Source organism: Streptomyces sp. NPDC093984, from assembly GCF_044764595.1.
Lineage (GTDB): Bacteria > Actinomycetota > Actinomycetes > Streptomycetales > Streptomycetaceae > Streptomyces > Streptomyces cynarae.
Window position 1 is genome coordinate 113,950 of record NZ_JBIWIM010000012.1, and the last position, 56,041, is coordinate 169,990.

55 protein-coding genes and 1 riboswitch (2 of these 56 running past the window's edge) are annotated in these 56,041 nt (G+C 71.4%); of the genes, 39 read left to right on the forward strand and 16 right to left on the reverse strand.

Annotation, left to right across the window (positions count from 1 at the left end):
* The 9 genes from carB to ACIRC0_RS32425 all read left to right on the forward strand — a co-directional run.
* Positions 1-450, forward strand: the end of a protein-coding gene (carB, locus tag ACIRC0_RS32385) for a carbamoyl-phosphate synthase large subunit (RefSeq protein ID WP_403623304.1). It extends 2,859 nt beyond the left edge of the window; the window shows 450 of its 3,309 coding nt (coding positions 2,860-3,309); its start codon lies beyond the left edge, outside the window; its stop codon occupies positions 448-450.
* Between the two features lie 77 nt (positions 451-527).
* Positions 528-1,634 (forward strand): quinone-dependent dihydroorotate dehydrogenase, encoded by a 1,107-nt coding sequence (locus ACIRC0_RS32390; protein ID WP_403623307.1) that lies wholly within the window; start codon positions 528-530, stop codon positions 1,632-1,634.
* Positions 1,631-2,476 (forward strand): orotidine-5'-phosphate decarboxylase, encoded by an 846-nt coding sequence (gene pyrF, locus ACIRC0_RS32395; protein WP_403623310.1) that lies wholly within the window; start codon positions 1,631-1,633, stop codon positions 2,474-2,476. The genes ACIRC0_RS32390 and pyrF overlap by 4 nt, the downstream gene beginning before the upstream one ends.
* A gap of 308 nt (positions 2,477-2,784) precedes the next feature.
* Entirely contained in the window at positions 2,785-3,108 is a 324-nt protein-coding gene (locus ACIRC0_RS32400) for an integration host factor (RefSeq protein ID WP_103844829.1), read from the forward strand.
* A 37-nt stretch (positions 3,109-3,145) separates the two neighbouring features.
* Positions 3,146-3,703, forward strand: a complete 558-nt coding sequence (gene gmk / locus ACIRC0_RS32405; protein ID WP_403623313.1) for a guanylate kinase — start codon at positions 3,146-3,148, stop codon at positions 3,701-3,703.
* Between the two features lie 50 nt (positions 3,704-3,753).
* Positions 3,754-4,026, forward strand: coding sequence for a DNA-directed RNA polymerase subunit omega (rpoZ, locus tag ACIRC0_RS32410; RefSeq protein ID WP_200421180.1), 273 nt, complete (start codon positions 3,754-3,756; stop codon positions 4,024-4,026).
* Between the two features lie 143 nt (positions 4,027-4,169).
* A complete protein-coding gene (gene coaBC, locus ACIRC0_RS32415; RefSeq protein ID WP_403623316.1) occupies positions 4,170-5,372 on the forward strand; it encodes a bifunctional phosphopantothenoylcysteine decarboxylase/phosphopantothenate--cysteine ligase CoaBC in 1,203 nt (400 codons plus the stop codon).
* A 239-nt stretch (positions 5,373-5,611) separates the two neighbouring features.
* Complete coding sequence (metK, locus tag ACIRC0_RS32420) at positions 5,612-6,820, forward strand: methionine adenosyltransferase (protein WP_403623319.1); 1,209 nt, start codon at positions 5,612-5,614, stop codon at positions 6,818-6,820.
* Between the two features lie 199 nt (positions 6,821-7,019).
* Complete coding sequence (locus tag ACIRC0_RS32425; protein ID WP_403623322.1) at positions 7,020-9,170, forward strand: primosomal protein N'; 2,151 nt, start codon at positions 7,020-7,022, stop codon at positions 9,168-9,170.
* A gap of 104 nt (positions 9,171-9,274) precedes the next feature.
* Here the strand turns inward: ACIRC0_RS32425 and ACIRC0_RS32430 are convergent, their stop codons facing one another.
* Complete coding sequence (locus ACIRC0_RS32430; protein ID WP_403623325.1) at positions 9,275-9,808, reverse strand: hypothetical protein; 534 nt, start codon at positions 9,806-9,808, stop codon at positions 9,275-9,277.
* 279 nt (positions 9,809-10,087) lie between these two features.
* Between ACIRC0_RS32430 and fmt the strand changes: the two genes are divergently transcribed.
* The 9 genes from fmt to ACIRC0_RS32475 all read left to right on the forward strand — a co-directional run bounded on the left by fmt (position 10,088) and on the right by ACIRC0_RS32475 (position 19,268).
* Positions 10,088-11,023: a methionyl-tRNA formyltransferase gene (gene fmt, locus ACIRC0_RS32435; RefSeq protein ID WP_403623327.1), complete on the forward strand. Its 936-nt coding sequence runs from the start codon at positions 10,088-10,090 to the stop codon at positions 11,021-11,023.
* Positions 11,024-11,157: 134 nt separating this feature from the next.
* Complete coding sequence (locus ACIRC0_RS32440) at positions 11,158-12,576, forward strand: RsmB/NOP family class I SAM-dependent RNA methyltransferase (protein ID WP_403623330.1); 1,419 nt, start codon at positions 11,158-11,160, stop codon at positions 12,574-12,576.
* A 236-nt stretch (positions 12,577-12,812) separates the two neighbouring features.
* Positions 12,813-13,499, forward strand: coding sequence for a ribulose-phosphate 3-epimerase (gene rpe / locus ACIRC0_RS32445; protein WP_403623333.1), 687 nt, complete (start codon positions 12,813-12,815; stop codon positions 13,497-13,499).
* A 78-nt stretch (positions 13,500-13,577) separates the two neighbouring features.
* Positions 13,578-14,621 (forward strand): sugar-binding transcriptional regulator, encoded by a 1,044-nt coding sequence (locus ACIRC0_RS32450; RefSeq protein WP_388573800.1) that lies wholly within the window; start codon positions 13,578-13,580, stop codon positions 14,619-14,621.
* A gap of 60 nt (positions 14,622-14,681) precedes the next feature.
* Positions 14,682-15,080: a ribonuclease domain-containing protein gene (locus tag ACIRC0_RS32455; RefSeq protein ID WP_403623336.1), complete on the forward strand. Its 399-nt coding sequence runs from the start codon at positions 14,682-14,684 to the stop codon at positions 15,078-15,080.
* Positions 15,077-15,397, forward strand: a complete 321-nt coding sequence (locus tag ACIRC0_RS32460; protein WP_403623339.1) for a barstar family protein — start codon at positions 15,077-15,079, stop codon at positions 15,395-15,397. Before ACIRC0_RS32455 ends, ACIRC0_RS32460 begins: the two co-directional genes overlap by 4 nt.
* Positions 15,398-15,537: 140 nt before the next feature.
* Entirely contained in the window at positions 15,538-16,980 is a 1,443-nt protein-coding gene (locus ACIRC0_RS32465; RefSeq protein ID WP_403623342.1) for a GuaB1 family IMP dehydrogenase-related protein, read from the forward strand.
* 331 nt (positions 16,981-17,311) lie between these two features.
* A complete protein-coding gene (locus ACIRC0_RS32470; protein WP_403623345.1) occupies positions 17,312-18,805 on the forward strand; it encodes an amino acid permease in 1,494 nt (497 codons plus the stop codon).
* Positions 18,806-18,815: 10 nt separating this feature from the next.
* Positions 18,816-19,268, forward strand: coding sequence for an Lrp/AsnC family transcriptional regulator (locus ACIRC0_RS32475; RefSeq protein ID WP_103845108.1), 453 nt, complete (start codon positions 18,816-18,818; stop codon positions 19,266-19,268).
* 6 nt (positions 19,269-19,274) lie between these two features.
* On the opposite strand, the gene ACIRC0_RS32480 is transcribed toward ACIRC0_RS32475, so the two are convergent.
* A complete protein-coding gene (locus ACIRC0_RS32480) occupies positions 19,275-19,736 on the reverse strand; it encodes a hypothetical protein (RefSeq protein WP_403623348.1) in 462 nt (153 codons plus the stop codon).
* Between the two features lie 271 nt (positions 19,737-20,007).
* Between ACIRC0_RS32480 and ACIRC0_RS32485 the strand changes: the two genes are divergently transcribed.
* Entirely contained in the window at positions 20,008-20,796 is a 789-nt protein-coding gene (locus ACIRC0_RS32485; RefSeq protein WP_403623351.1) for a carbon-nitrogen hydrolase family protein, read from the forward strand.
* Between the two features lie 56 nt (positions 20,797-20,852).
* Positions 20,853-22,550, forward strand: a complete 1,698-nt coding sequence (locus ACIRC0_RS32490) for a flavin monoamine oxidase family protein (RefSeq protein ID WP_403623354.1) — start codon at positions 20,853-20,855, stop codon at positions 22,548-22,550.
* Between the two features lie 15 nt (positions 22,551-22,565).
* On the opposite strand, the gene ACIRC0_RS32495 is transcribed toward ACIRC0_RS32490, so the two are convergent.
* From ACIRC0_RS32495 to ACIRC0_RS32505, 3 genes are all read right to left on the reverse strand, one after another.
* Complete coding sequence (locus ACIRC0_RS32495) at positions 22,566-23,495, reverse strand: LLM class F420-dependent oxidoreductase (RefSeq protein WP_403623357.1); 930 nt, start codon at positions 23,493-23,495, stop codon at positions 22,566-22,568.
* Positions 23,496-23,544: 49 nt separating this feature from the next.
* Positions 23,545-24,258 carry a DUF5995 family protein gene (locus ACIRC0_RS32500; RefSeq protein WP_403623360.1) on the reverse strand — a complete coding sequence of 238 codons (714 nt, stop codon included), beginning with the start codon at positions 24,256-24,258 and terminating at the stop codon, positions 23,545-23,547.
* Positions 24,259-24,467: 209 nt separating this feature from the next.
* Positions 24,468-25,871 (reverse strand): uracil-xanthine permease family protein, encoded by a 1,404-nt coding sequence (locus ACIRC0_RS32505; protein WP_403623363.1) that lies wholly within the window; start codon positions 25,869-25,871, stop codon positions 24,468-24,470.
* A 122-nt stretch (positions 25,872-25,993) separates the two neighbouring features.
* Here ACIRC0_RS32505 and ACIRC0_RS32510 point away from each other — a divergent pair, with 122 nt between their 5' ends.
* Positions 25,994-27,259: an alginate lyase family protein gene (locus tag ACIRC0_RS32510; RefSeq protein ID WP_403623366.1), complete on the forward strand. Its 1,266-nt coding sequence runs from the start codon at positions 25,994-25,996 to the stop codon at positions 27,257-27,259.
* A 125-nt stretch (positions 27,260-27,384) separates the two neighbouring features.
* Entirely contained in the window at positions 27,385-27,843 is a 459-nt protein-coding gene (locus ACIRC0_RS32515) for an acyl-CoA thioesterase (protein ID WP_403623556.1), read from the forward strand.
* Here ACIRC0_RS32515 and ACIRC0_RS32520 read toward each other — a convergent pair.
* A complete protein-coding gene (locus ACIRC0_RS32520; protein ID WP_403623369.1) occupies positions 27,803-29,008 on the reverse strand; it encodes an MFS transporter in 1,206 nt (401 codons plus the stop codon). The genes ACIRC0_RS32515 and ACIRC0_RS32520 overlap by 41 nt on opposite strands.
* Before the next feature lie 136 nt (positions 29,009-29,144).
* Between ACIRC0_RS32520 and ACIRC0_RS32525 the strand changes: the two genes are divergently transcribed.
* Entirely contained in the window at positions 29,145-30,368 is a 1,224-nt protein-coding gene (locus ACIRC0_RS32525; RefSeq protein ID WP_403623371.1) for an ROK family transcriptional regulator, read from the forward strand.
* A gap of 317 nt (positions 30,369-30,685) precedes the next feature.
* On the opposite strand, the gene ACIRC0_RS32530 is transcribed toward ACIRC0_RS32525, so the two are convergent.
* The 6 genes from ACIRC0_RS32530 to ACIRC0_RS32555 all read right to left on the reverse strand — a co-directional run bounded on the left by ACIRC0_RS32530 (position 30,686) and on the right by ACIRC0_RS32555 (position 35,847).
* Positions 30,686-31,465, reverse strand: a complete 780-nt coding sequence (locus ACIRC0_RS32530; RefSeq protein WP_403623374.1) for a polysaccharide deacetylase family protein — start codon at positions 31,463-31,465, stop codon at positions 30,686-30,688.
* Positions 31,456-32,583, reverse strand: a complete 1,128-nt coding sequence (locus ACIRC0_RS32535) for an acyltransferase family protein (RefSeq protein ID WP_403623377.1) — start codon at positions 32,581-32,583, stop codon at positions 31,456-31,458. Before ACIRC0_RS32535 ends, ACIRC0_RS32530 begins: the two co-directional genes overlap by 10 nt.
* Positions 32,584-32,657: 74 nt before the next feature.
* Positions 32,658-33,461, reverse strand: a complete 804-nt coding sequence (locus tag ACIRC0_RS32540; RefSeq protein WP_403623380.1) for a class I SAM-dependent methyltransferase — start codon at positions 33,459-33,461, stop codon at positions 32,658-32,660.
* Positions 33,462-33,554: 93 nt separating this feature from the next.
* Positions 33,555-34,511 (reverse strand): transporter, encoded by a 957-nt coding sequence (locus tag ACIRC0_RS32545; RefSeq protein WP_403623384.1) that lies wholly within the window; start codon positions 34,509-34,511, stop codon positions 33,555-33,557.
* On the reverse strand, positions 34,508-35,419 hold the full coding sequence (locus ACIRC0_RS32550; RefSeq protein WP_403623387.1) for an ATP-binding cassette domain-containing protein: 912 nt from the start codon (positions 35,417-35,419) through the stop codon (positions 34,508-34,510). The genes ACIRC0_RS32545 and ACIRC0_RS32550 overlap by 4 nt, the downstream gene beginning before the upstream one ends.
* Positions 35,416-35,847, reverse strand: a complete 432-nt coding sequence (locus ACIRC0_RS32555) for a GntR family transcriptional regulator (RefSeq protein WP_403623389.1) — start codon at positions 35,845-35,847, stop codon at positions 35,416-35,418. The genes ACIRC0_RS32550 and ACIRC0_RS32555 overlap by 4 nt, the downstream gene beginning before the upstream one ends.
* A 508-nt stretch (positions 35,848-36,355) precedes the next feature.
* Positions 36,356-36,486: riboswitch (FMN riboswitch) on the forward strand.
* A 147-nt stretch (positions 36,487-36,633) separates the two neighbouring features.
* Here ACIRC0_RS32555 and ACIRC0_RS32560 point away from each other — a divergent pair.
* From ACIRC0_RS32560 to ACIRC0_RS32600, 9 genes are all read left to right on the forward strand, one after another.
* Positions 36,634-37,236, forward strand: a complete 603-nt coding sequence (locus ACIRC0_RS32560) for a riboflavin synthase (protein WP_403623391.1) — start codon at positions 36,634-36,636, stop codon at positions 37,234-37,236.
* A complete protein-coding gene (locus tag ACIRC0_RS32565) occupies positions 37,233-37,877 on the forward strand; it encodes a nicotinamide mononucleotide transporter family protein (RefSeq protein WP_366027932.1) in 645 nt (214 codons plus the stop codon). The genes ACIRC0_RS32560 and ACIRC0_RS32565 overlap by 4 nt, the downstream gene beginning before the upstream one ends.
* A complete protein-coding gene (locus ACIRC0_RS32570) occupies positions 37,874-39,166 on the forward strand; it encodes a bifunctional 3,4-dihydroxy-2-butanone-4-phosphate synthase/GTP cyclohydrolase II (RefSeq protein ID WP_403623394.1) in 1,293 nt (430 codons plus the stop codon). Before ACIRC0_RS32565 ends, ACIRC0_RS32570 begins: the two co-directional genes overlap by 4 nt.
* A 19-nt stretch (positions 39,167-39,185) precedes the next feature.
* Positions 39,186-39,671, forward strand: a complete 486-nt coding sequence (gene ribH, locus ACIRC0_RS32575; RefSeq protein WP_103842313.1) for a 6,7-dimethyl-8-ribityllumazine synthase — start codon at positions 39,186-39,188, stop codon at positions 39,669-39,671.
* A 34-nt stretch (positions 39,672-39,705) separates the two neighbouring features.
* Positions 39,706-39,978: a phosphoribosyl-ATP diphosphatase gene (locus tag ACIRC0_RS32580; RefSeq protein ID WP_403623398.1), complete on the forward strand. Its 273-nt coding sequence runs from the start codon at positions 39,706-39,708 to the stop codon at positions 39,976-39,978.
* Positions 39,979-40,032: 54 nt separating this feature from the next.
* The gene (gene hisG, locus ACIRC0_RS32585; RefSeq protein ID WP_200421154.1) at positions 40,033-40,881 is read left to right on the forward strand and encodes an ATP phosphoribosyltransferase; all 849 of its coding nucleotides are present in this window, start codon (positions 40,033-40,035) and stop codon (positions 40,879-40,881) included.
* Positions 40,882-40,895: 14 nt separating this feature from the next.
* On the forward strand, positions 40,896-41,351 hold the full coding sequence (locus tag ACIRC0_RS32590) for a PH domain-containing protein (protein ID WP_403623402.1): 456 nt from the start codon (positions 40,896-40,898) through the stop codon (positions 41,349-41,351).
* A gap of 225 nt (positions 41,352-41,576) precedes the next feature.
* The gene (locus ACIRC0_RS32595) at positions 41,577-42,914 is read left to right on the forward strand and encodes a hemolysin family protein (protein ID WP_403623405.1); all 1,338 of its coding nucleotides are present in this window, start codon (positions 41,577-41,579) and stop codon (positions 42,912-42,914) included.
* Positions 42,911-43,981, forward strand: a complete 1,071-nt coding sequence (locus ACIRC0_RS32600) for a hemolysin family protein (RefSeq protein WP_403623408.1) — start codon at positions 42,911-42,913, stop codon at positions 43,979-43,981. Before ACIRC0_RS32595 ends, ACIRC0_RS32600 begins: the two co-directional genes overlap by 4 nt.
* Positions 43,982-44,139: 158 nt before the next feature.
* On the opposite strand, the gene ACIRC0_RS32605 is transcribed toward ACIRC0_RS32600, so the two are convergent.
* Complete coding sequence (locus ACIRC0_RS32605; protein ID WP_403623411.1) at positions 44,140-46,002, reverse strand: AAA family ATPase; 1,863 nt, start codon at positions 46,000-46,002, stop codon at positions 44,140-44,142.
* A 430-nt stretch (positions 46,003-46,432) separates the two neighbouring features.
* Positions 46,433-47,095: a uridine kinase gene (locus ACIRC0_RS32610; RefSeq protein ID WP_403623414.1), complete on the reverse strand. Its 663-nt coding sequence runs from the start codon at positions 47,093-47,095 to the stop codon at positions 46,433-46,435.
* Positions 47,096-47,379: 284 nt separating this feature from the next.
* On the opposite strand from ACIRC0_RS32610, the gene ACIRC0_RS32615 reads away from it, so the two are divergent.
* From ACIRC0_RS32615 to ACIRC0_RS32625, 3 genes are all read left to right on the forward strand, one after another.
* On the forward strand, positions 47,380-48,738 hold the full coding sequence (locus ACIRC0_RS32615) for a peptidase C39 family protein (RefSeq protein ID WP_403623416.1): 1,359 nt from the start codon (positions 47,380-47,382) through the stop codon (positions 48,736-48,738).
* 147 nt (positions 48,739-48,885) lie between these two features.
* On the forward strand, positions 48,886-49,545 hold the full coding sequence (locus ACIRC0_RS32620; RefSeq protein WP_403623418.1) for a TetR/AcrR family transcriptional regulator: 660 nt from the start codon (positions 48,886-48,888) through the stop codon (positions 49,543-49,545).
* Between the two features lie 403 nt (positions 49,546-49,948).
* Entirely contained in the window at positions 49,949-51,121 is a 1,173-nt protein-coding gene (locus tag ACIRC0_RS32625; RefSeq protein ID WP_403623559.1) for an acyl-CoA dehydrogenase family protein, read from the forward strand.
* Here the strand turns inward: ACIRC0_RS32625 and ACIRC0_RS32630 are convergent.
* On the reverse strand, positions 51,084-51,347 hold the full coding sequence (locus ACIRC0_RS32630; protein WP_403623420.1) for a hypothetical protein: 264 nt from the start codon (positions 51,345-51,347) through the stop codon (positions 51,084-51,086). The two genes, ACIRC0_RS32625 and ACIRC0_RS32630, sit on opposite strands and share 38 nt — an antisense overlap.
* A gap of 102 nt (positions 51,348-51,449) precedes the next feature.
* Positions 51,450-51,887, reverse strand: a complete 438-nt coding sequence (locus ACIRC0_RS32635; protein ID WP_403623422.1) for a hypothetical protein — start codon at positions 51,885-51,887, stop codon at positions 51,450-51,452.
* Between the two features lie 266 nt (positions 51,888-52,153).
* Here ACIRC0_RS32635 and ACIRC0_RS32640 point away from each other — a divergent pair, with 266 nt between their 5' ends.
* From ACIRC0_RS32640 to fxsA, 4 genes are all read left to right on the forward strand, one after another.
* A complete protein-coding gene (locus ACIRC0_RS32640; RefSeq protein ID WP_103842293.1) occupies positions 52,154-52,594 on the forward strand; it encodes an Lrp/AsnC family transcriptional regulator in 441 nt (146 codons plus the stop codon).
* A 47-nt stretch (positions 52,595-52,641) separates the two neighbouring features.
* Positions 52,642-54,258 carry an amidohydrolase gene (locus ACIRC0_RS32645; protein ID WP_403623426.1) on the forward strand — a complete coding sequence of 539 codons (1,617 nt, stop codon included), beginning with the start codon at positions 52,642-52,644 and terminating at the stop codon, positions 54,256-54,258.
* A 606-nt stretch (positions 54,259-54,864) separates the two neighbouring features.
* Positions 54,865-55,665 carry a polyprenol monophosphomannose synthase gene (locus ACIRC0_RS32650; protein ID WP_403623429.1) on the forward strand — a complete coding sequence of 267 codons (801 nt, stop codon included), beginning with the start codon at positions 54,865-54,867 and terminating at the stop codon, positions 55,663-55,665.
* A 75-nt stretch (positions 55,666-55,740) separates the two neighbouring features.
* Positions 55,741-56,041: the 5' portion of an FxsA family membrane protein gene (gene fxsA / locus ACIRC0_RS32655; protein ID WP_403623432.1), read on the forward strand. 257 nt of this gene lie beyond the right edge of the window; only the first 301 of its 558 coding nucleotides appear in the window; it begins with the start codon at positions 55,741-55,743; its stop codon lies beyond the right edge, outside the window.

Consider the following 56,041-nt stretch of genomic DNA (forward strand, 5'->3'; position numbering starts at 1 on the left):
TACGGTCCGCTGCCGACCAAGGGCCGCGCGTTCATCTCGGTCGCCAACCGCGACAAGCGTTCGATGATCTTCCCCGCGCGTGAGCTGGTCGCGCACGGCTTCGAGCTGCTCGCCACCTCCGGCACGGCCGAGGTCCTCAAGCGCAACGGCATCAGCGCGACGGTCGTGCGCAAGCAGTCCGACGGCCCCGGCCCGAACGGCGAGAAGACCATCGTCCAGATGATCCACGACGGCGAGGTCGACCTCATCGTCAACACCCCGTACGGCACCGGCGGCCGCCTCGACGGCTACGACATCCGTACGGCGGCGGTGGCCCGCTCCGTGCCGTGTCTGACCACGGTCCAGGCGCTGGCCGCGGCGGTCCAGGGCATCGACGCGCTCAACCACGGCGACGTGGGCGTCCGCTCACTCCAGGAACACGCCGAATTCCTGACCGCGGCCCGCGACTAGCAGCCGGCGAGGGGGACACCGAAAACGGTGTCCCCCTCTTCATGAGCATCATGAGGACTCCTGAGGACTCCCGAGACATGTACAAGCTTTTCTTCCGCCTGGTCTTCCAGCGGATGGACCCGGAGCAGGCCCACTACCTGGCCTTCCGCTGGATCCGCCACGCCGCCCGCATCCCCGTGCTGCGCACCTTCCTGGCGGCCGCCCTCGCGCCCCGCCACAAGGAGCTGCGCACGGAGGCCCTCGGGCTGCGCATGCACGGCCCGTTCGGGCTGGCCGCCGGGTTCGACAAGGACGCCGTCGCGATCGACGGGATGTCGATGCTGGGCTTCGACCACGTCGAGATCGGCACGGTGACGGGGGAGCCGCAGCCCGGCAACCCCAAGAAGCGGCTGTTCCGTCTCGTCGCGGACCGTGCGCTGATCAACCGCATGGGCTTCAACAACGAGGGATCGCTCGCCGTAGCCGCGCGCCTGGCGACCCGTACACCCGTGTTCAAGACGGTGGTGGGCGTCAACATCGGCAAGACCAAGGTCGTCCCGGAGGCCGAGGCCGTCCAGGACTACGTGAAGTCGACCGAGCGGCTCGCACCCTACGCCGACTACCTGGTCGTCAACGTCTCCTCCCCGAACACGCCCGGCCTGCGCAACCTGCAGGCCACCGAGGCGCTGCGCCCGCTGCTGACCGCCGTCCGCGAGGCCGCGGACCGGACGGTCCGCGCACGGCGCGTACCGCTCCTCGTGAAGATCGCCCCGGATCTCGCCGACGAGGACATCGACGCCGTCGCCGACCTGGCGGTGGAGCTGGGCCTGGACGGGATCATCGCCACGAACACCACCATCGCGCGCGAGGGCCTCGGCCTGAGGTCGGAGCCCGCACTTGTGAAGGAGGCCGGCGGACTGTCGGGTGCACCGCTGAAAACGCGCTCTCTGGAGGTCCTGCGGCGCCTCTACGCGCGCGTGGGCGACCGCGTCACCCTGGTGGGCGTCGGCGGCATCGAGAGCGCCGAGGACGCCTGGCAGCGCATCCTGGCCGGTGCCACGCTGGTGCAGGGCTACAGCGCCTTCATCTACGAGGGGCCCTTCTGGAGCCGCGCCATCCACAAGGGGCTCCTCGCCCGCCTCCGTACGAGCCCGTACGCCACCCTCGCCGACGCGGTCGGCGCCGACGTGAGGAAGGCCGCATGAGTCCTCTGGAGCCCTTCGGCACGCGACTGCGCCGCGCCATGGACGAGCGCGGCCCGCTGTGCGTCGGGATCGACCCGCACGCCTCGCTGCTCACCAAGTGGGGCCTGAACGACGATGTCGCCGGGCTGGAGCGGTTCAGCCGCACCGTCGTGGAGGCCATGGCCGACCGGGTCGCCGTGCTCAAGCCGCAGAGCGCGTTCTTCGAGCGGTTCGGGTCGCGCGGCGTCGCGGTCCTGGAGACGGCGGTCGCCGAGGCGCGGGCGGCCGGGGCGCTGGTCGTCATGGACGCCAAGCGCGGCGACATCGGCTCGACCATGGCCGCGTACGCCGAGTCCTTCCTGCACAAGGACGCCCCGCTGTTCTCCGACGCGCTCACGGTCTCGCCGTACCTCGGCTACGGCTCCCTGAAGCCGGCCGTGGAGCTGGCGCGGGAGAGCGGAGCCGGGCTGTTCGTGCTCGCCCTGACCTCCAACCCGGAGGGCGGCGAGGTGCAGCACGCCCTGCGGTCCGACGGACGGAACGTCGGAGCGACGATGCTCGCCCACCTCGCGGCCGAGAACGCGGGGGAGGAGCCTCTCGGCTCCTTCGGCGCGGTCGTCGGCGCCACGCTCGGCGACCTGTCGTCGTACGACCTGGCCATCAACGGGCCGCTCCTCGCCCCCGGCATCGGTGCCCAGGGGGCCACTCCCGCCGATCTTCCGGCGGTGTTCGGCGCGGCGGTGCGCAATGTCGTCCCGAACGTCAGCCGGGGTGTTCTTCGTCACGGTCCCGACGTCGTCGCGCTGCGTGACGCCGCGCAACGCTTCGCCGACGAGATCCGCGGCGCCCTGGACGCCGAATAGCGCCTCGCGGGGCGCACGGGCGCGCGGAAGAGTCCTTCCAGGACGGCTCGAGGTCTGGATACATCCTCAAATCCGGGGCAGTATGTCCGAAAGGTCCGTCTCAACAGAGGCTGACCAGGACTTTTCCGCTGTTCTCGCTGACTCTGGCGGACTTGCCCGCTAGTCTCCGACGAGTGAGGGCACCTCCCACGCTCTCAAGGCAGTGGGGGAGAACGGGCAAGCGTGTTGCTCGTAGCTCCCCAGGTGTGGGGCGACTAGGTTCCTCACCGGTCCGTATCCGACAGTTCGACATCCGAGGTGACGTAGGCGTGGCTCTTCCGCCCCTTACCCCCGAACAGCGCGCAGCCGCGCTCGAAAAGGCCGCCGCGGCTCGCCGGGAGCGGGCCGAGGTCAAGAATCGACTCAAGCACTCCGGCGCCTCCCTTCACGAGGTCATCAAGCAGGGCCAGGAGAACGACGTCATCGGCAAGATGAAGGTCTCCGCCCTCCTCGAGTCCCTGCCGGGCGTGGGCAAGGTCCGCGCCAAGCAGATCATGGAGCGACTCGGGATCTCCGAGAGCCGCCGCGTGCGGGGCCTGGGTTCCAACCAGATCGCCTCTCTCGAGCGCGAGTTCGGCGGCACCGCCAGCTGAGTCCGGGGCACTCCGGGATTGCTGGAATAATCGCTGCATGAGTGAACGTCCGCGGCTGACCGTGCTCTCCGGCCCCTCGGGGGTCGGCAAGAGCACGGTCGTCGCCCATATGCGCAAGGAACACCCCGAGGTCTGGCTCTCGGTGTCGGCGACGACCCGCGCGCCCCGCCCCGGTGAGCGGCACGGAGTCCACTACTTCTTCGTCACCGACGACGAGATGGACAAGCTGATCGCCAACGGCGAGCTGCTGGAGTGGGCCGAGTTCGCCGGCAACCGCTACGGGACGCCGCGGGCCGCCGTGATCGAGCACCTCGAGGCCGGGGTGCCGGTCCTGCTGGAGATCGACCTCCAGGGTGCCCGGCAGGTCCGCGAGTCCATGTCCGAGGCACAGCTCGTGTTCCTGGCTCCTCCCTCCTGGGAGGAGCTCGTGCGCAGACTCACCGGGCGGGGCACCGAGCCGCCCGAGGTCATCGAGCGCCGCTTGGAGGCGGCCAGGACAGAGCTGGCGGCCGAGCCCGAGTTCGACGAGACCCTGGTCAACACCTCGGTCGAGGACGTGGCGCGCGAGCTGCTAGCCTTGATGAACGTTGTGTGATCAGGGTTGTGTGATCAGGTCTGATCTTTCCCATCTTCGGAAGGTAGAGCGTGTCCTCTTCCATCACCGCGCCCGAGGGCATCATCAACCCGCCGATCGACGAGCTCCTCGAGGCCACCGACTCGAAGTACAGCCTCGTGATCTACGCGGCCAAGCGGGCCCGCCAGATCAACGCGTACTACTCGCAGCTCGGTGAGGGCCTCCTCGAGTACGTCGGTCCGCTCGTGGACACCCACGTCCACGAGAAGCCGCTCTCGATCGCTCTGCGCGAGATCAACGCGGGTCTGCTGACCTCCGAGTCCGTCGAGGGCCCGGCCCAGTGACCACGCGGTGGCGATAAGTAGTATCTACTGATCGCAGTAGGCTTTTCCACAGGCCCGGCAGCGCGACTGTCGGGCCTGTGGTGTCTCATAGACGCGTACGCCGATGAGCCGCGGCGTGCAGGTGTCGAGTGCGGGGAGGCCCGGTGGGCAAGCCGAAGGTCGTTCTGGGGGTCAGTGGCGGTATCGCCGCCTACAAGGCGTGCGAGCTGCTGCGCAGACTGACCGAGTCCGGGCATGACGTCCGCGTCGTGCCGACCGCCTCCGCGCTGCACTTCGTCGGCGCCGCCACCTGGTCCGCCCTCTCCGGCAACCCGGTCTCCACGGAGGTCTGGGACGACGTCCACGAGGTCCCGCACGTCCGCATCGGCCAGAGCGCCGACCTGGTGGTGGTCGCCCCGGCCACCGCCGACACGCTCGCCAAGGCCGCCCACGGCCTCGCCGACGACCTCCTCACAAACACGCTTCTCACGGCCCGCTGCCCGGTCGTCTTCGCCCCGGCCATGCACACGGAGATGTGGGAGCACCCGGCCACACAGGAGAACGTGGCGACGCTGCGCCGCCGCGGCGCCGTCGTCATCGAACCGGCGGTCGGCCGGCTGACCGGCGTCGACACCGGCAAGGGCCGACTGCCCGAACCGGCCGAGATCTTCGAGATCTGCCGCCGGGTGCTCGCCCGAGGCGTCAGCGAGCCCGACCTCGCGGGGCGGCACGTCGTCGTCAGCGCCGGCGGCACCCGTGAGCCCCTCGACCCCGTCCGCTTCCTCGGCAACCGCTCCTCCGGCAAGCAGGGCTACGCCCTCGCGCGCACGGCCGCGGCCCGGGGCGCCCGCGTCACCCTGATCGCCGCGAACACGGCTCTGCCCGACCCGGCCGGAGTCGACGTCATACCGGTGGAGACCGCCGTGCAACTGCGCGAGGCGGTCCTCAAGGCGGCTGCGGACGCCGACGCCGTCGTGATGGCGGCGGCGGTGGCGGACTTCCGCCCGGCGACCTACGCACCGGGGAAGATCAAGAAGAAGGACGGGCAGGACCCGGAGCCCATCACTCTGATCAGGAATCCCGACATCCTGGCGGAGATCTCGGCCGACCGCGCCCGCCCGGATCAGATCGTCGTCGGTTTCGCCGCGGAGACCGACGACGTGCTGGCGAACGGCCGGGCGAAGCTGGCGCGCAAGGGCTGCGACCTGCTCGTGGTGAACGAGGTGGGGGAGCGCAAGACCTTCGGCTCCGAGGAGAACGAGGCGGTCGTGCTGGGCGCCGACGGCAGCGAGACCCCGGTGCCGCACGGGCCCAAGGAAGCCCTCGCCGAGACGGTGTGGGACCTCGTCTCTCACCGCCTCACCTGAAGATCTCCCGCACTTCACCGCTCCTTCAAGCCCCGGACATTGCCGCGTGGCGACCCTGGAAACAGCGCTGGGCATTCGGCAGAATGCCCGTGCCGCAGGTCACAGGGCTCCCGAGAAGCGAGACACCTGGGCCGGTGGCAGAGCGCGACCGATAAACTGTTTCTCGGACGACGCCGGGCGCAGCCCCCGTCCCGTCCGCCCATGATCAGCCAGCAGCCGCTGCAACCACAGGGAGCGTTGTGTCCCGTCGCCTGTTCACCTCGGAGTCCGTGACCGAGGGCCACCCCGACAAGATCGCTGACCAGATCAGCGACACCATTCTCGACGCGCTTCTGCGCGAGGACCCGACGTCCCGGGTCGCCGTGGAGACGCTGATCACGACCGGCCTGGTGCACGTGGCCGGTGAGGTCACGACCAAGGCGTACGCGGACATCGCGACGCTGGTTCGCAGCAAGATCCTCGAGATCGGCTACGACTCGTCGAAGAAGGGCTTCGACGGCGCGTCCTGTGGTGTGTCGGTGTCGATCGGCGCGCAGTCCCCGGACATCGCGCAGGGTGTGGACACGGCGTACGAGACCCGGGTCGAGGGCGACGACGACGAGCTGGACCGGCAGGGCGCCGGTGACCAGGGCCTGATGTTCGGCTACGCGTCGGACGAGACGCCGACGCTGATGCCGCTGCCGATCTTCCTGGCGCACCGCCTGTCCAAGCGCCTGTCCGACGTCCGCAAGAACGGGACGATCCCCTACCTGCGCCCGGACGGCAAGACGCAGGTCACCATCGAGTACGACGGTGACAAGGCGGTCCGTCTGGACACGGTGGTCGTCTCCTCGCAGCACGCGAGCGACATCGACCTGGACTCGCTGCTGGCCCCCGACATCCGCGAATTCGTGGTCGAGCCGGAGCTGAAGGCGCTGCTGGACGACGGCATCAAGATCGAGACCGAGGGCTACCGCCTGCTGGTCAACCCCACCGGCCGCTTCGAGATCGGCGGTCCGATGGGCGACGCGGGACTGACCGGGCGGAAGATCATCATCGACACGTACGGCGGCATGGCCCGCCACGGCGGCGGCGCCTTCTCCGGCAAGGACCCCTCCAAGGTGGACCGCTCGGCCGCGTACGCGATGCGCTGGGTCGCCAAGAACGTGGTCGCCGCGGGCCTGGCCTCCCGCTGCGAGGTCCAGGTGGCGTACGCGATCGGCAAGGCCGAGCCGGTCGGCCTTTTCGTGGAGACCTTCGGCACGGCCAAGGTCGACGCCGAGAAGATCGAGCACGCGATCACCGAGGTCTTCGACCTCCGCCCGGCCGCGATCATCCGCGACCTCGACCTGCTCCGCCCCATCTACTCCCAGACCGCGGCGTACGGGCACTTCGGCCGCGAGCTGCCCGACTTCACCTGGGAGCGCACGGACCGGGTGGAGGCCCTGCGCAAGGCGGCGGGTCTGTAAGGCCCTCCAGCACGGCTCTACGAGGCCCGGCGCCCTTCGGGGTGGCCGGGCCTCGGCGCGTGGAAAAGCGCCCGGCAGAGCGGGGTCAGGGGCCTGGGGGCCTGTCTTTGCGACGGCCTGATGCGAAAGACGGGCCCTGCGCGGGCGGAGTCGTCTCGGCGGACGTCGGCTGTCAGTGGCGTTTGGTAAGAATGCAAGCGTGAGCAGCGAGAACGGGCAGCAGCGGGCGGGCGGGTCGGACGCCGCACCGCCCGAGCAGCTTGCCCTGCTGCGGGACGCGGTGCGCAAGGCCAAGGCGCCCCGGGCCAAGCCGCGGACCTGGCGGGGGGCCTCGCCGGCCAAGGAACTGCCCGTCGCGCGGGTGGTGGTCGACAAGGGCGTGCTGCATCTGGACCGCTACTTCGACTACGCCGTTCCCGAGGAGCTCGACGCCGTCGCCCGGCCCGGGGTCCGGGTCCGGGTGCGGTTCGGGGCCGGCGGGCGCTCGGTGCGGGACGGGCGGCGCGAGGGCGGCGGGCTCATCGACGGGTTTCTGGTCGAGCGGGTGGCCGAGTCCGACTACGCGGGGCCCCTCGCGGCGCTCGCGCAGGTCGTGTCACCCGAGCCCGTCCTCTCGCCCGAGTTGCTGGGCCTGGCCCGCGCCGTCGCCGACCGTTATGCCGGCAGCCTCGCGGACGTACTCCAGCTCGCGGTCCCGCCACGGCACGCGCGCGCGGAGGCCGCTGAGTCGGGCACGCCGCCAGCGCCTCCGTCCGCGCCGGAGCCCGGATCGTGGCGGCGGTACGGGCGGGGCGCGGACTTCCTGCGCTCACTGGCCGCCGGCGGTGTGCCCCGGGCCGTGTGGACCGCCCTGCCGGGCCCCCAGTGGGCGCAGGAGATCGCCCGGGCCGTGCAGGCCACGCTCGCCTCCGGGCGGGGCGCCCTGGTCGTCGTGCCCGCCGGGCGGGCCGTGGCACGGGTCGACACCGCGCTGCGCGAGCTGATCGGTGAGGGGCAGCATGCGGTGCTGACCGCCGACGCCGGACAGGAGCGGCGGTACCGGGAGTGGCTCGCCGTGCGCCGGGGGGCCGTACGGGCCGTCGTCGGGACACGGGCCGCCATGTTCGCGCCCGTGCGGAACCTGGGGCTCGTCGTCGTGTGGGACGACGGGGACGCCAGTCACAGCGACGACCACGCCCCCTTCCCCCATGTCCGCGAGGTGCTGGAGCTGCGCGCCACCCGCGAGAAGTGCGGCTTCCTGCTGGGGAGCTGGACCTGCACCGTCGATGCCGCCCAGCTCGTGGAGAGCGGATGGGCCGCACCGCTGGTCGCCGACCGCGAGCAGGTGCGTTCCACCGCACCGCTCGTACGGACGGTGGGCGACCAGGACCTCGCACGCGACGAGGCGGCGCGGGCCGCACGACTGCCCACGCTCGCCTGGGAGGTCGCACGGGAGGGACTGCGGCACGGACCGGTTCTGGTGCAGGTGCCCCGGCGCGGCTATGTGCCCCGGATGGCCTGCGCGCAGTGCCGGGCCCCCGCGCGCTGCCGGCACTGCGCCGGGCCGCTGGCGGGACAGGAGGCCGGGGAGCTGAGGTGCGGCTGGTGCGGGCGGGAGGAGAGCGCCTGGCACTGTCCGGAGTGCGGTGGGTTCCGGTTGCGGGCCCAGATCGTGGGGGCGCGTCGGACCGCCGAGGAGCTGGGGCGGGCATTCCCGGCCGTTCCGGTGCGGACCTCCGGGCGCGAGCAGGTGCTGGACACGGTGCCGGGGACACCGGCCCTGGTCGTCAGCACCCCGGGGGCCGAGCCCGTCGCCGAGGGCGGGTACGCGGCGGCGCTGCTCCTGGACGGATGGGCCATGCTGGGGCGGCCCGATCTGCGGTCGGGCGAGGACGCTCTGCGGCGGTGGATCGGCGCGAGCGCGCTGGTGAGGCCGCAGTCCGTGGGCGGCACGGTCGTGATCGTCGCCGAGCCGACGCTACGGCCCGTGCAGGCGCTCGTCCGGTGGGATCCCATCGGGCACGCGGTGCGCGAACTGGCCGAGCGGGCGGAGCTGGGATTCCCACCGGTGTCGCGGATGGCGGCGGTGTCGGGACCGGCCGAGGCCGTCGCGGACTTCCTCGCAGGCGCCCGTCTCCCGCCCGCCGCCGAGGTGTTGGGACCCGTCCCGCTGCCGGTCACCGAAGCCGGGCGGCCCCGCAGGGTCGGGGGGCCGCCGCCGGGGGAGCGCTGGGAGCGGGCGCTGGTCCGCGTGCCGCCCGGGAGCGGGGCCGCACTGGCGACCGCCCTGAAGACCGCGCTGGCCACCCGGACGGCACGGGCCGGCGGCGACGCGGTACGGATCCGGATCGATCCGCCGGACATCGGGTGACGGCCGCCATCGGGCAGGGGCACCGGGGACGGAGCCGACCGGTCGGTGGTTCGGGACGGAACTGCCTCCCGCTGCGGCCGGGAGGCAGAGCAGAAGGGGCGGCCTCAGCCGTTGCGCGGTCCGGGGAAGGCGGTCGGCCTCGCCTCGTCGCGGAGAGTGGGGCTGCCCGCCGTCGGCTGGGTCGGCATCGAGCGGGCCGCGGGCACCGTGGGGATGCCCGAGCCCACGTTGACCGCGCGGGTACCGGACGGTTCCGCCGCGCGATCGGCCTCGGCGGCCGCCTGCGCGGCGGCACGGCGGGCGCCGTAACGGCGGTGGACCGCCTGCTTGGTGACTCCGAGCGCGGAGCCCACGGCGTCCCAAGAGAAGCCGAGCGAGCGGTCGAAGTCCACGGCCGCGGTGACCAGGGTCTCGACACTGTCCCGCAGCTCCTGGGCGAGACGGACGGTCGGGGCGGGAGCGCGTCCGTAGACGACGAAGCCCGTGGACGGGCCGGAGCGCCGCGGGCGGTAGACATTGCCCAACTGGGCGGTGAGGGTGCGCAGTGCGTCCACCTGCCGGCGGACCCGCTCGATGTCCCGCACCAGCAAGTGCAGGCTGGCCCGGGCCTGGGCGTCGTGGGTTGCGTGGTCGGCCATGAACAAGCCTCTCGAACCGGCGTTGAAAAGGATCGGGCCGCTACAGCGGCCCGCTTGTGGTCAACTCTTTCTTGACCAACGCGCATTCGGGCCTGTGGTCACGCTGCGGGGGCGTAAGAGCATATGCGTACGCCCCCGGCGGACGGCGTGCGCTGCGAGCCCCCGCCTGCGGCCGGGCGCGCCCCGCCACGTCCTAGACTGGTGCGCCGCCCGCAGGCCCGGTCCGGCCGGGACCTGTGGGTCCGTCAGAACTCCCGCCCGAGAGGCCGTCACCCACCCATGAAGCTCGTCTTCGCAGGTACCCCCGAGGTCGCCGTTCCCGCGCTGGACGCTCTGATCGCGTCGGACCGGCACGAGGTGGCCGCCGTCGTCACCCGGCCCGACGCACCGGCCGGGCGCGGGCGCAGGCTCGTCGCCAGCCCCGTCGCCGAGCGGGCGGAGGAGGCGGGCATCGAGGTCCTCAAGCCGGACAGGCCCCGGGACGAGGACTTCCTCGCACGCCTCAGGGAGATCGCGCCCGACTGCTGCCCCGTCGTCGCCTATGGCGCGCTCCTGCCCCGTGTCGCCCTCGACATCCCCGCCCACGGCTGGGTCAACCTGCACTTCTCCCTGCTGCCCGCCTGGCGCGGCGCCGCCCCCGTGCAGCACTCCATCATGGCGGGCGACGAGATCACCGGTGCCTCCACCTTCCTCATCGAGGAGGGCCTGGACTCCGGTCCCGTCTACGGCACCGTCACCGAGCGGATCCGTCCCACCGACACCAGCGGCGACCTGCTCACCCGGCTCGCCTTCGCCGGCGCCGGACTGCTCGAGGCCACCATCGACGGCATCGAGGACGGCACCCTCAAGGCCGTGCCGCAGCCCGCCGAGGGCGTCACGCTCGCCCCGAAGATCACCGTCGAGGACGCGCAGGTCGACTGGTCCGCGCCCGCGTTGCGCGTGGACCGCGTGGTGCGCGCCTGCACACCCGCGCCCGGCGCCTGGACCACCTTCCGCGGCGAACGGCTCAAGCTCATCCAGGTCACGCCCCGGCCCGAGGTGACGGACCTCGCACCCGGGCGGCTGTCCGTCGGCAAGAACAACGTGTACGTCGGCACCGGTTCGCACGCGGTCGAACTTGTGTGGGTGCAGGCCCAGGGCAAGAAGCCGATGAAGGCCGCGGACTGGGCGCGCGGGGTGCGCATCGGCGCCGCGGAGACCCTGGGGGGTGCCTGACGAAGCCCGCCGGGGACGCGACGCCAATGGTCGGACACCCCCTGGCGGCAGACCCCGCTGACCTCTGCGTCGGCCCGATATTTCCCGGACGTACGCTGTAAGCGCACGCCGTCCCACAACCGGAGCACCTTTTCGTGACCGAGCAGTCCCGCCGTCCCCGCAAGCCCGGCAAGCCCTACCGCCGGCCCCAGAAGGACCCCGTCCGCATCCTCGCCTTCGACGCCCTGCGGGCGGTGGACGAACGGGACGCGTACGCCAACCTCGTCCTGCCGCCGCTGCTGCGCAAGGCGCGGGAGAAGGGCGACATCGACGGGCGGGACGCGGCGCTCGCCACCGAGCTGGTGTACGGGACACTGCGCCGGCAGGGCACGTACGACGCCATACTCTCCGCCTGCGTCGACCGGCCGCTGCGCGAGGTCGACCCGCCCGTGCTGGACGTGCTGAGCCTCGGCGTCCACCAGTTGCTCGGTACGCGGATCCCCACCCACGCCGCGGTGTCCGCGACCGTCGAGCTGGCGCGCGTGGTGCTCGGCGACGGGCGGGCCAAGTTCGTCAACGCCGTTCTGCGCAAGGTCGCCCAGGACGACCTCGACGCCTGGCTGGAGCGGGTGGCACCCCCGTACGACGACGACCCCGAGGACCACCTCGCCGTCGTGCACTCGCACCCGCGCTGGGTCGTCTCCGCTTTGTGGGACTCCCTCGGCGGCGGACGCGCCGGCATCGAGGAACTCCTCGCGGCGGACAACGAACGTCCCGAGGTCACCCTCGTCGCCCGGCCCGGCCGCTCCACCACCGAGGAACTCCTCAGCGAGCCCGCCGCGCTGCCGGGCCGCTGGTCGCCGTACGCCGTCCGGCTCACCGAGGGCGGCGAGCCCGGCTCGGTGGAGGCCGTACGCGAGGGCCGTGCGGGCGTCCAGGACGAGGGCAGCCAGCTCGTCGCACTCGCCCTCGCCGGTGCGCCCCTCGACGGGCCCGACCGGGCCTGGCTGGACGGGTGCGCCGGGCCCGGCGGCAAGGCCGCCCTGCTCGCCGCCCTCGCCGCCGAGCGCGGAGCCGTGCTGCTGGCCTCCGAGAAGCAGCCGCACCGGGCCGGCCTGGTGGCGAAGGCGCTGGCCGGGAATCCCGGCCCGTACCAGGTCGTCGCCGCCGACGGCACCCGGCCGCCGTGGCGGCCCGGCACCTTCGACCGGGTCCTGATGGACGTGCCCTGCACGGGCCTCGGCGCCCTGCGCCGCCGCCCCGAGGCGCGCTGGCGCCGCCGGCCCGAGGACCTCGACGGGTTCGCGCCGCTGCAGCGCTCCCTGCTGCGCACGGCCCTGGAGTCCGTACGGGTCGGAGGCGTCGTCGGCTACGCCACCTGCTCGCCGCACCTGGCCGAGACCCGCGCGGTGGTCGACGACGTCCTCAAGCAGTACCGCGACGCCGAACTCATCGACGCCCGGCCGCTGCTGCCGGGCTTGCCGGACCTGGGCGACGGCCCCGACATCCAGCTCTGGCCGCATCTGCACGGCACGGACGCGATGTATCTGGCCCTCATCCGCCGCACCGGCTGAACGCGCGACGGCCCGTGCCGTTCGCCGGGCCGGACTCGACGGTTCGGACGCCGGTGGACGGTGAGGAGCGGCTGCCCGACCGGCCCGGTGAGGTGGTGCGGGACCGTGTTGGTGAGTCCCTGATGGGTGCGGCCGGACATGACGGTGGCCGCGCCGTCCGGGCACGCGGCGCGGAGCGATGGGTTCTGGCGGGTACCGGCGCGAGCAACCGGGGCAGGGCATGGCAGGCTTGGGGCATGGCCGTGCAGATCAACCCCAGCATCCTGTCCGCCGACTTCGCCCGCCTCGCCGAGGAGGCGAAGGCCGTGGAGGGCGCCGACTGGCTCCACGTCGACGTGATGGACAACCATTTCGTCCCCAACCTCACGCTCGGCGTGCCGGTCGTGGAGTCCCTGGCCCGGTCGACGGACACCCCGCTGGACTGCCATCTGATGATCGCGGACGCCGATCGGTGGGCACCCCAGTACGTCGAAGCGGGTGCCTCCTCCGTCACCTTCCACGTCGAGGCGGCCGCGGCGCCGGTGCGGCTCGCCCGCGAGATCCGCGCCAAGGGCGCCCGGGCCTCCATGGCCCTCAAGCCCGCGACGCCCATCGAGCCGTACGAGGACCTGCTGCCCGAGCTGGACATGCTGCTGATCATGACGGTCGAGCCCGGCTTCGGCGGCCAGGCCTTCCTGGACATCATGCTGCCCAAGATCCGCCGCACCCGTGAGCTGATCAGCAAGCACGGTCTTGAGCTGTGGCTGCAGGTCGACGGCGGTGTCTCGGCCTCCACCATCGAACAGTGCGCGGAGGCGGGAGCGGACGTCTTCGTGGCCGGCTCGGCGGTGTACGGGGCGGCCGACCCGGCCGCCGCGGTACGTGCATTGCGCACCCAGGCGGAGCGGGCGACGGCCCGGGCCTCGTGGGCGTGCGACGAGTGAGACAACGGAACCTGAACGCCGACCGTCCGGGCTGATCGTCTACGCCGGATCTGCAAGGATGAACGGCGAATGCAGAGTGTGAACAGCAGTGAGGAGATGGCCGTGTCGGGTATGTCGGCGGGCCGGTCAGCCATGCGGATGGGACCCGCTGAGCTGGTGCAGGCGGCGGCCATGGCCCGCCGCTTCTACCTCGAGGGCAAGTCCAAGATCCAGATCGCCGAGGAGTTCGGCGTCAGCCGCTTCAAGGTGGCCAGGGTCCTGGAGACCGCCCTCGAAAGGGATCTGGTGCGCATCGAGATCCGTGTGCCGGCCGAGCTGGACGCCGAGCGCTCCGACGCGCTGCGCGCCCGCTACGGCCTCAGGCACGCCGTCGTGGTCGAGTCCCCGGCCGAGGCCGAGGAGTCGCCCGACCCCGAGAACCTCGGCGAGGTGGCCGCCGACCTGCTCGGCGAGCTGGTCACCGAGGGGGACGTGCTGGGCCTGGCCTGGGGCCGCTCCACCATCCACATGGCGGCGGCCCTCGACCGGCTGCCGCCGTGCACGGTGGTGCAGCTGACGGGCGTGTACGACGCGGGGACCTCCGAGCGCGGCTCGGTGGAGGCGGTGCGCCGTGCCGCGCAGGTCTCGGGCGGCGACGCCCACCCCATCTACGCGCCGATGCTGCTCCCGGACGCGGCGACCGCGGCGGCCCTGCGCAACCAGACGGGGATCGCGCGCGCCTTCGAGTACTTCGACAAGGTGACGGTCGCCTGTGTCTCCATCGGCTCCTGGGAGCCCGGTATCTCCACGGTGCACGACATGCTCACCGAGGAGGAGCGCGCCCACTACGCCTCCCTCGGCGTCGCCGCCGAGATGGCCGCGCACCTCTTCGACGCCGAGGGCCGCCGGGTCGGACGGGACCTGGGGGAGCGCTGCATCACCGTCAAGGCGGACCAGCTCCGCCGTATCCCCGAGGTTGTCGCGATCGCGGGCGGGCAGCGCAAGGCGGCCGCGATCGACGCGGTGCTGCGCTCCGGGCTCGTCACCAGCCTCGTGACGGACACGGCGGCGGCGGACTACCTGATGACGGCGGGCCCGACGCCGACGCCCGCGCTGAATCGGGCAGACCCCGACGGACACTGACGGACACTGACGGGCCCTGACAGGACCTCCCGGCGGGGCGGCTGTGGCAGCATCGGCATCATGCTGCCGCGGTCCGTCCCCCGCCTGCTCGCGGGGCTCCTCGTCTGTCTGACCGTCCTGCTCACCGGGTGCTCGGCCACGGACACCGGCACCCGCGCGCCCGCCCCGTCATGGGCCGGGCACATGGCCACGGTCAAGGAGGACCGGCTCCCCGCCGAGGCCCGGCACACCCTCGCCCTCATCGACAAAGGCGGCCCCTATCCCTACGCGCAGGACGGCACCGTCTTCGGCAACTTCGAGCACCGGCTGCCCGCGCACCCGCGCGGCTACTACCACGAGTACACGGTGCCGACCCCCGGCGCGCACGACCGCGGAGCCCGGCGCATCGTCACCGGGCAGGGCGGGGAGACCTACTACACCGACGACCACTACGACACGTTCCGGGCGGTGCTGAGATGACCGACGACCTGGGGGAACGGTTCCTGGTCACGCTGGATCTGGACGGTGTCGCCGACAAGGCGGCGTTCATGGAGCGGGTCGTGCGCGCCCTGGACCTGCCGTACTGGTTCGGCCGCAACTGGGACGCGCTCGCCGACTCGCTCACCGACGACACCGTCTGGCCCGAGCCGGCCGTCGAGCGGGGCCTGCTGCTCGTCGTACGCGGCTGGGAGGAGTACGCGAGGGCGTGCCCCGAGGAGTGGGAGACCGCCCGGGAGGTGTTCACCGAGGCGGCGGACCAGATGCCGGGCCTGTCCGTGGCGCTGACGCTTGGATGAAGCCACAAAGACCCCTCTGACCTGCCTGGATGATTCGCCCGGGGTTCGTGGGGCGCCCGTCATGGGAGAATGAAGTACGTGCTCTTCCCCCTGGCTGACCTGTCCGGGGGCCACCTCTGATCGACTGGGATGTGCAGCACGTGCGTTTCCTCAATGACATCCAGCCTGCCTATGACCTGACCTACGACGACGTCTTCATGGTGCCGAGCCGCTCCTCCGTCGGCTCCCGCCAGGACGTGGACCTCGCCTCCCCGGACGGCACGGGCACGACCATCCCGATCGTCGTCGCCAACATGACCGCCATCGCCGGCCGCCGCATGGCGGAGACGGTGGCCCGGCGCGGCGGCCTGGTCGTCATACCGCAGGACATCCCGATCGATGTGGTCACCGAGGTCATCTCCTGGGTCAAGGGCCGCCACCTGGTGCTGGACACCCCGATCGTGCTGGCCCCGCACCAGACCGTCGCCGACGCCCTTTCGCTGCTGCCCAAGCGCGCGCACAACGCGGGTGTGGTCGTCGACGAGGAGCACCGGCCGATCGGCGTGGTCACCGACGCCGACCTCTCCGGCGTGGACCGCTTCACCCAGCTCGAAGTGGTCATGTCCAAGGACCTGCTGCTGCTCGACGCCGGGATCGACCCGCGCGAGGCCTTCAACGTCCTCGACACCGCCAACCGCCGCTACGCGCCCGCCGTCGACGAGGACGGCAAGCTCGCCGGCATCCTCACCCGCAAGGGCGCCCTGCGGGCCACGCTCTACACGCCGGCCACGGACGCGCACGGCAGGCTGCGCATCGCCGCCGCCGTCGGCATCAACGGCGACGCGGTCGGCAAGGCCAAGCAGCTGCTCGACTCGGGCGTCGACACGCTGGTCATCGACACCGCGCACGGCCACCAGGAGTCGATGATCAACACCCTGAGGGCGGTACGGGCGCTGGACCCGCAGGTCCCGCTCGTGGCGGGCAACGTCGTCGCCGCCGAGGGTGTGCGTGACCTGATCGAGGCCGGAGCGGACATCGTCAAGGTCGGTGTGGGCCCCGGTGCCATGTGCACCACGCGCATGATGACCGGCGTCGGCCGCCCGCAGTTCTCGGCCGTCCTGGAGTGCGCCGCCGAGGCGAAGAAGTACGGCAAGCACGTGTGGGCCGACGGCGGTGTCCGCCACCCGCGCGACGTCGCGATGGCGCTGGCGGCGGGCGCGTCCAACGTGATGGTCGGCTCCTGGTTCGCGGGCACGTACGAGTCGCCCGGCGACCTCCAGCAGGACGCGAACGGCCGGCTGTACAAGGAGTCGTTCGGCATGGCCTCGGCGCGCGCGGTCCGCAACCGCACGTCGGAGGAGTCCGCGTACGACCGCGCCCGCAAGGGGCTGTTCGAGGAGGGCATCTCGACGTCCCGGATGTTCCTCGACCCGGCCCGCCCGGGCGTCGAGGACCTGATCGACTCGGTCATCGCGGGTGTCCGCTCCTCCTGCACCTATGCCGGTGCGGGCTCCCTGGAGGAGTTCGCGGAGCGGGCCGTCGTCGGCATCCAGAGCGCGGCGGGCTACGCGGAGGGCAAGCCGCTGCACGCCAGCTGGAGCTGACACAACTCCCTTACGCGCGGCCCCTGTTGTCCCCTCGGCGGGAGAGCGGGGGCCTCGGCGTGTCCCGGCCGGGACACGGAGCGTCGGCGGTGGCGTCCAGCAGGCGGGCGCAACCATCGAAACGGCCCGCGCAACAAATACGCGCGAAGGTTCGATGAACGCAACGATCTTGCGGAGATGCGCAAGGTTGCTGCATTACGCCCGTGAAGGGGCGACTCATAGGGTCTGCGCTGTACGCGGCGTGGCGAGGACCCCGCTCGGCGGTCCCCGCCCCCCGGGGCGCCGCCGGTCTCGCCCGCCCCCTTGACCGGCAGCGATAAGGAGCCGACGCGTGCTCGACCAAGGCGCACCCCCTCAGTCCCGCAGTCACCCAGCCCCCGCCGTCCCCGGCCTCGGCGCGCGTCTGATGCGCCGCAAGCCGGTGGAACACCTGGTCGCCGAGGGTGGCCAGGGCGAGGGAGGGACCCTGCGGCGGTCCCTCGGGCTGTGGCAGCTCACCATGATCAGCATCGGTGCCACGCTCGGCACCGGCATCTTCGTGGTCCTCGGCGAGGCCGTGCCGAAGGCCGGACCCGCCGTCACCCTCTCGTTCGTGATCGCCGGTCTCACCGCCCTCTTCTCCGCACTGTCGTACGCCGAGCTGGCGGGCACGATCCCCGTCTCCGGGTCCTCCTACTCGTACGCATACGCAACGATGGGCGAGCTGATCGCCTGGATCTGCGGCTGGTGCCTGGTCCTCGAGTACGGCGTGTCGGTGGCCGCCGTCGCCGTCGGCTGGGGCGAGTACCTCAACGAGCTGCTCGACGGCACCATCGGCGTCACCATCCCCACAGCGCTGTCGGCGCCGCCCGGGGACGGCGGCGTGTTCAACCTGCCGGCGCTGATCGTCGTGCTGCTCGCCATGGCGTTCCTGCTCGGCGGAGCCAGGGAGTCCGCCCGGGCCAACACGATCATGGTCGTGGTGAAGATCGCCGCGCTGCTGCTGTTCTGTCTGATCGGCGTCCAGGGTTTCCGCTCGGGCAACTACGCGAACTTCATGCCGCTCGGCATGGCCGGCGTCAGCGCCGCGGGGGCCACGCTCTTCTTCTCCTACATCGGCTTCGACGCCGCCTCCACGGCCGGCGAGGAGGCGAAGAACGCGCAGCGCGATCTGCCGCGCGCCATCATGCTGTCGCTGGTCATCGTCACGGCGCTGTACGTCGTCGTCGCGGCCGTCGCCGTGGGCGCGAAGCCCTGGCGCCGGTTCAACGACTCCGAGGCCGCGCTCGCCCAGATCATGAAAGACGTCACCGGGCAGACCTTCTGGGGCACCCTCCTCGCGGCCTGCGCGGTCATCGCCATCGCGAGCGTGGTCCTGACCGTGCTCTACGGCCAGACCCGCATCCTCTTCGCGATGTCCCGCGACGGCCTGGTGCCCAAGGTGTTCTCACGGGTCCACCCGAAGACCGGCACGCCCCGCGCCAACACGCTCATCGTGTCCGTCTTCTGCGGTGTGCTCGCCGCCGCGATCCCGCTCGGCCAGCTCGCCGACGCCACCAGCATCGGCACGCTGTTCGCCTTCGCGCTGGTCAATGTCGCGGTCGTGGTGCTGCGCCGGACCCGTCCGCACATGACCCGCACCTTCCGGGTGCCGCTGTCGCCGGTGCTGCCCGCGCTCGGCTTCGCCTTCTGCGTGTGGATGATGGGCAGCCTCTCGGCCGTCACCTGGGTGGTCTTCGGGGCCTGGATGGCCGTCGGGCTCGTGTTCTACTTCCTCTATGGCCACCGGCGGTCCCGGCTGGCCGCCGCGGACCCCGCGGGTACCGAAGCCGTCACAGAGAAGTGAACCACCCGCCTTGCTGAACGATCTCGACGAACGCATCGTGCACGCCCTCGCCGAGGACGCCCGCCGCTCCTACGCGGACATCGGGCAGCTGGTCGGCCTGTCCGCGCCCGCCGTGAAACGGCGCGTGGACCGGCTTCGCGCGACCGGCGCCATCACCGGGTTCACCGTCCGGGTGGACCCGGGGGCGCTCGGCTGGGAGACCGAGGGGTTCGTCGAGATCTACTGCCGGCGCAACACCTCGCCGGAGACCATCCAGCGGGGCCTGGAGCGCTACCAGGAGGTCGTGGCCGCCTCCACCGTCACCGGTGAGGCGGACGCGATCGCTCAGGTCTTCGCCTCCGACATGCGCCACTTCGAGCGCGTGCTGGAGCGCATCGCGGGCGAGCCGTTCGTCGAACGGACGAAGTCGGTCCTGGTCCTCTCCCCGCTGCTGCGCCGCTTCTCGTCGGGCGCACCCGGCTGATCCACGTCACAGGGACCGGCGCCGGATCGCGGACAGCAGACGCCGCATGCCGGCCGCATGCCCGCCCGTGCCGATGACGAGTCGCCGGTACAGGCCGCCGGCCAGTCCGGGGAAGAGCGCTCGGGTCTCGGCGCGCAGACGCGAGCGGCCGGGACCGGCCGGTTCGAGGCGGAAGATCAGGGCGTACGACGAGAAACGGTGACGCCCGCAGAGCACCAGCTCCCGCCCCGGGACGACGGAGACCACCCGGAATCCGGGCAGCGTGGACCCCTCGGCCAGCGGTCGCGGGCCGGACGCCGCGCGGTCGGCGCATCCGACCAGGCGGGCGTAGCGGGCCGCGCCGGGCCCCCCGAAAGAACGGTCCAGTACGTCGCCGATGCCCGACCACACGGCGTCGGCCTCCGCCGCGACGACCGTCGTGTGCTCGTCGACGTACGGCAGTGCCACGATTCCACCCAGCGTGTCCACAAGGCTCCCTCCGCAATGCGTGCTGCTGCGCCACGGGCATGGTCGCCCACCACGTGGTGGGGGTGAAGCCCGCAGCGTCCGAGCGGTGACAACGGCGCAACGACGCTGCGGCCGAGGGCGAGGGGGCCGCGCAACGAATCGCCGTCGAAGCCCCGGCGGACGCAACGAATCGCTCATCGGCGCGCAACGGCTCCTTCTTGTCCGGCCCAAGGGCGCGACCGTACCGTCTAACTGACCCCCGACCCCCTTCCGTACCGGTGGAGAAACACGCATGCGCACCGCCCTGCTCCAGAGCTCCGGACATCCCGGATCGGTCGGCGAGAACCTCAAGGTCCTCGACCAGGCCGCGGGGCGTGCCGCCGCCGCGGGCGCCGGGCTGCTGGTCGCCCCGGAGATGTTCCTCACCGGGTACGCGATCGGCGGTGACATCGCCCGCCTCGCCGAGCCCGCCGACGGCGACTGGGCGGACGCGATCGCCGAGATCTCCTCCCGGCACGGTCTCGCGGTCGCCTACGGCTACCCGGAGCGGGACGGCGAGACGGTCTTCAACTCCGCCCAGCTGATCTCCGCCGACGGCACCCGCCTCGCGAACTACCGCAAGACCCACCTGTTCGGCTGCTTCGAACGCGACCACTTCACCCCGGGCGACCAGCCGGTCGTCCAGGCGGAACTCGACGGTCTGCGCGTCGGCATCATGATCTGCTACGACGTCGAGTTCCCGGAGAACGTCCGCGCCCACGCCCTGGCCGGCACCGACCTCCTGATCGTGCCCACGGCGCAGATGCATCCGTTCCAGTTCGTCGCCGAGTCCCTCGTGCCGGTGCGGGCCTTCGAGAACCAGATGTACGTGGCCTACGTCAACCGGGTCGGGCAGGAAGGCGAGTTCGAGTTCGTCGGGCTCTCCACCCTGGCCGGTCCCGACGGGGTCGCCCGGGCCAGGGCCGGCCGCGTCGAGGAGCTCCTCCTCGCCGACGTCGACCCCGTCCACCTCGCCGCCTCCCGCGAGGCGAACCCGTACCTGAAGGACCGCCGCCCCGGCCTCTACGGGTCCCTGGTCTGACCCCCAGCCTCCCCGAGCCTCCACCGAGATCTTTCCGCGCAAGGAGTCCGTACCCCATGACGTCCACGGTGCCCAACGCCGTCGAGCACGCAGACGAGCAGCAGCCGCCGATCACCATGTTCGGCCCGGACTTCCCGTACGCGTACGACGACTTCCTCGCCCACCCGGCGGGCCTCGGCCAGATACCCGCGACCGAGCACGGCACCGAGGTGGCCGTCATCGGCGGCGGCCTGTCCGGCATCGTCGCCGCGTACGAGCTGATGAAGATGGGCCTCAAGCCCGTCGTGTACGAGGCCGACCAGATCGGCGGCCGGCTGCGGACGGTGGGCTTCGACGGGTGCGACCCGTCGCTGACCGCCGAGATGGGCGCCATGCGCTTCCCGCCGTCCTCCACGGCCCTGCAGCACTACATCGACCTGGTGGGCCTGGAGACGAGGCCGTTCCCCAACCCGCTCGCGGAGGCCACCCCGTCGACCGTCGTCGACCTCAAGGGCGAGTCGCACTACGCCGAGACGATCGACGACCTGCCGCAGGTCTACCGTGACGTCGCAGGCGCCTGGAACCGGTGCCTGGAGGAGGGCGCCGACTTCTCCGACATGAACCGCGCCATGCGAGAGCGCGACGTCAAGCGCATCCGTGAGATCTGGTCGAAGCTGGTCGAGAAGCTCGACAACCAGACCTTCTACGGCTTCCTCTGCGAATCCGAGGCCTTCAAGTCCTTCCGGCACCGCGAGATCTTCGGCCAGGTCGGCTTCGGCACCGGCGGCTGGGACACCGACTTCCCGAACTCCATCCTGGAGATCCTGCGGGTCGTCTACACCGAGGCCGACGACCACCACCGCGGCATCGTCGGCGGTTCCCAGCAGCTGCCGCTGCGTCTGTGGGAGCGCGAGCCGGAGAAGATCGTGCACTGGCCGCACGGGACCTCCCTGAAGTCCCTGCACGTGAACGGCGAGCCCCGCCCCGCCGTGACGCGGCTGCACCGCACCACGGGCAACCGGATCACGGTGACGGACGCGAACGGCGACATCCGCACCTACCGGGCGGCGATCTTCACCGCCCAGTCCTGGATGCTGCTGTCCAAGATCCAGTGCGACGACGCCCTCTTCCCGATCGACCACTGGACCGCCATGGAGCGCACCCACTACATGGAGTCCAGCAAGCTCTTCGTGCCCGTCGACCGGCCGTTCTGGCTCGACAAGGACGAGGAGACCGGCCGCGACGTCATGTCGATGACGCTGACCGACCGGATGACCCGCGGGACGTATCTGCTCGACAACGGACCCGACAAGCCCGCCGTCATCTGCCTGTCGTACACCTGGTGCGACGACAGCCTGAAGTGGCTGCCGCTGTCCGCCAACGAGCGGATGGAGGTCATGCTGAAGTCGCTCGGCGAGATCTACCCGAAGGTCGACATCAGGAAGCACATCATCGGCAACCCGGTCACGGTCTCCTGGGAGAACGAGCCCTACTTCATGGGCGCGTTCAAGGCCAACCTGCCCGGCCACTACCGGTACCAGCGGCGCCTGTTCACGCACTTCATGCAGGACCGGCTGCCCGACGACAAGCGGGGCATCTTCCTCGCGGGCGACGACATCTCCTGGACGGCCGGCTGGGCCGAGGGCGCCGTGCAGACCGCGCTCAACGCCGTGTGGGGCGTCATGCACCACCTCGGCGGCGCGACCGACCCGGCCAACCCCGGCCCCGGTGACGTCTACGACGAGATCGCACCCGTCGAACTCCCGGAGGACTGAGCCCCCCGAGGGCGGTCACACCCCGGCCGCCCGCGCCTTCTCGTACACCTCCGCGGCGACGTCCTTGAGCTCCTGGGCGTCCCGCAAAGGGGCCTGGAGGTCGACGAGGATCTCATCCAGACCGATCGACGCGTGCGCGACCAGGTCCTCGACGATCTGGTCGGCGCTGCCCTGGAAGGGGCGGCGGTCGGCGCCGTCGTAGGCCTTGGCCTGGTACTCGGCGTTCACCCGCAGGACCGTCTGGAGGGGCTCCGGACGGCCGCGCTCGGCCGCCAGGTCCTGCAGTTCCTGCCACTGGGTGGCGATCTGCTCGACGCCCATGCCCACCGGCAGCCAGCCGTCGGCGTGGTCGACGAGCCGGGTCAGGGCCTTCCTGTTGCCCGCGGCGAGCAGGATCGGGATCGGCCGGGCGGGCTTGGGGCCGACCACGGCGGACGTGATCTTCGTGATACGGCCCTCGTAGCGCACCGGGTCCGGGCCCCACACCGCGCGGCACACATCGATCACCTCGTCCAGCACCTGGCCGCGCTCCTCGAACGGGCGGATGCCCGCGGCCGCGTACTCGTCCAGGGACCAGCCGGTGCCGAAGCCGGCGATCACCCGTCCGCCGCTCGCCGCGTCCAGCGAGGCCAGGGCCTTGGCCAGCTGGAACGGCTGGTGCAGCGGGGCGACCAGCACGCTCGAGCCGAGCCGGGCCCGCTCGGTGGCCGCCGCGGCCAGGGTGAGGGTGACCAGGGGGTCGGCCACGTCACGATACGAGTCCGGCCAGGGGAGGCCCTCGATGCCGTACAGGCCCTGCCCGGCGGGCTCCGGGTACAGGGCCCGCTCGTACACCCACAGGCTCTCGTAGCCGATCTGCTCGGCGGTGCGTGCCACGTCGGGCACGTCCTTGCCGAGGTGGTACTGCCGGTTCTGCGGAAGGCCGAGTCCGAGCCGGGTCGCCATGCCTGTGCTCCTTCGCAAGGGGGTCTGCGCGGGTCAACGTACAGCGATCTCAAGGGAGTTCCCCGGCCGGCAGGCAGGGATGGCCGGATCGGCGCGGCAGTGGCACGAGCAGCATCCGGCTCGCGAACCCCACCGCGGCGTCGAGGCGCCGTTCGAGCTCCTCGGCCACGTCCGCCAGTTCCCGCAGCGCCCACAGGGCCCTGGCCGCCGCCCAGGCCCCCTCGCGTGCCCGCTCCAGGCTCCAGGCGCCGATCAGATGGGTGAGCGGGTCGGCGATCTCGAGCAGGTCGGGACCGGGCATGAGGTCTTCGCGGATGCGCTCCTCCAGCGCGACGAGGACGTCGCCGACACGCTCGAACTCGTCCTCGACATCGGCCGGTTCGCAGCGGAGCGTACGACAGGCGTCCACGACGGCGAGCGCCAGGTCGTGCCCGATGTGCGCATTGATGCCCGCGAGCGCGAACTGCAGCGGCCGTACGCCGGGATGGCGCCGGAACTGGAACAGCGGCCGCCAGCAGGCTGGAACCGGTGCCCCTTCGGCCACGGACAGGTACCGCTCGGCGAACCGGACGTCCAGCGTGACCGTCTGCCGTCGGTCGGCGAAGTACCCACCGTCCAGGCGCCGGTCGATCTCCTCGGTGACGGCGAGGTAGACCCGGTTGAAGACCGCGACGCCGTCGTCTTCCGGCCAGGTCTCCCCGAGCGCGCGCATGCGTGTGACGACCGTGTCCACTTCCGTCGTGAACTGCTCCAACCGCACCATGAGGGCAGAGTCCCAGCCCTACGCCGACCGGAGCACCACCGGCCCGCGGGCTTCCCCGGAACGGGGGATGGCACCGATGGGCCATGAGGGGGACAGGGGAGCCCGACGCCGAGTACGGGACGGGCCGGGATCGACGCCTGCCCGTGGGGGGAAGCCGCCGGTCGAGTCGGACGGTAAGGGGGAACCCGGGGCGTCTCGCCGTCGTACGCCTACGCCTCGGCCCGGTGGGCCTTTTCGCCGGCTTCCTCGTCGTAGGCGGAGGTGCCCGAGTCCAGCAGCGGCTCCTGGGCCTTGAGGTGGGCCGGGGCGAACGCCCGCAGCGCGTGGTAGCCGGTGATGACGACCAGCGTGCCCAGTGCGATGCCGCTCAGCGAGAAGTGGTCGGTGAACTTCATGGTGACGTTGCCGACACCGATGATGATGCCCGCCGCGGCCGGCACCAGGTTCAGCGGGTTGCGCAGGTCCACCTTGGCGTGGAGCCAGATCTGCGCGCCGAGCAGACCGATCATGCCGTACAGGATCACGGTGATGCCGCCGAGCACTCCGCCGGGGATCGCGGCCACGACCGCGCCGAACTTGGGGCAGATTCCGAACAGGAGGGCGAAGCCGGCCGCGGCCCAGTAGGCGGCGGTCGAGTAGACGCGGGTGGCGGCCATCACGCCGATGTTCTCGGAGTACGTCGTGTTGGGTGGGCCGCCGACCGCGGTCGAGAGCATGGAGGCGACGCCGTCGGCGGAGATCGCCGTGCCCAGCCTGTCGTCCAGCGGATCGCCGGTCATCTCGCCGACCGCCTTGACGTGCCCCGCGTTCTCCGCGACCAGAGCGATCACCACGGGCAGGGCCACCAGGATCGCGGACCACTGGAAGGACGGTCCGTGGAAGTGGGGCAGGCCGATCCAGTCCGCCTTGCCGACGCCGGACAGGTCCAGGCGCCAGTGGTCGGTGGGCTTTCCGCTCGCGTCCACCGAGTGGATCTTCCCGAAGACGCGGTCGAACAGCCAGGAGATCCCGTACCCGAACACCAGCCCGAGGAAGATCGCGATCCGGGACCAGAAGCCGCGCAGGCACACCACGGCCAGCCCGGTGAACAGCATCACCAGCAGCGCGGTCCACTGGTCCTGCGGCCAGTACGTCGACGCGGTCACCGGCGCCAGGTTGAAGCCGATCAGCATCACGACCGCGCCCGTCACGATCGGTGGCATCGCCGCATGGATGATCCGCGCCCCGAAGCGCTGGACCGCGAGGCCGACGAGGAACAGCACGATGCCCACGACGAACACCGCGCCGGTCACAGTGGCGCTGGTGCCGCCCTGTGCACGGATCACCGCGGCTACACCCACGAAGGACAGTGAACAGCCGAGGTAGCTCGGTATCCGGCCACGCGTCGCCAGCAGGAAGATCGCGGTGGCGACGCCGGACATCATGATCGCCAGGTTGGGGTCCAGGCCCATGAGTACGGGCGCCACGAAGGACGCACCGAACATGGCCACGACGTGCTGGGCGCCGAGCCCGACCGTGCGGGGCCAGGAGAGGCGTTCGTCGGGACGGACGACCGCTCCGGGCGCGGGCGTGCGCCCGTCACCGTGCAGCTTCCAGCGCACGCCGAGGTCCATGGTGCAGCTTCTCTTTCTCTGTACATGAAGAACTGTCCGAACCATTGTCACCGGCACCAGGCGGTCCTACGCTCACACGGTTCCAGTCATGAACTGCGTTCACATACATGATCGGAGCCTTGATGAGTGCACGCCCCCGCCTCGCCACCCTGCTGGCCGCCGTGACCGCCTTCGCGGCCGTCCTGACCCCCGCCGCATCCGCCCACGCGGCACAGAAGGTCCCGCGGACGGCCGTCCTCGACGGCACCCGGCTCCAGCAGACCGGAATCCGGCTCGACCACGGGGACGCCCGGCTGCGCGGCGCGCTCAAGGACCTGACCGCGCGAGCCGACACCTGGTTGGAGCAGGGCCCCTGGACGGTCGTCGACAAGCCGAAGCCCGCGCCCGGTGGGGACGTCCACGACTACCTCAGCCAGGCCCCCTACTGGTGGCCCACCCAGCCGAAGACCGCCGACAACCCCTGGGGCTGCCCCTACGAGCAGCGCGACGGGCAGCGCAACCCCGAGGTCGACACCGGCACCGACCGCCAGGACGTGGAGAAGGTCTTCGACTCGACCTACGACCTCTCGCTCGCCTGGTACTACACGGGCAGGAGGAGTTATGCCGAGAAGGCCGCCCAGATCCTGCGCACCTGGTTCCTCGACCCGGCCACGAGGATGAACCCCAACCTGAACCACGGGCAGTTCATCCCCTGCAAGTACGAAGGCCGTGCCATCGGCATCATCGACTTCTCGCAGTCCTACACCGGCGTCCTCGACGCGATCGCCATACTGAACACCGGCGCCCCCGGCTGGAGCAAGGCGGACCGGACCCGTATGCGCGACTGGAACGTCGCCTACCGGGACTGGCTGACGGACAGCGCCTTCGGCAAGGAGGAGGGCGCGGCCAAGAACAACCACGGCACCTTCTACGACATGCAGCTCGCCGCCCTTGCGTACGCGACCGGCGACGAGCAGCTCGCCCGGCAGACCGTCCTGGACGCCCGCGCCAAGCGCATCGACGCGCAGATCGCCGGTGACGGCAGCCAGCCCCAGGAACTCGCCCGCACGCGCAGCTGGCACTACTCGACGTTCGACCTGGTGGCCTACACACGGCTCGCGGCCGTCGGACGCCATGTCGGCGTGGACCTGTGGTCCTATCAGGGCCCCGAGGCACAGAGCCTGTTCAAGGCGGTCGACTACCTGCTGCCCGCCGCGACCGGCGCCGCGCCCTGGACGCATCCGGAGCTGGAGTTCCACCGGTACGCGGCGACCGACGTGGTGCACGCGGCGGCGGACGCCGGGGACCCGCGGGCCCGGAAGGCGGTACGCCTGCTCCAGGCACCGCCCGGCGGTGACCTGTGGGCGCTGAGGCCGGCCGCCGAGCAGTTGGACTCGATCGCCGGCTGACCCGTGGGCGGGGCGTCCTGAGCGAGCGCTTACCATGGTCGGGTTCAGCGCCGCAGCGTCGCGAGCGCCTCACGAGGCCAGACGGAGGAGCCCCGCCCGTGACCGTAGAAGCAGATCCCGCGTCCATGACCACCGAGCCCCGGGCCGCGCCCGTCGTGCCGTACGGCCGGCTGGTCCCCGTCACCGTCCACTTCGACGACCTGGACGCCCTCGGACTGCTCCACAACGCCCGCTACCCGGTCATGGTCGAACGTGCCTGGTCCACCCTGTGGCAGGAGCGCGGCTTCCGCTTCGAGGGCGACTGGGAGGCGGCGGGCGACTTCTGCAACGCCGTCAGGGAACTGCGGATCAGCTACGAGGCGCCGGTCACCAAGCCCGGCGGGTACGCCGTGCACCTGTGGCTGGAACGACTCGGGAACACCGGGCTGACGTACGGGTTCCGGTTCTGCTCGGCCGACGGGTCGGTGACGTACGCGCACGGCAGCCGCGTCCTGGTCCGGCTGAACGCGGCGACCCTGCGCCCGACCTCGTGGAGCGAGCCGTTCAGGGCCGCGGGTTGGGAACTGCTGCGCTCGGCGGACTGATCTTCGGGCGGTCGCGGTCCCCGGCGCGCAGCACGCCCGCGAACGCCGCGAGCCCGCACGCCAGCACGGTCACCAGGCCGAACGACACCATCAGGCTGGTGGCCTGGGCCAGCGTGCCGATGGCCCCCGGCGCGACCAGGCCGGAGGTGTACGTGATGGTGGCCACGCCCGCGATGGCCTGGCTCGGGTTGGGGCCGCTGCGGCCCGCCGCCGCGAAGCACAGCGGGACGACGACCGCGATGCCCAGACCCATCAGCGCGAAGCCGCCCATGGCGAGAGCCGGATGGTTCGCCACGACGATGAGCAGCCCGCCGAGCGTGGCGAGGACGCCGCCCACCCGCACGGTGCGCACCGCCCCGTAGCGGTCCACCACCTTGTCGCCCGCGATCCGCGCGAGTGCCATGGTGAGCGTGAAACCGGTGGTGCAGGCGGCGGCCAGACCGGCGGAACTCTCCAGCCGGTCGCGCAGATAGACCGCCGACCAGTCCAGGCTGGCGCCCTCCGCGAACACCGCGCAGAAGCCGACCGCGCCGATGAGCAGCGCCGACTTGGGCGGGAGCGCGAACCGGGGCGGCGGCTCCTCGTCCTCGGCGGGCTGCAGGTCGAGGACCCAGGTGCAGGCGACGAGACCCAGCACGGTCAGCACCGCGGCGGCCAGGGCGTGGTGCAGCCGGGCGTCAGAGCCGAGGTGGGCGGCGAGCGTACCGGCCGCCGAGCCGATCAGGGCGCCGGCGCTCCACAGGCCGTGCAGTCCGGACATGATCGACCTGCCGAGACGGTTCTCCACCTCCACGCCGAGCGCGTTCATCGCGACGTCCGCCATGCCGGCCGAGGCGCCGTAGACGAACAGGGCCGCGCACAGGGTGAGCAGATCGGGGGAGAGGGACGGCAGGACGAGGGACAGCGTCCACAGGGAGAGCAGTCCGCGCAGCGCCGTCCGGGCGCCGAAGCGGTGGCTGATCCGGCCCGCGAGCGGCATCGCAAGGGACGCGCCGAGCGCGGGGAACGCCAGGGCGATGCCGAGCTGGCCCGCGCTGACGTGCGCGTGGTCCTGGATCCAGGGCACGCGGGTGGCGAACGAGCCGGTGACGGCGCCGTGTACGGCGAACACCGCTGCCACGGCGTACCGGGCGCGCCGCACCTCTTTTCGGCTCGCTTCGCTCATCTCGCTCATTCTCGGGCCCCTCCCGACTGTGTGCTCCCGGCGCGCCGCCGTAAACTATCAGGAACCCTGCCTGATAGATAGGGGGACGGTGGCTGCCCGCTGAGCGACGGTGTGGCCGATCTGGAAGGATCCCGGCATGCCCGCATCCCCGAGCACCGCCCGGGCCATCAACGACCGGGTTGCACTGCGCCTGCTGCAGCAGGAAGGCCCCTTGACGGCAGGGCAGTTGAAACAGCTGACCGGTCTGTCCCGGCCCACGGTCGCCGACCTCGTCGAACGGCTCACGGCAGCGGGGCTGATCGCGGTGGTGGGGGAGTCGGGCGAACAGCGGCGCGGTCCCAACGCGCGGGTGTACGGGATCGTCGCCGACCGCGCCCACCTCGCTGCTCTGGACGTGCGCACCGAGAGCGTTTCCGTGCTGGTGTCGGATCTGCTGGGCGGGGTGCTCGCGGAGGCCTCCGTGCCGATCGGCGGCGACACCGGCACCGGGCCGGCGGTCGAGCAGGCGGTGCTGCTGGTGGAGCGGGCTGCGAAGGAGGCCGGTGCCGACAGGCTGCACACGGTCGGGATCGGGGCGCCCGGGCTCATCGACCCCGCCACCGGCGAACTCCGCGACTCCGCCGGGCTGCCGGAGTGGCACCGCCGCCTGGTCGCCGCGCTCCAGGAGCGGCTGCCCGCCCGGGTGATCGTCGAGAACGAGACCAACCTCGCGGCGCTGGCCGAGCAGCGCGAGGGCGTGGCGCAGGACCGCGACACGTTCGTGCTGCTCTGGCTGGGCCATGGCACGGGCGCGGCGGTGGTGCTGGACGGTGCACTGCGCCGCGGCGCTTCGGGCGGCACGGGCGAGATCGGCTTCCTGCCGGTCCCGGGCACCGCCGCCCTGCCGTCGGCGACGGACTGCGGGGGCGGGTTCCACTCGCTGGCGGGCGCGGCGGCGATCGTCGAACTGGCGGAAAAGCACGGGTGGTCGGCGGGACCGGCCGTGCCCGAGCTGCCGGCGGCGGCACTGGTGCGGGGTGCGGTCGCGGCGGTAGCGCAGGGCGGCCGCAGCGGGCCGGCGGACGACCACGGAGCCGGGCGGGCCGGCGGATTCCTCGACGCCCTGGCCGACCGGCTCGCCATCGGTGCCGCCTCCGTCGCCGCCATCCTCGACCCCGGCTGTGTCGTGCTCGGAGGTGAGGTCGGGCAGGCCGGCGGGGACGTCCTCGCCACGCGGGTCGCACAGCGGCTGGTACGCCTTTCACCGCTGGCCACCGAGGTGCGCGCGAGCACCTTGGGCGGCGGCGCGGTCCTGCGGGGAGCCCTGCTGACGGCACGGGACGGAGCCCAGGAGGAGCTGTTCGCCCCACTGGAACGCTAGGGCCTCTCGTTTGGATCAGGCCGGGCTCGCGGGCCCTGGCACAGCGCCTCGCCGCGTTGTCGTCGGTTGCCATGGCTCCGCCATGGCGCCCTCCTCCGCCTTGCGATGCACGGCACCAGACCCCGCTCCCTGATCCGGCCTGATCCAAACGAAAGCCCCTGGACCAGTAGTGGCGCGGATGGTCGAACGGCCGGGGCGTCCGGCCGTGGGCCGACCGGGCCCACGCCGAACTACCGGGGGCTCGCACCGCACCAGATGTTCCCGCAACTCGGGATCGCCTCGCGCGCGGCAGTCGGGGACGCGCTCGCGGCGCTCCCTCACGGCCGGTAGACCATGCCCGGCCGGGGCTTGGCAGGTGCGAGCAACTGCGACACCGTGACGATGGTGTAGCCGCGCTGTTCGAGCGCCTTGATGATCCCCGGTACGGCGGGCACGGTTCCCGCGTGCAGGTCGTGCAGCAGGATGATCCCGTCGCGGTGCGTCCGGTCGAGCACCCTCTTGGTGATCAGAGCCGAGTCGGTCGTCTCGTAGTCCTTGGCCGTGACGCTCCACAGCACCTGCGCCAGCCCCAAGTCCCGGCAGATCTTCGCCACTTCACGGTTGGTGCGGCCCTCCGGCGGACGCATCAGGACGGGCCCGGTGCCGGTGATCCTCTCGATGGCGTCCTGGGTACGGGTCAGTTCCCGACGGGCGTTGTCCTCGTCGAGGTCTGTCAGCCTGCTGTGGTTCCAGGTGTGATTGCCTATCTCGTGCCCCTCGTCCGAGACACGACGCAGGATGCCGGGGTACTTCGCGATGTGGCCCTCGCCCTGAACGAAGAACGTGGCGTGCAGACCGGCCCGCTCGAGGATGTCCAGCAGCCTGGGGGTCGTCGGGCTCGGGCCGCCGTCGAAGCTCAGGGCCACGCACTTCGCCTTGCGGCAGTCGACGTTGCCGGCCACCGATCCCGATGCCTTCGCCCGGGCGGCGCGCGGCGAGGTGTGTTCGTAGGTCGTGACCGTCAGGGCCATGGTCAGTGCGACGGCCGGCACGGCGGCCACCGCTGTCGCGACGGCGATGAGCAGGCGAGAGCGTCTGGCACGCGTGATCAAGGGCATGCGAGATCCTTCTCCGGATGGGTTTCCCGGGTGCGGGCGGGAGCCGGCCTCGCGGCGGGGTGCCGAAGCCGCATGTCGAGCGTCAGGCGACGCCTCAGCAGGCGTCCGAGCCGACGCTCCACCGTTGCGTGGATGAGCAGGGACAGCCCCAGCACGCAGACGACGGACACCGCCATCGAAGGCAGCGACCCCAGCCTCGGAACGGCCCGGATCAAGCCCTTGGCCAAGGGAATTCCGATGCTTTGGTGGACGAGATAGAAGGGGTAGGTGAGTCCCCCTGCGGTGACCAGCCAACGCCATCGCGGCCTCGCCGGCGGTCCTCCGACACCGGCCAGCGCCAGCAGCACGAGACAGAGCGTGAGAACGGCCGCGCACACGGCCCAGGAGGGCGGGCTCTCGCCGACGGGTACGGTGGCGTGATCGGCCACCCGCAGTTCGAGCACGGTGAGTTCGTACGCCCAGGCGAAACCCAGCAGCAGCCACAGCAGGAGGCTCTGTCCGAACCTGTGCATGAGGTGGAGGACGATTCCGGCGACGAAGAGACCGGTGTACCGGGGCAGTACGAATTCGTCGAGCAGCGGCGAGTGAAGTTCGAGGGCGATGACACCGGCCAGGAGCCAGGCTCCGCAGAAGGCCGTCACCCGCCGGTACGACAGCCCGAAGACGAGCAGCACGGCCATCAGCAGGTAGAAACGGGCCTCCACCCAGAGCGTCCAGGCGACTCCGTCGACCAGTTCGAGTCCCAGTGGTCCCGGGGCCATCGTCAGGTTTCCCAGGACCGTACGGGGGTCGATGCGGGTGGCGGCGGGCCAGTGGCCCACCCGTGAGACGAGGACGAGCGCGACGACGAGGAGTACGGCGCACCAGTAGGCCGGGAAGAGTCGTGCGATGCGGGAGACGGCGAACTGTGCGGGAGTCCGCCCCCAGCAGCTCATGCAGATGACGAAGCCGCTGATGGCGAAGAAGAACTCGACGCCGAGCCAGCCGTAGCGGCTGATCTCGTGCAGAAACGGCGCGAAATCCCGGAGTTCGGTCCTTCCCCAGAAGTGCGGGGTGGGTGTCCCTAGGAAGTGGTAAGCGGCCACCATCACGGCTGCCACCAGGCGGAGCCCGTCCATCGCGGCCAGTCGAGCCGGCCCGCGCCGCGGGCCGGGAGAGGGTCTGTCGGACGACACGTCGGATCCAGGCCGGTTCAGACGGTGGGCAGGGGCGAGCGGCTGACACGTATCTTCGACTGGCCGTGCGGGCGCTTCTCCCAGTCCTCCATGAACCGCGCGTGCAGACCGTGCCGCCGTGCCAGGGCCAGGAGGGTCTCGGTGCGGTAGTAGAAGTCCTCGCGCAGCACCTGGTGTTCGGTGCCCTCGGTACGGTCGAAGGTGAAGTCGAAGAACCCGGTGTCGGTCAGCACACGGCCGACGTGCGCCAGGCACTGGTCGATGACCTCCAGCGGCGAGTGGGAGAAGACGCTGTGCGCGTGGACGACGTCGAAGTGACCGCTGGGCAGGAAGTCCAGGGTGAGGTCGCCGGTAATGGTCAGATGCGGCAGCTTGTCCTGGAGACGGCGCTCGACGAGGGTCTTCTTGGCGGCCGTCAGGATGTCGGGCGAGATGTCGATGCCGTAGTAGTTGCCTGTGTCGAGGTGGCTGATGAAGCGCCAGCCGCCGCGCAGGTTGCCGCAACCGATGTCGAGCATGCGGTGTTCCGGGCGCAGCCCGTGCTCGATGAGGTAGTCGAACTGCATCCGCCCCAGTGCCAGCCAGCGGTCGTGGGTCCGGCTGCCGACCGCGGCTTCCGGGTTGCGGCGGGTGTCCGAGGCCATCACGGCGCGGTAGTAGCCGATGTGGTCGGGGTGCTTGAAGCGCAGCCAGGCGTCCCGGCCGGCCCGGCGCAGGTACGGGACGACGCGGCCGGGGTGGCGCAGGGCGTATGCGGTCTTGTGGGTGAGTGCGGCGCGGTTGTTGCGCAGTTTCTTCGGCGACTTGGCGTCGGCGGGCATGGCGGAGCGACCTCCGTGCGAAAGGGAATCCCGGTGGGGGATGAGGGTGAAAGGAATGGGGGAAGCGGATGCGCCCCGATGCGGTCGCTGCGGTCAGACCCGCCGACGCAGCAGCAGCACGGTGACGACCGTCGACACAGCGGCCAGGCCGCCGAGGACGGCGGTGTCGGTCCACTGGAAGGCCCAGTAGTCACCGGCCGGGTTGGCCTCGTAGAAGCGGGCGACGTACCCGTGCGCCGCCATGCACTGCTTGAGCTGGGTGCCGGAAGGGAAGGGGCAGTTCAGCACGTCGTCGTGGCGGCCGGAGGCGGTGATCAGACCGTAGACGCCGGTCGACCACTTCTCGCCCATCGGCGGTTTGGGGACGCTGCCTGCGCTGACGTAGGTGTGCGGCGGGACCAGCAGCCGGGCCCGGTGCGTCCACTCCAGCAGGAGCGTCATCACCCCCGTCACCAGCAGGGTCAGGACCATCGCCGCCAGCACCCGGCGGACCAGCAGGCCCAGCAGGGTGCCGGCCGCCAGGCCGAACAGGGCGGCCGCGACGACGCGGGGGCCCGAGCCGCTCAGGGCCGTGTCGTCGTACCAGAACAGGCCGTAGCTCCGGTCGGCGGCCGGCCGCCACCACCAGGAGAACACTCCCGCGAGCAGGCCGGAGAGGGCGGTCGTGGTCGCCGCGGCCAGGGCGAACCGTGAGGCGAACCACTGGCCGCGGCTCACGCCCTGGGCGAGGATCATGCGGTGTGTGCCCAGTTCCCGGTCGCGGCCCAGTAGCGGGGCGCCCCAGAAGACGCCGATGACGACGGGCAGGGCGATGTTCAGCGCCCCGAGGTACTTCAGCGGCTCGACGTCCAGCAGCAGGGGCAGACCCGTGTCGGACCGTGTGCAGTACAGCGGCCCGGTGCCGCAGTGGTCGAACAGTCCGCTGTGCAGGGCGTCCAGCATGCCCGAGCGGTAGTACGCGGCGATCGCCGCGGCGACGACCAGGGCGGCCGCGCCGATGCCGGCCGACACGCGGTGCTGGCGCCATGCGAGCCAGAGGGAGCCCTTCACGCCGCCGCCTCCGTCCGCTCGGCGGGGGCTGGGTGCCCCGACTCACCGGCCTGGAGGTAGCCGATCAGGATGTCGGCCAGTCCCGGCCGTTCGACGTGCCAGTCGCCGCGCAGCGGTCCGCGCTGCCGTATCAGGGCGGTCAGCTGCCTGCCGCCGGTGCGGCTCTGCACGACGGTGTGCTGCCCGGCCAGGGCGTCGGCCTGGCCGGCGGGTCCGGTCAGTACTGCATGGCTCTCGCGCAGTGCCTCGGCGTCTGCGCTCAGCTCGACGCGGCCGTCCCGCAGTACCAGCACCCAGTCACAGGTCTCCTGGAGCTCGGGCAGGACGTGCGAGGACAGCACGATGCTCGTGCCGCGCTCCGCGGCCTCGGCCATCAGCTCCGCCATGATCTCGCCTCGTGCCACTGGGTCCAGGTCGGCCAACGGCTCGTCGAGGAGCAGGAGTTCGGGTCGCTTGCCCAGCGCCAGGGCGAGCGCGACGCGGGTGCGCCGCCCGGGGGACAGCTCGCCGACGCGGGCGTGGAGCGGGATGTCGCCCTTGCGGATGATCCGTTCGGCGGTCGCCCGGTCCCACGAGGAGTTCAGCTTCTCGCCCATCAGCAGGGTGTCCGCCACGGTGAAACGCGGGTAGAGCGGCTTGTCCTGGGTGAGCAGAGCGACGCGGGCGCGGGCCTCGGACGTGCCGGGTACGGCGCCCAGCACGCGCAGCTGCCCGGAGCCCGGCCGCAGCAGGCCGCCGGCCAGGTGCAGCAGGGTGCTCTTGCCGGCGCCGTTGCGTCCGACGAGTGCGGTGATACGGCCGCCGGGCACGGTGAACCCGCAGTCCCGCAGGGCCCAGCCGCCCCGCCTCCGGTACCGGAATCCCAGTCCCGTGGCGCACAGCGCGGCCGACGCGTCAGGCCCGGTCATGCGTCCTCCTTCTTTCGTTCCCGGTCGCCCGGGGTCTTGCTGTCGTGCCCGTTCTCGTAGGCGTCCAGGGCGGCTGTGACCAGGGCGAGGACATCGGCCCGCTCCAGCCCCGTGGCCCGCGCGCGAGCCACCCAGTCGGCGACCTCCCGGCGCAGCGGAGAGTCGTTCTCCGCGCCGGGCCGGGCGAGCGACCGTGTCACGAAGGTCCCGAGGCCACGGCGCAGCTCGACCAGACCGGCCTGCTCCATGTCGCGGTAGGCCCGCAGCACCGTGTTGGGGTTGATGGCGGTCGCCGCCACCACCTCCCTGGCTGTGGGCAGCTTGTCCCCGATCTGCAAGGTGCCCATCCGGAGCGCCCGTTCGGTCTGCTCGACGATCTGCACGTAGGCCGGTACGCCGCTGCCACGGTCGATCCGGTAGTCGATCACGTCGCCTTCCTCGGTTCCACCAGGCTTGTATTAATGAATTAGTGGAAGCATGCTGGAAGTCCGGAGGCGATGTCAAACGCAGATGGGAGGACAGCGGAGCGAGCGGTTCCGGTGGCGGGGTTCACGGATGCGGGGAGGCCGTCCCCGCGGCGCATCCGTCATCCGCTCGCTGGTCGCCTGCGACCGTTGGGCCGCACGGGAACCGCTCGACCGGGCCTTGCGCCACGGAGGCCCGGCGGCGGGCAAGGGCCTTCGTCACCACCGCCGGGCCGTTCGAGGGCGGCGCACCGCGCCGCGAGCGCCGACCCTAGGTGGGGTGGATCGGCCCGGTCAATAGGTATGGACCAATCCCAAGTGGCTTGCGCCGGGCGCCTGTTGTGCGGGGCGACGAGGGCGGGGCAGGCGCCTGCCGTCGGAGTTGTCCAGCATGTGAACATGTGAGGCACCACACAGCAGTTCACCCGGTTGGCCATCGATCAGTCGTGGCACACTGAGGCTGTACAAGAAGCAGCGCACTCCGGGGTCGGTGAAAGTCCGAACCGGCGGTTACAGTCCGCGACCCGGTCGCTTCCAGCGGCCGGTTGACCAGGTGGAATTCCTGGACCGACGGTTAAAGTCCGGATGGGAGGCAGTGCGCGGCGGGCGGGCATTCGTGCGCGCCGCCGTCTCGGCTCGTCCATGCGGACGAGGCCGTCCGGCGTCGCCCCCGGTGTCCTCGCTCGTGTCTGCTGTCGTCATCGACAGGCCCCGGAGTCCGTGCCCCATCGAGGCAGGAGGACCCGGGAAGTGTTCACCGGAATCGTCGAAGAGCTGGGTGAGGTCACCGCCGTCGAGAATCTCGGCGACTCCTCCCGCTTCCGGCTCCGTGGACCCGTCGTCACCGAAGGCGCCCGTCACGGCGACTCCATCGCGGTCAACGGCGTCTGTCTCACCGTCGTGGAGCACGAGGGCGACGAGTTCACCGCCGACGTCATGGCGGAGACCCTGAACCGCTCCAGCCTCGGCGCCCTCACGGTCGGCTCCCGTGTCAACCTCGAACGCCCCACCGCCGTCGGCACCCGTCTCGGCGGCCACATCGTGCAGGGCCATGTCGACGGCACCGGCACGGTCCTGGAGCGCAAGCCCTCGGAGCACTGGGAGATCGTGAAGATCTCGCTCCCGGCGGACCTCTCCCGCTACGTCGTGGAGAAGGGCTCCATCACCGTGGACGGCATCAGCCTCACGGTCGTCGAGGCCGGAGGCGACCACTTCTCCGTGAGCCTCATCCCGACCACCCTCGCGCTGACCACCCTCGGCCTCAAGCAGCCCGGCGACCCGGTCAACCTCGAGGTCGACATCATCGCCAAGTACGTCGAGAGCCTCCTGGCCGGTCAGGGGGCCACCAAGTGAACTGGCTGAACTCCGAGGCCTTCACGCTCCTCGGCCAGCACATCAAGTGGTCGGACATGATCGGCAACGTGATCGGTCTGCTCGGCCTCGCCTTCGGCTGGCGGCGCTCCATATGGAGCTGGCCGGTGCAGTTCCTGTCCGGCCTGATCCTCTTCGCCGCCTTCGCCACGGCCCACCTCTCCGGCAGCGCCGGCAAGCAGGTCGTAGTCATGGTCGTCGCCGTCTACGGCTGGTGGCAGTGGAACCGCGGCAAGGGCCAGGCGGAGGACGGGCACATCGCACCGCGCTTCGCCACCTGGCGGGAACGCGGCATCCTGGCCGGCGCCGCGGCCGTGGGCACCCTCGCCGTGGCCGGACTGTTCACCGCCTTCCCGACACTGTCGTGGGACCCGTGGCCGGACGCGTACATCTTCGTCGGCACGATCGTCGCCATGTACGCCCAGGCACGCGGCATGGTCGAGTTCTGGTTCGCCTGGCTGCTCGTCGACGCCGTCGGCGTCCCGCTCAACTTCGCCAACGGCTTCGCCTTCTCCGGATTCGTCTACGTCATCTACGGCGCACTCGTCCTGTGGGGCATGCGCGACTGGTGGCTGCGCTCCCGCAGGGCCGCGCGGCCCGTCCTGGAAGGAGCCGCCGTATGAGTACGGCGCCGATTCTGTACAGCACGGACACCATCGAGGACTTCGCGCTCGACCCGGTCGAGCAGGCCATAGCCGACATCGCGGCCGGGCGCCCGGTCGTGGTCGTCGACGACGAGGACCGCGAGAACGAGGGCGACCTCGTGATCGCCGCCGAGAAGGTCACCCCCGAGATCGTCGCCTTCATGATGAGCGAGTGCCGCGGCCTGATCTGCGCCCCCATGGAGGGCGAGGAGCTGGACCGGCTCGGGCTCCCCCAGATGGTCGACGAGAACAACGAGTCGATGAAGACCGCCTTCACGGTCTCCGTCGACGCCTCCGCCGCCCACGGCGTGAGCACCGGTATCTCCGCCTCAGACCGCGCCACCACGCTCCAGTTGCTGGCGAGCGGCACGGCGGAGCCCTCGGACTTCGTGCGCCCCGGCCATGTCTTCCCGCTGCGCGCCAAGTCCGGCGGCGTCCTGGTCCGCAACGGCCACACGGAGGCCGCCGTCGACCTCGCGCGGCTCGCGGGACTGCGCCCGGCCGGCGCCATCGTGGAGATCGCCGGCGAGGACGGCCACATGCTGCGGCTGCCCGAGCTGATCCCGTTCGCCCGCAAGCACGGCCTGACGATCATCTCCATCGAGGACCTGATCGCCTACCGCCGCACCTCGGACGAACCGACCGTCCGCCGCGAGGCCGAGGTCCGGCTGCCCACCGCCCACGGCACCTTCACGGCGTACGGCTACCGGTCCACCGTCGACGGCGTCGAGCACGTCGCCCTCGTCCACGGCGAGATCGGCGACGGTGAGGACGTTCTGGTCCGCGTCCACTCCGAGTGCCTGACCGGCGACGTCTTCGGCTCCGCCCGCTGCGACTGCGGCCCCCAGCTGGAGGCGTCCCTGCGGCGCATCCAGGCCGAGGGCCGAGGCGTGGTCGTCTACCTGCGCGGCCACGAGGGACGCGGTATCGGACTGATGTCCAAGCTGCGCGCGTACGAACTCCAGGAGCGCGGCCGTGACACGCTGGACGCCAACCTGGAGCTGGGCCTGCCCGCCGACGCCCGGGACTACGCCGCCGGTGCCCAGATCCTGAAGGACCTCGGCGTGAGCAGCGTGCGCCTGATGACCAACAACCCGGAGAAGACCGACGCCCTGCTGCGCCACGGCCTCGAGGTCACCGCCCGGGAACCGATGCCCGTCCAGGCGGGTGAACACAACCTCCGCTACCTGCGCACCAAGCGGGACCGGATGGGGCACGACCTGCCCTGGCTGGACACGACCGCCGTGTCCGCCTGCGGCAACCAGTAACAGAGCACTGAGGAGAGACGTGAGCGGCAAGGGTGCACCGGAGCTGTCCGTACGCAACGTGAGCGACCTGCGGGTCGCCGTCATCGCGGCACAGTGGCACGACAAGGTGATGGACGGTCTGGTCGACGGCGCCCTGCGCGCCCTGCGGGAGCTGGGGATCGACGAGCCGACCCTGCTCAGGGTCCCCGGCAGCTTCGAGCTGCCGGTCGCGGCGAAGGTCCTCGCGGGCCGCGGATACGACGCGATCGTCGCCCTCGGCGTCGTCATCCGTGGCGGCACCCCCCACTTCGACTACGTGTGCCAGGGCGTCACCCAGGGCCTGACCCAGGTCTCCGTCGAGACCGGTGTCCCCGTCGGCTTCGGGGTGCTGACGTGCGACACGGAGGAGCAGGCATTGGACCGCGCGGGCCTCGAGGGTTCCAACGAGGACAAGGGGCACGAGGCGGTGACGGCGGCGGTGGCGACGGCCGCCACGCTCCGCTCAGTATCTGAACCCTGGCACTGAGGTACGGCCCTCAGCGCGTAGGGTTAGGACCACCATGTCCAAGAAGACGTTCGAGGAGCTCTTCACCGAGCTCCAGCACAAGGCCGCCGAGGGCGATCCCGCCACTTCCCGCACCGCCGAGCTGGTCGGCAAGGGCGTCCATGCCATCGGCAAGAAGGTCGTCGAAGAGGCCGCCGAGGTCTGGATGGCCGCCGAGTACGAGGGCAAGGAGGCGGCCGCCGAGGAGATCTCCCAGCTGCTGTACCACGTCCAGGTGATGATGGTGGCGCGCGGGATCTCCCTGGACGACGTCTACGCCCACCTCTGAGCCGTAAACCGAATACCCGTACACCTGTACGCACGAACGAAGGAAGCCGACCTCATGCTGCGCATCGCCGTCCCCAACAAGGGTTCACTGTCCGGCCCTGCGGCGGAGATGCTGCATGAGGCCGGCTACCAGCAGCGCCGGGAGTCCAAGGAACTGAGGATCGTCGACCCGGAGAACGAGGTCGAGTTCTTCTACCTCCGCCCCCGCGACATCGCGATCTACGTCTCCTCCGGCCGCCTCGACATCGGCATCACCGGCCGTGACCTGCTCATCGACTCCGGCGCCAACGCGGAGGAGATCCTCCCGCTCGGCTTCGCCCGCTCCACCTTCCGCTACGCCACCAAGCCCGGCACGGCGAAGGGCGTGGAGGACCTCAACGGCATGACGATCGCCACCTCCTACGAGGGCATCGTCGCCAAGCACCTCGCGGACAACGGCATCGACGCCGCCGTCGTCCACCTGGACGGCGCGGTGGAGACCGCCATCCAGCTCGGCGTCGCCGAGGTCATCGCGGACGTCGTCGAGACCGGCACCTCGCTGCGCAACGCCGGCCTGGAGGTCATCGGCGAGCCGATCATGAAGTCCGAGGCGATCGTCGTCCGCCGCACCGGCGCCGACGCCGAAGAGACCAAGGTCCAGCAGTTCCTGCGCCGCCTCCAGGGCGTCCTGGTGGCCCGGACGTACGTGATGATGGACTACGACTGCCGCGTCGAGCAGCTCGAGAAGGCCGTCGCCCTCACCCCGGGCCTGGAGTCCCCGACCGTCTCGCCGCTGCACAACGAGGGCTGGGTCGCCGTGCGGGCCATGGTCCCGGCCAAGGAGGCCCAGCGGATCATGGACGACCTGTACGACATCGGCGCCCGGGCCATCCTCACCACGGCGATCCACGCCTGCCGCCTCTGAGGAACCGCGCACCGATGTCGGACCTGCCCACCCTTCCCGTCACCTTCCGGCCGGCTCGCACCCGCGCCGTGCTGCTGACCGCCGGCGTCGCGATACTGGTGGTGATCACCACGGTCGCGCTGCTGCTGGACCAGCTCACCACCGGGGAACGCCTCAGCTTCATCCTCACGGCGGCCCTTCTCTTCGGAGTGCTGCTCCTGCTCGCCCGGCCCAAGGTCGTCGCCGACGAGAGCGGGGTCACCGTCGTCAACATCGCCAGCCGGCGTCAGCTGGACTGGGCGGAGATCGTCCAGGTCAACCTGCGTCCCGGCGACCCCTGGGTGTTCCTGAACCTCAGCGACGGCACCAGCCTGCCCGCCCTCGGCATCCAGCCGGGCATCGCCAAGAAACGCGCGATCGAGGACGCACACACCCTCCGGGCGCTCGCGGAGGCCCGCTCCACGGCCGATCCCGAGCGACATCAGAGCTGACTCGGGGACGTCCACCCTGCCGCACAGGGCGAAGTCTTGATTAATCTGGTGGCAGAGGCGCTTACGTGGCGCCTCCGCCCCTGAGGTTCCACCCGGTGCTCAGGGGTTCCTGCTACCCGAGGAGTGACTCCCTCCGGCGATGGACGGATCGTCCTGTAGTACCTGCGCCGCCCCCTGCCGACATAGCGCGGACCGTGTCCGTGTGAACGCGGAGGCGGCGGCATCATGACCATCCCCTTGCTGCTCCTCGGGGCGGCGTTCCTGCTGATTCTCGCCAACGGTTTCTTCGTGGCGGCCGAGTTCGGGCTCGTCACGGTCGAGCGCCCGGACGCCGAGCGGGCCGCGGCCGAGGGCGACCGGCGTGCCCGTACGGTCGTCGAGTCGCTCAAGGAGCTGTCCTTCCAGCTCTCCGGCACCCAGCTCGGCATCACCATCACCTCGCTCGTCGTCGGCATGCTCGCCGAACCGGCGCTCGCCGAGCTGCTGCACGCCCCGTTCGCGCTGCTCGGGCTCCCCGAGGGTGCGGCGAGCGGCGTCGCGGTCGTCGTCGGCATGCTGCTCGCCTCGGCCGCGCAGATGGTGATCGGTGAACTCGTCCCCAAGAACTGGGCGGTGTCCCGGCCTCTCCAGGTCGCCCGCTTCGTCGCGGGCCCCCAGCACCTGTTCTCCCGGCTGTTCCGGCCGGTCATCGCGGCCCTGAACGCGGTCGCGAACCGCCTGGTGCGGGCCCTGGGCGTGGAACCCGCCGAGGAGCTGGCCTCCGCCCGCACCCCGGGCGAGCTGGTCTCGCTGGCCCGCCACTCCGCGCGGGCCGGCGCGCTGGAACAGGACACCGCCGACCTGTTCGTCCGCACGCTGTCCCTGGGTGAGCTGACCGCCCAGCACGTCATGACCCCGCGGGTGCGGGTGAGCGCGCTGCAGTCCTCCGCCACCGCGCAGGACGTGGTCAACCTGACCCGGGCCACCGGCCTGTCCCGCTTCCCGGTCTACCACGACAAGATCGACGAAATCGTCGGCATGGTCCACCTCAAGGACGCCCTCGCGGTGCCCTCCCACGAACGGCTGCGCACCCCCGTCACCCGGATCGCCCAGGCACCCCTGCTGGTCCCGGAGACGCTGCCCGTGCAGCCCCTCCTGGAACTGCTGCGCAGCCAGCAGCCCATCGCCGTGGTCGTCGACGAGTACGGCGGCACGGCCGGCGTCGTCACCCTGGAGGACATCGTCGAGGAACTGGTCGGCGAGGTGCGCGACGAGCACGACGGCCTCGACCTGCCGGAACTCGCCGTCGCGCCGCCCGAGGACGGGCGCCCCGCGTGGGAGGCCGACGGAAGCTGCCGCGTCGACGTCCTGAAGCGGATAGGCCTGGACGTGCCCGAGGGGCCGTACGAGACCGTGGCCGGACTGGTCGCCGACCTGCTGGGCCGGATCCCCGCCCTCGGTGACCGCGCCGAGCTGCCGGGCTGGCGGCTCACCGTCCGCCAGGTCGGCCACTACCGCGCCGAGCGGGTCAGGCTCGTGAAGCTCGTGGACGCCCCCGCGCCGGCCGCGGAGGCGGTGCGATGAGCCTGCTCCAACTCCTGTTCGCGGCGCTGCTGGTGCTCGTCAACGGGTTCTTCGTCGGCGCCGAGTTCGCGCTCGTGTCCGTGCGCCGCAGCCAGATCGAGCCGCTGGGGACCGCCCGGGCGCGGCAGGTGCTCTACGGCCTCGAACGGCTGCCGCAGATGATGGCCGCGGCCCAGTTCGGGATCACCGTGTGCTCACTGACACTGGGCGCCGTCGCCGAGCCGACCGTGGCGCATCTGCTCGAACCGATGTTCGCTGCGGCGCACATCCCCGACGACTTGGTCCACCCGCTCGGCTATGTGATCGCGCTCGCGGCGGTCGTCTTCTTCCATCTGGTGATCGGCGAGATGGTGCCGAAGAACCTGGCGATGGCGGCCCCGGAGAAGGCCGCGCTGTGGCTGAGCCCGGGCCTGGTGGCGTTCGCGCGGCTGTGCCGTCCGGTCACGGTCACGCTGAGCGCCTGCGCCCGGGTGATCCTCAAACTGTTCCGGGTCGAACCGAAGGACGAGGTCGAGGCCGCCTTCACCAGTGAGCAGCTCAACCAGCTCGTGGAGGACTCCGGCCAGGCGGGCCTGCTCGACCCCGAGGAGGCGGAGCGCTTGGAGGACGCCCTGGAGCTGGGCTCGCGCCCGGTCACGGACGTGCTCCTGGACCCGGACCTGCTGGTGACGGTCGAGCCCACGGTGACCCCGGGTGAGGTCGTGGCGCTCACCGCGCGCACGGGCTACTCACGCTTCCCCGTGGTCGCGGGGAACGGCGCCTTCATGGGCTATCTGCACGTCAAGGACGTCCTGGACCTCGAGGAATCCGAGCGGGCGGTGCCGCAGCAGCTCTGGCGGCCCATGACGACGCTCGCGGCGGAGCTCCCGCTGGACGACGCGCTCACGGTGATGCGCCGGGCGGCCACCCATCTGGCCCAGGTGGCGGACGCTTCCGGCCGGGTCCTGGGCCTGGTCGCGCTGGAGGACGTACTGGAGCTCCTGGTCGGCGAGGTCAGGGACCCGGCGCACCGGGAGGCTCCGCCTCAGCCGCGCATGGCGGAACCGAGGGAAGCGGTACCGAGCTGAGAAGGGTTTCCCGCGCCTCGTTCAGGGGCGCGGGGCCCCGTCGGTATGCGGCTCTGCCACGTGGACGCGACCAGCCGCGACAATCGGCGACGATCCGCGACCAGCCGCGGCGAACCCGCAGCCGCAGACGCGAAGGCTCGCCGGGCTGTTGGGCGCCGCTACAACCCCGAAGGATCCTGCGGCCCTCGGCCCGACAAGACCTCCCCATAGGCCTGCATCAGATCCGGCAACCGCAATGTCGACAAGTCGTCCCGCGACGGCATCCCCGGATAGCCACTCAGTCGAAGATCCCGATACGCACAACTCTTCTCGTACAGCGTCCGCAGGAACCGCCCGTTCCCGAGCTCGTCGATCCACCCCTGGTCCACCACATGCGCGGCGATGGACCGAAGCTCCTCCAGAGCCTCCTCGTCCCAGACGTCCCCGTTCTCGGCGGCCAGCACCTCTCCGATCGCCGTCAGCTCCAAGGGGCGGTACGAGGGAAAATCGACCCGCGTCGTGAAGCGCGAGGACAGTCCCGGGTTGGCGGCAAGCAACCGGTCCATCCCCTCGGGGTAGCCGGCGAGGATCACCACCAGGTGGTCCCGGTTGTCCTCAGCCCGCTTCAGCAGCACCTGAAGCGCCTCGTCCCCGTACGCGTCCCCCTTGCCGTATCCCGAGTTGGACAGCGAGTACGCCTCGTCCACGAACAGGACGCCGCCGATCGCCGAGTCGATCAGCTCGTTCGCCTTCACCGCCGTCTGGCCCAGGTACTCGCCGACCAGGTCCGCCCGCTGCGCCTCCACGAGGTGATCGCCGCCGAGCAGGCCGAGCGCGTAGAAGACCCGGCCCAGAATCCTCGCCACGGTCGTCTTGCCGGTGCCGGAGGGCCCCGAGAACACGAAGTGCCGTTTCGGCGGCTGGACGGGTAAGCCCTGGCCGGCCCGCAGCCGGGCCATGTTCAACTGCGCCGACAACGCCTTGACCTGGCGCTTGACCGGTTCCAGACCGACCATGCGCTCCAGCTCGGCCAGCGCATCCTCCAGCAGTGCCGGATCCGTGGGACCGGCCGGCCACGACTGCCCCGGTACCGAGGCGGCCTTCTCCCGCACGAGGTCGCCCTGCGCCGCCAGCGGACCGGTCGGCGGCGGTTCGGGATCGGACAGCTTCACGTCCCGGCCCTCGGCGCCGAAGAGCGGATCCAGGCCGTCCGGTGCCTCCAGCGTGTCGCCGCCTCCGGCGAGCGCCATCGCCGTCAGGTCGGTCGAGTCGTCGTACCCGTCGCCCTCGGCGATCGCGGCGAGCCGCGCCGAGGTGTCCATGAACGCCGGGTCCACCCGGTGCACGGCCCGGTAGAGGGGGAGCGCTGCCGCCGAGCGGCCCGTGCCCTCGTGCGCCCGGGCCAGCCAGTACCGCAGCTCCTTGCGCTGCGGCTGCTCGCTGCGGCAGCGCATCAGGGCGGCGGCGAGCAGCGGCTCGGCCTGCCCGTACATCTCCAGGCGGACCCGGGCCATGCCGCCGAACAGTCCGGCCTCTATGCCGAGCATGGGATCGTCGATCAGCGGATCGGTGTGCCGGACCAACTGCTCCCAGTCCTTGACCAGGTAGGCCCGGCAAGCGTGCAGAAAGCGCACCTGGGGGTCGGTGTCCACCGGCGGCAGGCCCGCCAGCGCGCGGTCCAGCTCCGGGACGTGGCGGCCGTCCAGCCAGTGCGAGGCGTGCGCGAGCAGCAGGTCGCGCGGGCTCTCCAACACCGGCTGCACCCACCAGCCCAGCCAGTACCAGGAGTTGAGGGTGCGCCGGTGTCGCGTCCGCTGCTCCCCGAAGCGGTCGCGGTGGCGGTACATCCTCAGCAGCGCGGTCGTCGTGTCGACGCGCAGCGCGTGCAGCCCGAGCCAGCCGTCGGCCATCCCCGGATCCATCCGGACCGCGGCGCGGAACTCCTCCTCCGCCTGCGGATAGGCGCCCATCGTGTAGGCGTCGACCCCTCGCAGCCAGGCGAGGTCGGCCGGGGCCTGAGGGCCCTGCGTGCCGAAGTCCATCACGTCCCCCACAAACCGTGCCCCCGTTGGTTCACCGCCGGGCCCGTGCCCGTCGGCCGCCTTGCTCGAACCGCTGTGCCGCGGACCGGAGTTGCCACGGTGCGCAGAGCAGCGTCCGAACGTCGCACCGAGAGGCATCGTACCTGCGGGGGAGGGGCGCACGAAGGGTGCCGTACGGGCCGTTCGCCGAGGTGGGAGCAGACGGGGCGCGCGGCGCGTGGTGACCGAGGGTGAGCGGATCACGCCTCTTGGCGCCCACGAAAGGTGCTGAGAGCAGAACGAAGCCCCCGATCACGGGGGAACAACCGGGGGCTTCGCGTCTGGGTGCGACTGCGAAAGCCGCACATTGAGAACGTAAGACCTGTACGGCCCCCCGGTCAAGCCGACTTGGGGCACTCGAGGAAGTTGCCCGGCGAGGGTTTTCACGAGTTCAGCACATTGCCGTGGGGTCGTCACTGTGAGTGAGTTCGTGGTCCGTCCCAGGAAGCCCGGCGGACCCGGAAAGCACCTCATATCCCTCCTGATTCTGACGCACCAGGAGGCAGGCGTGGGGTCGGGAGGGGTCCTCGGCGAAGTGCCGACGCTCCGCTTCGACCCAGCCGTCCCAGAAAGCGCGTTGTTCCTCGCCGTCCCGGGCCCGCCCGCGGGTCCACGCCTCCTCGCGCGCCAGGTCCATCCACAGCAGGCGGGCGAGATGCGGGCGCAGCGCCCGGCGGCCGGCGCCGACCCCCTCGATCAGGATCACGGGGGCGGGTGGCAGCGCACGGGCGGGACCGAAGCGCCGTGCGCGCCAGTCGTAGGGCCGGTAGTGCGCGGTCCGGCCGTGGCCGAGCGGCTCGATCACCTCCCGCAGCAGCCGGTCCGTCCAGGAGAACAGCTCCTCATGGGTGGCGATGTCGTCCAGGTGCAGCACGGGCGCGCCGCCGAGTGCGGCCGCCAAGTGTGCGGCGAACGTGGACTTCCCCGAGCCCGCGTGCCCGTCCACGCCGACGAGACGGACGGGGCCGCAGGAGGGCGGCAGGTGCTGAAGGCGGGACGCGAGAGCGTGAATGGCGATTCCCGGGCGAGAAGGTGTGTCGGCGTGTTTCGGCATGTTTTTCGAGGGGACAGCTTACCCGGGCGAATGGGCTGTCCCTCTTCGCGGAGAAAGCGGCCTCTCTCCGGAATTTTCCCTAGTTCGGGTTCGGTGCGAACGCGGGTGATTCGCCCCTCCGAATTCCCGCCCCCCATTCCCAGGAGACCGCCACAGGTCGGGACCAATATTGGTGGGCGCGTCGGCGGCCGAAGTGCTGGAAGAAGTCCGTGCGTGGCGGCCATAGTTGGCGCACACCGTGCGTCCGAACCGCTGCTTGAAGGACTCCTGGGGGTCACCCACCGATGACCAGAGCTTCAGAGCCGTCCCGCAGAACCATCCTCGCCGCGGCGGTAGCCACGGCCACGGCGGCCGGCACCGCGGGCCCGGCGGCCGCGGCCCCGCCGACCGCCCGGCCGACGAAAGCCTCACCGAGCCTCGTGGACTACCGCGCCTGGACCTCGTACCCCGACTGGCGAAGCGGCACCGCGCAGGGCGTTCGCGCCCTCGCCGGCCTCCGCCCCGGCTTGGTGATCGCCACGCCCGCCGGCCGTACCGACTACACCGACCCGCACACCGGAAAGTCCGCCACCTGGGAGTACGCCATCTGGACCTCCCCGGCGCACCGCCTCACCGTCCCGTCCACCGAGCTCGTCGCCTCCTGGAACGCGCACACCCCGGCCGGCACCTGGCTCCAGGTCGAACTGAAGGGCACCTACTCCGACGGCACGGACACTCCCTGGTACGTGATGGGCCGCTGGGCGGCCGGCGACCAGGACATCCGCCGCACCTCCGTGGACGGCCAGAGCGATGGCAGGAGCAACATCTGGACCGACACCTTCGCCGTCGCCGATCCCGCCTCGGGCCTGCGCCTGGTGTCGTACCGCCTGCGCCTGACCCTGTACCGCTCACCCGGCACACCGATCACGCCGACGGTGTGGCGGCTCGGCGCCATGGGCTCCGACATCCCCGACCGCTTCACCGTCCCGGCCTCCACGCCGGGCCTCGCCGAGGAACTGATCGTCCCGCGCTACTCGCAGGAGATCCACAAGGGCCAGTACCCGGAGTACGACAACGGCGGCGAGGCCTGGTGCAGCCCCACGTCCTCACAGATGATCATCGAGTACTGGGGGCGGCGGCTCACAACCGAACAACTGTCCTGGGTCAACCCGTCGTACGCGGACCCGCAGGTCTGCCATGCCGCCCGCTTCACCTACGACCACCAGTACCAGGGCTGCGGCAACTGGCCCTTCAACGCCGCCTACGCGGCGACGTTCAAGAACCTCCAGGCAGTGGTCACCCGGCTGTCCTCGCTCACCGACCTGGAGACGCTGATCGCTGCGGGCATCCCGGCCATCACCTCGCAGTCGTTCCTGAAGGAGGAGCTGACCGGGGCGGGGTACGGGACCGCGGGGCATCTGATGACCGTGATCGGGTTCACCGCCGACGGCGACGTGATCGCCAACGACCCGGCGTCGCCGAGCGACGAGGCGGTGCGGCGCGTGTACCGGCGGCGGGAGTTCGAGAACATCTGGTTGCGCACCAAGCGGTACAACGCCTCCGGCAAGGTCGCCTCCGGCACCGGCGGCGTCTGCTACCTGTACTTCCCGGCCCGTCCCACCTCGCGGCAGCGCAAGGCGCTGGCGGCGGTGGGCGTCCGCTGACGCGCGCCCACCGGCAAACCGGGCGGCACATTTCCCAACGGGTTCCGACTCTGCCGGCCGACTCCGCCGATCGGAGTCGAACATGCTGGTGGTGTCATTCTGCGATACTGCGGATGTCCCGCCGGTAGTTGGAGACTTGGGCCGAAATTGAAGAGCAGTCAACAGCGAGGTGCCGTGCGCCCCAAGGTGCGCGGTACCGATCGCTCCCTGGCGCGTCGCGCCGAACTCATCGCCATCGGACGGAAGTTATTCGCCGACACGTCCTACGACACGCTGTCGATGGATGACATCGCGCGCCATGCCCAGGTGGCGAAAGGGCTCATCTACTACTACTTCAAATCGAAACGCGGCTATTACCTCGCCATTGTCGAGGATTCGGTGGCCGACCTCGTGACCTCCGCGGCCGCCGGCCTGGACCTGCCGCCGGTGGAACGGGTGCACCGCACCATCGAGCGCTATCTGTGCTACGCCGAGCACAACCAGGCCGCCTACCGCACGATCGTCAGCGGCGGCGTGGGCTTCGACGCGCAGGTCCACGCCATCCGGGACGGGGTGCGCGAGGCGATCGTCACCACGATCGCCGAGGGGGCGTACGGGCGGCGCGACATCGCTCCGCTGGTGCGCACGGGACTGCTCGGCTGGGTGTGCGGCGTGGAGGGCGTGACCCTCGACTGGGTCGACCGCCCGGTACTGTCCCGCGACACGATGTGCGACCTGCTGGCGAAGACGCTGGGCGGCACCCTGCGCGCGATCGAGGAACTGGAACCCGCGTACCCGGCCCCGCCCCCGGCCCGCCGGCCGACCTGACCGCAACGGGAGGACTGGCCGACCTGACCCCACCGGGAGCACTGATCGACAACGGGAGGACTGATCGGCAACGGGAGGACTGATCGACCCCGAAGCGGTCCCACCCGGGTGCCGGCGAAGCCTTCACGGGCCGGTTCACGGCGAGCGGAGACGGCCTGGGGACAAGACCCCTCCGTCGGATGTCGATCACGCCGCGGCAGGGCATCCGCTTTCTTGAAGTAAGCGGTCGTTAACCGGTGACGTCATGCCTCCGATCGGGCATACTCCAAGCGCCACAGCCGCTGGTCAGCCGCCTCCGCGACCCGGAGCGGCGAGCATCGGCCAGGCTCAGTGAGACCCGGCGGCGCCGCCCCACCCAAGGCGCATGTCCGCCGACGTGCCCAAGAGGGAGGAGAGCGTCGCCATGCCCGACCGCGCCCCGCAGCCGGTGGACCGACAACTGCCCACGGACGAGGCCCGGGATCTGATCTCGCTCGTCCGTGACATCGCGCAGCGTGAGATCGCCCCGAAGGCGGCCGAGGAGGAGCACTCCGGGCACTTCCCGCGCGAGACCTTCCGCCTGCTCTCCGACTCCGGACTGCTCGGCCTGCCGTACGACTCAGAGTACGGCGGTGGTGACCAGCCCTACGAGGTCTACCTGCAGGTCCTCGAGGAGCTGGCCGCGGCCCGCCTCACCGTCGGCCTCGGCGTCAGCGTCCACACCCTGGCCTGTCATGCCCTCGCGCACTACGGCACCAAGGAACAACAGCTGGAACACCTGCCCGCGATGCTCGGCGGGGGTCTCCTGGGCGCCTACTGCCTCTCCGAGCCGTCGTCCGGATCGGATGCCGCGTCCCTGCGGACCAAGGCCGTCCGGGACGGCGACCACTGGGTGATCAACGGCACCAAGGCATGGATCACTCACGGAGGCATCGCCGACTTCTACACCGTGATGGCGCGCACCGGCGAGGAGGGCCCCCGCGGGATCACCGCGTTCCTCGTCCCCGGCGACGCCGAGGGGCTGAGTGCCGCGGCGCCCGAGAAGAAGATGGGCATGAAGGGGTCGCCCACCGCACAGGTCCACTTCGACGGGGTGCGCGTGCCCGAAGAGCGGCGCATCGGCGACGAGGGACAGGGCTTCGCTATCGCGCTGTCCGCGCTCGACTCCGGGCGGCTCGGCATCGCGGCCTGCGCCATCGGCCTGGCCCAGGCGGCCCTGGACGAGGCCGTCGCGTACGCCACCGGGCGCCGGCAGTTCGGGCGGCCGATCTCGGACTTCGAGGGGCTGCGCTTCCTGCTCGCCGACATGGCGACGCAGATCGAGGCGGGCCGGGCGCTGTACCTGGCGGCGGCACGGCTGCGCGACGCCGGGCGGCCGTTCGCCAAGCAGGCGGCCATGGCCAAGCTGCACTGCACCGACACGGCGATGAAGGTCACCATCGACGCCGTCCAGGTGCTCGGCGGGTACGGCTACACCGTGGACTTCCCGGTCGAGCGCTATATGCGGGAGGCCAAGGCGCTGCAGATCGTCGAGGGGACGAACCAGATCCAGCGCATGGTCATCGCCCGTCACCTCGCTGGTCCCGAGTCCCGCTGAACGACTCCTGGCCCGCCGCGAGCCGGCGCGGGCCGGCCGGCGGCGCCGCGAGCCGCACCCACTCCGGGTCGTGGCGCCCCGGGAGCGTGCGGCCGCGGTCGGCCCAGGTGCGCATCAGCGCGCGGTAGATGGGCGGATCCTGCGGCTGCGGCGGTGGCAGCGTCGCAGCCGGTACCGGAATGAACACCGGCCGCCGGGGTCCGGTCGCCGAATAACTGGGGCTCATGCATGGAGCAACGCCCCGAGGCCCGCCGAGGTCACCGACCCCGCTAATCGAGCGTGAGTTCCGCGGCGGAACCCCTGGGGAACCGCCGCTGCTCGCGACGTGTCAGGCGGCCTGGCGGCGCAGTGTCGCCATGCGGAGCGGGCGCGAGCCCGGACCGCCGACGTGCGAGAACGGCTGCGTGCGCCAGTCGAGCCCCTGAGGGAGGGTCAGCAGCAGGGCGGTGTCCTGCTCCTGGGGCTCCAGGGACTCGTCCGCCGGGCGGGCGTCGGCCGCAGCACGGCCCGTACCGGAGCAGACCGTGAGACCGAACGGGTTCCACGGCGAGGCGCACAGCGCGTGCTCGGGCAGGACCTCCTCGTCCGCCAGGAGCGCGATGGGCTGCGCGCAGTCCGGGCAGATCACCCGGTACATCTCGAAGGTGTCGTACGCGTCGAACTCCTCGCCGTCGAGGGCGTCGGGTTCGACGCACTCCGGCTCGGGCTCGATGACCGGCTGCTGCCGCTTGGGCACGGTGCGACCAGGGCGCTTGGGATTCTGCATGGGTTTCTCCCCCTCGGGCTGGGCCGACAAGGCACTGCGGCCTCGACCACAGCAAGCACTTCCCGTCCCGTCTCCGGGGTAATCACGAGAGCATCACGAAGCCTGGCCGGACACTGTGGCGTTCGTCACATGCCACTCGCAGGTGCCTCGCGTGGCCGCGGATCACCCGGGCGGCTCACGGACCGCTCTCACCAACATCACAAACCGGGTATGACCTGCGCTGCTGAGGTATCCGGGAGTCAGGGCGCACTGTAGGTTCTAGCGCCATGGAGGAGCTGGACCGACAGATCGTGCAGCTGCTCGTCAAGGACGGGCGGATGAGCTACACCGACCTGGGCAAGGCCACGGGCCTGTCCACATCGGCCGTGCACCAGCGGGTGCGCCGGCTCGAGCAGCGGGGCGTCATCCGCGGGTATGCCGCCGTCGTCGACCCCGAGGCCGTCGGCCTGCCGCTGACCGCCTTCATCTCGGTGAAGCCGTTCGACCCCAGCGCCCCCGACGACATCGCCGAACGCCTCGCGGGCGTCCCGGAGATCGAGGCCTGCCACAGCGTGGCGGGCGACGAGAACTACATCCTCAAGGTCCGCGTGGCCACGCCGCACGAACTGGAGGAGCTGCTCGCCCGGCTGCGGACCCTCGCGGGGGTGTCGACGCGCACCACCGTGGTCCTGTCCACCCCGTACGAGGCACGTCCGCCCCGGATCTGATCGACCTCCCTGCGGGGCGTCCCCCGCCAGGGGCGACACTGTTGCCCATGAGTGAGCGCACCGCCGAGCCCAAGACCGTCCTCCTGCGCCGTGGAGAGGTCCACAGCCCCGCCGATCCCTTCGCCACCGCGATGGTCGTGGAGGCCGGACATGTCGCCTGGGTCGGTTCCGAGGGCGCGGCCGACGCCTTCGCGGACGGCGTCGACGAAGTGATCGACCTCGACGGGGCCCTCGTCACTCCCGCGTTCACCGACGCGCACGTGCACACCACCGCCACCGGCCTCGCGCTCACCGGCCTCGACCTGTCCGGCGCCCCGTCCCTGACGGCCGCCCTCACCCTCGTACGGGACTTCGCCGCCGCCCGGCCGGACGACCGGGTCCTGCTGGGCCACGGCTGGGACGCGGCACGCTGGCCCGAACGGCGGGCGCCCCGACGGGAGGAGCTCGACGAGGCCACCGGTGGGCGCCCCCTGTATCTCAGCCGCATCGACGTCCACTCGGCCGTCGTCACCAGCGCCCTGCTGGACCTCGCCCCGGGCGTGCGCGACAAGGCCGGCTTCACGGACGGCGAGCCGCTGACCCGCGACGCCCACCACGCCGTACGGGCCGCCGCGTTCGCCGCTGTCACCCCCGCCCAGCGCACCGAGGCCCAGCGCACCGCCCTCGCCCACGCCGCCTCCCTCGGCATCGGCTCGCTCCACGAGTGCGCGGGCCCAGAGATCTCCTCCCAGGACGACTTCACCGGGCTGCTGCGCCTCGCCGCCGAGGAAGCCGGGCCGCGCGTCGTCGGCTACTGGGCCGAGCAGGACGTCACCAAGGCCCGGGAGCTGGGTGCGCTCGGCGCCGCGGGCGACCTCTTCGTCGACGGCGCCCTCGGCTCGCACACCGCCTGTCTGCACCAGCCGTACGCGGACGCCGCCCACACCGGCACCGCCTACCTGGACGCCGCCGCGGTCGCCGCGCATGTCGTCGCGTGCACCGAGGCCGGGCTGCAGGCGGGGTTCCACGCCATCGGCGACGCCGCCGTCACGGCCGTGGTGGAAGGGATGCGCGCCGCCGCCGAGAAGGTGGGCCCGGCCCGGATCCGCGCCGCCCGCCACCGCGTCGAGCACGTCGAGATGCTTAACCCCGAGACCATCGCGGCCTTCGCCGAACTGGGCCTGACCGCCTCCGTCCAGCCCGCCTTCGACGCGCTGTGGGGCGGCGAGGACGGCATGTACGCCGAGCGCCTCGGCGCCGCCCGGGCCCGCACGCTGAACCCGTTCGCGGCCCTGCTGCGCGCCGGCGTCCCGCTGGCGTTCGGCTCCGACAGCCCGGTGACCCCCCTCGACCCCTGGGGCGCGGTCCGCGCGGCGGCGTTCCACCGCACCCCCGAGCACCGGGTCTCCGTACGCGCCGCGTTCACCGCGCACACGCGCGGCGGCTGGCGGGCGATCGGACGGGACGACGCGGGCGTGCTGGTACCGGGCGCCCCCGCGGACTACGCCGTGTGGCGCACCGACGCACTCGTCGTCCAGGCCCCCGACGACCGGGTGGCCCGCTGGTCCACCGACCCCCGCTCCGGCACCCCCGGACTGCCCGATCTGACCCCCGGGACCGACCTTCCTGTCTGCCTGCGCACCGTGGTCGGAGGCCGGACCGTGTTCGTAGGGCCGGGCGAGTGATCTCCTGGGGTGGCGCGGCGGCGACGAGCCGTCAGAACCCCGTCGTGCGACCTGCGTATCCTCCGCTGTGACCAGGCCCTTCGCCGAAGACCCGCAGGTGGGGCGGCTGTTGACAGTGAGGCGCGGAGGGCCGGTAGGTTCGGCCGGGTCCACCACCGAATCGTCCGACCGGGGAACCTCCGCGCAGTCGCCCGAGCGCCGCTGGGTCAGGGATGGTGTGCCGCGCCGGCGCATCACCACTGGGAGCCAGGCTCAGCGCCCGCGCCACGGCGAGGGCAACGTTCCGGTCGGTCGGCAGGGTGTGACCCGGGTGGGGCCCGGACGTCCAGTAGACAACGGCTTTCGGTCGATCCGCAGCCAGCGGGTCCCAGGTCGGCCCGAAGGGCGCCGGGCCCCGATCCGCAGCCGCCCTGGCCGTGGCGCGCACTGGACCTGCTCTCGAAACCCCGTGGGCACCAGTGCGATCGGCCCGTGCATGCCGTCGGCGCGACGGGCATTCTTACCCGACTCTTATGGAATCGACACCTCCAAACGAACCCGCGGTGGCGGAGGCCCATCCCGCGACCACTATGGTGGACCTCTGCGTACGGATGTGAAGGGGCAGCAGTGAACCACGGCGACGGGACCCTCGGGGCATCGGCCCAGGGCAAGCAGTTCGGTCCGCTCGGCACCGCCTTGGTGATCATTCCGACCTACAACGAGGCGGAGAACATCAAGACGATCGTCGGCCGAGTGCGGTCGGCGGTGCCCGAGGCGCACGTCCTCGTGGCCGACGACAACAGCCCCGACGGCACCGGCAAGCTCGCGGACGAACTCGCGGCCGAGGACGATCACGTCCACGTCATGCACCGCAAGGGCAAGGAAGGGCTGGGCGCCGCGTACCTCGCCGGCTTCCGCTGGGGTCTGGAGCACGACTACGGCGTCCTCATCGAGATGGACGCCGACGGCTCCCACCAGCCGGAGGAGCTGCCGCGCCTGCTGACCGCGCTCAAGAGCGCGGACCTGGTGCTCGGCTCCCGGTGGGTGCCGGGCGGGCGGGTCGTGAACTGGCCGAAGTCCCGCGAGTTCCTCTCCCGCGGCGGCAGCACCTACTCGCGTCTGGCCCTCGGCCTCTCGCTGCGCGACATCACCGGCGGCTACCGCGCCTTCCGCCGCGAGACCCTCGAGGGCCTCGGGCTCGACGAGGTGGCCTCGCAGGGGTACTGCTTCCAGGTCGACCTGGCGCGCCGCGCGGTCAAGGCCGGGTTCCACGTCGTCGAGGTGCCGATCACGTTCGTGGAGCGCGAGCTCGGCGACTCCAAGATGAGCCGGAACATCGTCGTGGAGGCGCTGTGGCGCGTCACGGCGTGGGGCGCGGAGGAGCGTTTCGGCAAGGTCCTGGGCCGAGGCAGGAAGACGCGCCGGTAGGGACGCGGGCGGCGTCACGGGCGCCGCTGAACGCCCCTTATCCCGCACTGAGCCGGGTCCGGGCACACTGGGAGCATGACGACTGGCGCTTCGACCTCTCCCCGCACCACGACCCGGCCCCGCCGCTCCCGGTTGCGCACCTTCCTGCCGCTGGGCGTCGCCGCGTGGCTGGTCCTGGAGATCTGGCTGCTGACCGTGGTCGCCGGTGCGACCAGCGGGTTCACGGTCTTCCTGCTGCTGGTCGCCGGCCTGGTGCTCGGCTCCGTGGTCATCAAGCGAGCGGGCCGCCGCGCCTTCAGGAACCTGAACGAGGCGCTGCAGAGGGGCGGCTCCCCGTCGAGGTCCGGCGGCAACGGCCTGATGGTGCTCGGCGGCC

Coding starts and splice junctions, on each gene's coding strand:
- hisG (WP_200421154.1), top strand. CDS start 40,033: ATGCTGCGCATCGCCGTCCCCAACAAGGGTTCACTGTCCGGCCCTGCG.
- ACIRC0_RS32460 (WP_403623339.1), top strand. CDS start 15,077: ATGACCGACGACCTGGGGGAACGGTTCCTGGTCACGCTGGATCTGGAC.
- ACIRC0_RS32635 (WP_403623422.1), bottom strand. CDS start 51,887: ATGCAGAATCCCAAGCGCCCTGGTCGCACCGTGCCCAAGCGGCAGCAG.
- ACIRC0_RS32390 (WP_403623307.1), top strand. CDS start 528: ATGTACAAGCTTTTCTTCCGCCTGGTCTTCCAGCGGATGGACCCGGAG.
- ACIRC0_RS32605 (WP_403623411.1), bottom strand. CDS start 46,002: ATGGACTTCGGCACGCAGGGCCCTCAGGCCCCGGCCGACCTCGCCTGG.
- ACIRC0_RS32630 (WP_403623420.1), bottom strand. CDS start 51,347: ATGAGCCCCAGTTATTCGGCGACCGGACCCCGGCGGCCGGTGTTCATT.
- ACIRC0_RS32535 (WP_403623377.1), bottom strand. CDS start 32,583: ATGGACGGGCTCCGCCTGGTGGCAGCCGTGATGGTGGCCGCTTACCAC.
- fmt (WP_403623327.1), top strand. CDS start 10,088: ATGAAGCTCGTCTTCGCAGGTACCCCCGAGGTCGCCGTTCCCGCGCTG.
- ACIRC0_RS32515 (WP_403623556.1), top strand. CDS start 27,385: ATGACCACCGAGCCCCGGGCCGCGCCCGTCGTGCCGTACGGCCGGCTG.
- ACIRC0_RS32610 (WP_403623414.1), bottom strand. CDS start 47,095: ATGCCGAAACACGCCGACACACCTTCTCGCCCGGGAATCGCCATTCAC.
- ACIRC0_RS32550 (WP_403623387.1), bottom strand. CDS start 35,419: ATGACCGGGCCTGACGCGTCGGCCGCGCTGTGCGCCACGGGACTGGGA.
- ACIRC0_RS32500 (WP_403623360.1), bottom strand. CDS start 24,258: ATGGTGCGGTTGGAGCAGTTCACGACGGAAGTGGACACGGTCGTCACA.
- ACIRC0_RS32590 (WP_403623402.1), top strand. CDS start 40,896: ATGTCGGACCTGCCCACCCTTCCCGTCACCTTCCGGCCGGCTCGCACC.
- ACIRC0_RS32540 (WP_403623380.1), bottom strand. CDS start 33,461: ATGCCCGCCGACGCCAAGTCGCCGAAGAAACTGCGCAACAACCGCGCC.
- ACIRC0_RS32495 (WP_403623357.1), bottom strand. CDS start 23,495: ATGGCGACCCGGCTCGGACTCGGCCTTCCGCAGAACCGGCAGTACCAC.
- ACIRC0_RS32595 (WP_403623405.1), top strand. CDS start 41,577: ATGACCATCCCCTTGCTGCTCCTCGGGGCGGCGTTCCTGCTGATTCTC.
- ACIRC0_RS32505 (WP_403623363.1), bottom strand. CDS start 25,871: ATGGACCTCGGCGTGCGCTGGAAGCTGCACGGTGACGGGCGCACGCCC.
- ACIRC0_RS32520 (WP_403623369.1), bottom strand. CDS start 29,008: ATGAGCGAAGCGAGCCGAAAAGAGGTGCGGCGCGCCCGGTACGCCGTG.
- pyrF (WP_403623310.1), top strand. CDS start 1,631: ATGAGTCCTCTGGAGCCCTTCGGCACGCGACTGCGCCGCGCCATGGAC.
- ACIRC0_RS32430 (WP_403623325.1), bottom strand. CDS start 9,808: ATGGCCGACCACGCAACCCACGACGCCCAGGCCCGGGCCAGCCTGCAC.
- ACIRC0_RS32640 (WP_103842293.1), top strand. CDS start 52,154: ATGGAGGAGCTGGACCGACAGATCGTGCAGCTGCTCGTCAAGGACGGG.
- gmk (WP_403623313.1), top strand. CDS start 3,146: ATGAGTGAACGTCCGCGGCTGACCGTGCTCTCCGGCCCCTCGGGGGTC.
- ACIRC0_RS32625 (WP_403623559.1), top strand. CDS start 49,949: ATGCCCGACCGCGCCCCGCAGCCGGTGGACCGACAACTGCCCACGGAC.
- ACIRC0_RS32600 (WP_403623408.1), top strand. CDS start 42,911: ATGAGCCTGCTCCAACTCCTGTTCGCGGCGCTGCTGGTGCTCGTCAAC.
- ACIRC0_RS32490 (WP_403623354.1), top strand. CDS start 20,853: ATGACGTCCACGGTGCCCAACGCCGTCGAGCACGCAGACGAGCAGCAG.
- ACIRC0_RS32525 (WP_403623371.1), top strand. CDS start 29,145: ATGCCCGCATCCCCGAGCACCGCCCGGGCCATCAACGACCGGGTTGCA.
- ACIRC0_RS32645 (WP_403623426.1), top strand. CDS start 52,642: ATGAGTGAGCGCACCGCCGAGCCCAAGACCGTCCTCCTGCGCCGTGGA.
- ACIRC0_RS32510 (WP_403623366.1), top strand. CDS start 25,994: ATGAGTGCACGCCCCCGCCTCGCCACCCTGCTGGCCGCCGTGACCGCC.
- ACIRC0_RS32580 (WP_403623398.1), top strand. CDS start 39,706: ATGTCCAAGAAGACGTTCGAGGAGCTCTTCACCGAGCTCCAGCACAAG.
- ACIRC0_RS32530 (WP_403623374.1), bottom strand. CDS start 31,465: ATGCCCTTGATCACGCGTGCCAGACGCTCTCGCCTGCTCATCGCCGTC.
- ACIRC0_RS32570 (WP_403623394.1), top strand. CDS start 37,874: ATGAGTACGGCGCCGATTCTGTACAGCACGGACACCATCGAGGACTTC.
- rpe (WP_403623333.1), top strand. CDS start 12,813: ATGGCCGTGCAGATCAACCCCAGCATCCTGTCCGCCGACTTCGCCCGC.
- ACIRC0_RS32455 (WP_403623336.1), top strand. CDS start 14,682: ATGCTGCCGCGGTCCGTCCCCCGCCTGCTCGCGGGGCTCCTCGTCTGT.
- ACIRC0_RS32485 (WP_403623351.1), top strand. CDS start 20,008: ATGCGCACCGCCCTGCTCCAGAGCTCCGGACATCCCGGATCGGTCGGC.
- ACIRC0_RS32615 (WP_403623416.1), top strand. CDS start 47,380: ATGACCAGAGCTTCAGAGCCGTCCCGCAGAACCATCCTCGCCGCGGCG.